Source organism: Patulibacter defluvii (genome assembly GCF_034096925.1).
GTDB lineage: Bacteria > Actinomycetota > Thermoleophilia > Solirubrobacterales > Solirubrobacteraceae > Patulibacter > Patulibacter defluvii.
Genome location: NZ_JAWZSQ010000033.1, coordinates 1 through 44,852, shown reverse-complemented (window position 1 = coordinate 44,852; position 44,852 = coordinate 1). Strand labels below are relative to the sequence as shown.

The 44,852-nt window shown below is 75.3% G+C and carries 42 protein-coding genes and 1 pseudogene; 14 read left to right on the top strand and 29 right to left on the bottom strand.

Going from position 1 to position 44,852, the window contains the following annotated elements:
- The 5 genes and pseudogenes from SH587_RS22800 to SH587_RS22780 all read right to left on the bottom strand — a co-directional run.
- Positions 1-311: pseudogene (locus SH587_RS22800) on the bottom strand (hypothetical protein); the annotation flags it as partial.
- Positions 312-392: 81 nt separating this feature from the next.
- The gene (gene ilvC, locus SH587_RS22795) at positions 393-1,394 is read right to left on the bottom strand and encodes a ketol-acid reductoisomerase (RefSeq protein ID WP_320672963.1); all 1,002 of its coding nucleotides are present in this window, start codon (positions 1,392-1,394) and stop codon (positions 393-395) included.
- An 87-nt stretch (positions 1,395-1,481) separates the two neighbouring features.
- Positions 1,482-2,354, bottom strand: a complete 873-nt coding sequence (locus SH587_RS22790) for a class I SAM-dependent methyltransferase (RefSeq protein ID WP_320672962.1) — start codon at positions 2,352-2,354, stop codon at positions 1,482-1,484.
- Between the two features lie 21 nt (positions 2,355-2,375).
- Positions 2,376-2,957: a DUF1707 SHOCT-like domain-containing protein gene (locus SH587_RS22785; protein WP_320672961.1), complete on the bottom strand. Its 582-nt coding sequence runs from the start codon at positions 2,955-2,957 to the stop codon at positions 2,376-2,378.
- A 13-nt stretch (positions 2,958-2,970) separates the two neighbouring features.
- Complete coding sequence (locus SH587_RS22780; protein WP_320672960.1) at positions 2,971-4,278, bottom strand: class I adenylate-forming enzyme family protein; 1,308 nt, start codon at positions 4,276-4,278, stop codon at positions 2,971-2,973.
- 131 nt (positions 4,279-4,409) lie between these two features.
- On the opposite strand from SH587_RS22780, the gene menB reads away from it, so the two are divergent.
- From menB to SH587_RS22755, 5 genes are all read left to right on the top strand, one after another.
- On the top strand, positions 4,410-5,306 hold the full coding sequence (menB, locus tag SH587_RS22775) for a 1,4-dihydroxy-2-naphthoyl-CoA synthase (RefSeq protein ID WP_320672959.1): 897 nt from the start codon (positions 4,410-4,412) through the stop codon (positions 5,304-5,306).
- A gap of 20 nt (positions 5,307-5,326) precedes the next feature.
- Positions 5,327-6,256, top strand: coding sequence for a 1,4-dihydroxy-2-naphthoate polyprenyltransferase (locus tag SH587_RS22770; protein WP_320672958.1), 930 nt, complete (start codon positions 5,327-5,329; stop codon positions 6,254-6,256).
- A 45-nt stretch (positions 6,257-6,301) separates the two neighbouring features.
- Positions 6,302-7,357: a mandelate racemase/muconate lactonizing enzyme family protein gene (locus SH587_RS22765; protein ID WP_320672957.1), complete on the top strand. Its 1,056-nt coding sequence runs from the start codon at positions 6,302-6,304 to the stop codon at positions 7,355-7,357.
- Positions 7,358-7,402: 45 nt separating this feature from the next.
- Positions 7,403-8,284, top strand: a complete 882-nt coding sequence (locus SH587_RS22760) for a deoxyribonuclease IV (protein ID WP_320672956.1) — start codon at positions 7,403-7,405, stop codon at positions 8,282-8,284.
- A gap of 223 nt (positions 8,285-8,507) precedes the next feature.
- Positions 8,508-8,753, top strand: a complete 246-nt coding sequence (locus SH587_RS22755; RefSeq protein ID WP_320672955.1) for a peptidoglycan-binding domain-containing protein — start codon at positions 8,508-8,510, stop codon at positions 8,751-8,753.
- Positions 8,754-8,761: 8 nt separating this feature from the next.
- Here the strand turns inward: SH587_RS22755 and SH587_RS22750 are convergent, their stop codons facing one another.
- Entirely contained in the window at positions 8,762-9,505 is a 744-nt protein-coding gene (locus SH587_RS22750; protein WP_320672954.1) for an alpha/beta fold hydrolase, read from the bottom strand.
- 57 nt (positions 9,506-9,562) lie between these two features.
- Between SH587_RS22750 and menD the strand changes: the two genes are divergently transcribed.
- The gene (gene menD / locus SH587_RS22745) at positions 9,563-11,383 is read left to right on the top strand and encodes a 2-succinyl-5-enolpyruvyl-6-hydroxy-3-cyclohexene-1-carboxylic-acid synthase (protein ID WP_320672953.1); all 1,821 of its coding nucleotides are present in this window, start codon (positions 9,563-9,565) and stop codon (positions 11,381-11,383) included.
- Here menD and SH587_RS22740 read toward each other — a convergent pair.
- Genes SH587_RS22740 through SH587_RS22725 form a run of 4 tightly spaced genes read right to left on the bottom strand, consistent with a single transcriptional unit; the run spans position 11,380 to position 15,022 of the window.
- On the bottom strand, positions 11,380-12,312 hold the full coding sequence (locus tag SH587_RS22740) for an MBL fold metallo-hydrolase (RefSeq protein ID WP_320672952.1): 933 nt from the start codon (positions 12,310-12,312) through the stop codon (positions 11,380-11,382). The genes menD and SH587_RS22740 overlap by 4 nt on opposite strands.
- A gap of 41 nt (positions 12,313-12,353) precedes the next feature.
- Positions 12,354-13,013, bottom strand: a complete 660-nt coding sequence (locus tag SH587_RS22735) for a glutathione S-transferase family protein (protein ID WP_320672951.1) — start codon at positions 13,011-13,013, stop codon at positions 12,354-12,356.
- 48 nt (positions 13,014-13,061) lie between these two features.
- Complete coding sequence (locus tag SH587_RS22730) at positions 13,062-14,324, bottom strand: CynX/NimT family MFS transporter (protein WP_320672950.1); 1,263 nt, start codon at positions 14,322-14,324, stop codon at positions 13,062-13,064.
- Positions 14,321-15,022, bottom strand: coding sequence for a FadR/GntR family transcriptional regulator (locus tag SH587_RS22725; protein ID WP_320672949.1), 702 nt, complete (start codon positions 15,020-15,022; stop codon positions 14,321-14,323). The genes SH587_RS22730 and SH587_RS22725 overlap by 4 nt, the downstream gene beginning before the upstream one ends.
- A gap of 69 nt (positions 15,023-15,091) precedes the next feature.
- On the opposite strand from SH587_RS22725, the gene SH587_RS22720 reads away from it, so the two are divergent.
- Complete coding sequence (locus tag SH587_RS22720) at positions 15,092-15,682, top strand: HDIG domain-containing metalloprotein (protein WP_320672948.1); 591 nt, start codon at positions 15,092-15,094, stop codon at positions 15,680-15,682.
- Positions 15,683-15,689: 7 nt separating this feature from the next.
- Here SH587_RS22720 and SH587_RS22715 read toward each other — a convergent pair whose 3' ends face one another.
- The 5 genes from SH587_RS22715 to SH587_RS22695 form a co-directional block, all read right to left on the bottom strand.
- Complete coding sequence (locus SH587_RS22715) at positions 15,690-17,153, bottom strand: isochorismate synthase (RefSeq protein ID WP_320672947.1); 1,464 nt, start codon at positions 17,151-17,153, stop codon at positions 15,690-15,692.
- Between the two features lie 85 nt (positions 17,154-17,238).
- Positions 17,239-17,790, bottom strand: a complete 552-nt coding sequence (ilvN, locus tag SH587_RS22710) for an acetolactate synthase small subunit (RefSeq protein ID WP_320672946.1) — start codon at positions 17,788-17,790, stop codon at positions 17,239-17,241.
- Between the two features lie 3 nt (positions 17,791-17,793).
- Positions 17,794-19,488, bottom strand: a complete 1,695-nt coding sequence (gene ilvB, locus SH587_RS22705) for a biosynthetic-type acetolactate synthase large subunit (protein WP_320672945.1) — start codon at positions 19,486-19,488, stop codon at positions 17,794-17,796.
- A gap of 110 nt (positions 19,489-19,598) precedes the next feature.
- Positions 19,599-19,925 carry a hypothetical protein gene (locus SH587_RS22700; RefSeq protein ID WP_320672944.1) on the bottom strand — a complete coding sequence of 109 codons (327 nt, stop codon included), beginning with the start codon at positions 19,923-19,925 and terminating at the stop codon, positions 19,599-19,601.
- Positions 19,926-19,992: 67 nt separating this feature from the next.
- Complete coding sequence (locus SH587_RS22695) at positions 19,993-20,268, bottom strand: hypothetical protein (protein WP_320672943.1); 276 nt, start codon at positions 20,266-20,268, stop codon at positions 19,993-19,995.
- A 169-nt stretch (positions 20,269-20,437) separates the two neighbouring features.
- Between SH587_RS22695 and SH587_RS22690 the strand changes: the two genes are divergently transcribed.
- From SH587_RS22690 to SH587_RS22680, 3 genes are all read left to right on the top strand, one after another.
- Complete coding sequence (locus tag SH587_RS22690; RefSeq protein ID WP_320672942.1) at positions 20,438-20,917, top strand: hypothetical protein; 480 nt, start codon at positions 20,438-20,440, stop codon at positions 20,915-20,917.
- Between the two features lie 12 nt (positions 20,918-20,929).
- Complete coding sequence (locus SH587_RS22685; protein WP_320672941.1) at positions 20,930-22,456, top strand: BNR-4 repeat-containing protein; 1,527 nt, start codon at positions 20,930-20,932, stop codon at positions 22,454-22,456.
- 73 nt (positions 22,457-22,529) lie between these two features.
- Positions 22,530-24,542: a DUF2079 domain-containing protein gene (locus SH587_RS22680; protein WP_320672940.1), complete on the top strand. Its 2,013-nt coding sequence runs from the start codon at positions 22,530-22,532 to the stop codon at positions 24,540-24,542.
- Between the two features lie 16 nt (positions 24,543-24,558).
- Here the strand turns inward: SH587_RS22680 and gatB are convergent, their stop codons facing one another.
- From gatB to SH587_RS22650, 6 genes are read right to left on the bottom strand one after another with little or no spacing between them, the layout of a single operon-like run.
- Positions 24,559-26,004, bottom strand: coding sequence for an Asp-tRNA(Asn)/Glu-tRNA(Gln) amidotransferase subunit GatB (gene gatB / locus SH587_RS22675; RefSeq protein ID WP_320672939.1), 1,446 nt, complete (start codon positions 26,002-26,004; stop codon positions 24,559-24,561).
- The gene (gatA, locus tag SH587_RS22670) at positions 26,001-27,503 is read right to left on the bottom strand and encodes an Asp-tRNA(Asn)/Glu-tRNA(Gln) amidotransferase subunit GatA (RefSeq protein ID WP_320672938.1); all 1,503 of its coding nucleotides are present in this window, start codon (positions 27,501-27,503) and stop codon (positions 26,001-26,003) included. Before gatA ends, gatB begins: the two co-directional genes overlap by 4 nt.
- Before the next feature lies 1 nt (position 27,504).
- Entirely contained in the window at positions 27,505-27,789 is a 285-nt protein-coding gene (gene gatC / locus SH587_RS22665) for an Asp-tRNA(Asn)/Glu-tRNA(Gln) amidotransferase subunit GatC (protein ID WP_320672937.1), read from the bottom strand.
- A gap of 48 nt (positions 27,790-27,837) precedes the next feature.
- Positions 27,838-28,293: a hypothetical protein gene (locus SH587_RS22660; RefSeq protein WP_320672936.1), complete on the bottom strand. Its 456-nt coding sequence runs from the start codon at positions 28,291-28,293 to the stop codon at positions 27,838-27,840.
- 1 nt (position 28,294) lies between these two features.
- Positions 28,295-29,173, bottom strand: a complete 879-nt coding sequence (gene folD / locus SH587_RS22655; RefSeq protein WP_320672935.1) for a bifunctional methylenetetrahydrofolate dehydrogenase/methenyltetrahydrofolate cyclohydrolase FolD — start codon at positions 29,171-29,173, stop codon at positions 28,295-28,297.
- An 18-nt stretch (positions 29,174-29,191) separates the two neighbouring features.
- Positions 29,192-31,570, bottom strand: coding sequence for an ATP-dependent helicase (locus SH587_RS22650; protein WP_320672934.1), 2,379 nt, complete (start codon positions 31,568-31,570; stop codon positions 29,192-29,194).
- Between the two features lie 71 nt (positions 31,571-31,641).
- Between SH587_RS22650 and SH587_RS22645 the strand changes: the two genes are divergently transcribed.
- Positions 31,642-32,514, top strand: coding sequence for a queuosine salvage family protein (locus SH587_RS22645; RefSeq protein ID WP_320672933.1), 873 nt, complete (start codon positions 31,642-31,644; stop codon positions 32,512-32,514).
- A gap of 8 nt (positions 32,515-32,522) precedes the next feature.
- On the opposite strand, the gene cysE is transcribed toward SH587_RS22645, so the two are convergent.
- Genes cysE through SH587_RS22630 form a run of 3 tightly spaced genes read right to left on the bottom strand, consistent with a single transcriptional unit; the run spans position 32,523 to position 34,645 of the window.
- Positions 32,523-33,257: a serine O-acetyltransferase gene (gene cysE, locus SH587_RS22640; protein WP_320672932.1), complete on the bottom strand. Its 735-nt coding sequence runs from the start codon at positions 33,255-33,257 to the stop codon at positions 32,523-32,525.
- Positions 33,258-33,315: 58 nt separating this feature from the next.
- On the bottom strand, positions 33,316-34,248 hold the full coding sequence (gene cysK / locus SH587_RS22635) for a cysteine synthase A (RefSeq protein ID WP_320672931.1): 933 nt from the start codon (positions 34,246-34,248) through the stop codon (positions 33,316-33,318).
- A gap of 1 nt (position 34,249) precedes the next feature.
- Positions 34,250-34,645, bottom strand: coding sequence for an RrF2 family transcriptional regulator (locus SH587_RS22630; RefSeq protein WP_320672930.1), 396 nt, complete (start codon positions 34,643-34,645; stop codon positions 34,250-34,252).
- 51 nt (positions 34,646-34,696) lie between these two features.
- Between SH587_RS22630 and SH587_RS22625 the strand changes: the two genes are divergently transcribed.
- Positions 34,697-35,149: a VanZ family protein gene (locus tag SH587_RS22625; protein ID WP_320672929.1), complete on the top strand. Its 453-nt coding sequence runs from the start codon at positions 34,697-34,699 to the stop codon at positions 35,147-35,149.
- Positions 35,150-35,159: 10 nt separating this feature from the next.
- On the opposite strand, the gene SH587_RS22620 is transcribed toward SH587_RS22625, so the two are convergent.
- The 3 genes from SH587_RS22620 to pdxR form a co-directional block, all read right to left on the bottom strand.
- Complete coding sequence (locus tag SH587_RS22620; RefSeq protein WP_320672928.1) at positions 35,160-36,206, bottom strand: HDOD domain-containing protein; 1,047 nt, start codon at positions 36,204-36,206, stop codon at positions 35,160-35,162.
- 236 nt (positions 36,207-36,442) lie between these two features.
- Complete coding sequence (gene gltX / locus SH587_RS22615; RefSeq protein WP_320672927.1) at positions 36,443-37,840, bottom strand: glutamate--tRNA ligase; 1,398 nt, start codon at positions 37,838-37,840, stop codon at positions 36,443-36,445.
- A 44-nt stretch (positions 37,841-37,884) separates the two neighbouring features.
- A complete protein-coding gene (pdxR, locus tag SH587_RS22610) occupies positions 37,885-39,360 on the bottom strand; it encodes a MocR-like pyridoxine biosynthesis transcription factor PdxR (protein WP_320672926.1) in 1,476 nt (491 codons plus the stop codon).
- A gap of 70 nt (positions 39,361-39,430) precedes the next feature.
- On the opposite strand from pdxR, the gene SH587_RS22605 reads away from it, so the two are divergent.
- A complete protein-coding gene (locus tag SH587_RS22605; protein ID WP_320672925.1) occupies positions 39,431-40,048 on the top strand; it encodes a carboxymuconolactone decarboxylase family protein in 618 nt (205 codons plus the stop codon).
- Positions 40,045-40,833 carry an isocitrate lyase/PEP mutase family protein gene (locus SH587_RS22600; RefSeq protein ID WP_320672924.1) on the top strand — a complete coding sequence of 263 codons (789 nt, stop codon included), beginning with the start codon at positions 40,045-40,047 and terminating at the stop codon, positions 40,831-40,833. The genes SH587_RS22605 and SH587_RS22600 overlap by 4 nt, the downstream gene beginning before the upstream one ends.
- Positions 40,834-40,965: 132 nt before the next feature.
- On the opposite strand, the gene dnaE is transcribed toward SH587_RS22600, so the two are convergent.
- Entirely contained in the window at positions 40,966-44,568 is a 3,603-nt protein-coding gene (gene dnaE / locus SH587_RS22595) for a DNA polymerase III subunit alpha (protein ID WP_320672923.1), read from the bottom strand.
- Positions 44,569-44,652: 84 nt separating this feature from the next.
- On the bottom strand, positions 44,653-44,852 hold a 200-nt coding region (locus tag SH587_RS22590), incomplete at its 5' end, for a hypothetical protein (RefSeq protein WP_320672922.1).

Sequence of the window (44,852 nt, the reverse complement as noted above, 5' to 3'; positions counted from 1 at the left end):
GGCGTCACCGCCAGCGGCCGCGGCGGACGCGGGCGCGGCGCCGGCGGGTCGTCCGCCCGCTGGTCGGCCAGCCGCTGGAGCGCGACGGCCAGGGCCTCGGCGGTGGCGGCGGCCGACGGCTCGTCGCCGGCCCTCCGGGCCTCGGCCACCAGCCGCTCGACGGCCGGGGCGGCAGCGCCGCGCGGGCGCTCGTCGGCCCCGGCACGCGAGGTCAGCACCGACCCGGAGGTCAGGACCGAGCCGACCTCCAGCAGCGAGCTGCGGGTGAGCACGCTGCTGGGTCGTGGCGCGCGATCGTCGGGATCCCCCATCGCGGGCGATCCTGCCACACCGATCGCGGGCCGGCGGGCGGGGCGGGCGCGGCCGACGCCGCACGACCGCCCCGAGCGGGATCAGCCCTGGGCGAAGCCGCCGTCGTCGATCCAGTCCATCTGCTTGCGCAGCTCCTTGCCGGTCAGCTCGAGCTGGGTCTTCGCCTGCTCCTCGCGGAGCCGGTTGAAGTTCTCGTTGCCGGCGCGGTTCTCGGCGATGAACTCGCGGGCGAAGGTGCCGTCCTGGATCTCGCCCAGGATCCGCTTCATCTCCGCCTTCGTCTCCTCGTTGACGACGCGCGGGCCACGGGTCAGGTCGCCGTACTCGGCGGTGTTGGAGATCGAGTACCGCATCCCTGCCAGGCCCTTCTCGTACATCAGGTCCACGATCAGCTTCAGCTCGTGGAGGCACTCGAAGTAGGCCATCTCCGGCGGGTAGCCGGCCTCGGTCAGGGTCTCGAAGCCGGCCTGGACCAGCGCCGAGGCGCCGCCGCAGAGGACGGCCTGCTCGCCGAAGAGGTCGGTCTCCGTCTCGTCCTTGAAGGTCGTCTCGAAGACGCCGCCGCGGGTGCAGCCGATGCCCTTGGCGTAGGCCAGGGTCAGCGCCTTCGCGTTGCCGGTCGCGTCCTGGTGGACGGCGATCAGGCCCGGGACGCCGGAGCCCTCCTGGTACTGGCGGCGGACCAGGTGGCCCGGGCCCTTCGGCGCGGCGAGCGCGACGTCGACGTCGGCCGGCGGCTGGACCTCGCCGTAGAGGACCGAGAAGCCGTGGCCGAAGAGGACCAGGTTGCCGGGGGCGATGCCGTCCTTGACCTCGTTCTCCCAGACGTCGCGGTGCAGCTCGTCCGGGACCAGGATCTGGACGATGTCGCCCTTGCTGGCGGCGTCGGCGATCGAGAGCACCTCGAGGCCGGCGTCCTTCGCCTTCTGCGCCGAGGAGGAGCCCTCGCGGAGGCCGACGACGACGTTGACGCCCGAGTCCTTGAGGTTCTGGCTGTGGGCGTGGCCCTGGGAGCCGAAGCCGATGATCGCGACGGTCTTGCCGTCGAGCAGCGTCAGGTCCGCGTCGTCGTCGTAGAACATAGGCGCGGAGTCTACGCGCGCGGAAAGCCGGGCCGCCGTGCGCCTGTCCGGGAACCCGTCCGAACGTCTGGTATCCCGCCCAGCGGCTCAGGCGTCGGCGGCCGCCACCAGCACCGCCCCGGGCACCGCCACCGCGCCCTCGGGGCCGTCCGGATCGGGGAAGGCGGCGAAGGCCGCGTCGATCTCCGCCTCGACCGCCGCCCGCTCGTCGCCGTCGAGCGCGGCCAGCGCCGTGCTGGCGACCCCGGACAGCTCCAGGAACCGCTGCCGCTGGGTCGCCGCGTCGGACGAGCGGTAGACGATCTCCAGCCGCTCGACCTCGGGCAGCACGAAGCCGGCGCCGCCGAGCAGGTCGAGCAGCCGCTCGCGGTCGCCGAGCGCGAACGGGTGGGTCGAGGAGCCCGGCCACTCGGCCAGCGCGCCGTGGGCGAGCAGGATCTCGATCGGGGCCCGGAACCAGGGGTTGTCCTCGTAGCGGTCCCAGACGGCCAGCGCGATCCGGCCGCCGGGGCGCAGCACCCGCCGCGCGTCGCGCAGGGCCGTCTCGGGGTCGGGCACCAGCATGTAGCCGAACCGCACCAGCAGCCCGTCGATCGAGGCCGCCGACATGTCGAGCCATTCCAGCTCCATCGGCGTCGCCTCGACGTTGAGGATCCCCCGCTCCTCGGCGTGCCGGCGGGCGGCCGCGACCATCGCCTCGGCGCCGTCGGCCAGGATCACCCGGCCGCCGGGGTGGACCAGCTCGGCGGCCAGCAGGCCGGTGTCGCCGAGGCCGGCGGCGGCCTCCAGCACCACGTGGCCCGGCTGCGGCGAGATCGCGTCGACCATCCACTGCGAGATCGGCTCGAAGGCGGCCTGCTGCCAGGAGCGCAGCCGCTCCCAGGCCGCGGCCTGGCGCTCCCAGGCGGCGCGGCTGGCGGCCCGCTGCTCGTCGAGGTCCGGATCGGGGGCGTCGCTCACCGCCCCATCGTCGCACGCGGCTCAGCGACGGCGGCCGCGATGGCGATCGCGACGGTGGTGGCCGTGGCGGCCGGGGCCGAGGGCGTGCCCGCCGTGGAGGGCGCGACCGCGGTGGCGGCGCTCCTCGCGCAGCCGCTCCAGCTCGCTGCGCGGATCGCCGCCGGGGCCGAGCCCGCGCCACGAGGTGCCGACCACGCCGGCGCCGGTCCCGACGATCACCCAGATCGGCCAGAAGTGGCCGTCGGCGCCGGTCGCCAGCCAGATGATCACGCACAGCAGGCTGATCGCCGCGGCGCCGCCGCCCTTCTGCCACAGCTGCGCCTTCAGCTCCTCGCGCGCCTCGGCGTCGGGACGACGGGCCGGCGGGTCCTCGTCGCGCAGGACCGGCAGGTCGGCGGTCAGCGCGGCCAGGTCGTCGACCGTCTTCGCGTTCAGCGTCCCGGTCAGCCGCTGCTCCAGCTCGTCGGCGTCGAGCCGGCCGGCGGCGGTGTGCCGGCGCAGGGCCTCGATCACCCGCTCGCGGTCGGCGTCCGACGCCCGCAGCGCCGGCGGGCCGGCCGGCGGGACGGAATCGCCTGCGGGCTGCTGCTCGCCATCCACCATCGCGGCTCCAAGCCTAGAGCTCTCGCCGCAGCAGCTTGCCGGACGGCGTCCGCGGCAGCCGCTCGACGACGTCGATCTCGCGCGGGAGCTGGTGGCGGGCCAGCGCGCTCGCCAACCGCGCCCGCAGCGCGTCGAGGTCGATCGTCGCCCCCGGCGCCGCCACCACGTGGGCGCAGACCCGCTCGCCCCACTGCCGATCGGGCCGGCCGAAGACCGCCGCCTCGACCACGTCCGGGTCGGCCTCGATCACCCGCTCGACCTCGAGCGGCAGCACGTTCTCGCCGCCGGTGATGATCGTGTCGGCCTTGCGCCCGGTCACCCGCAGGTGGCCGCGGGCGTCGAGCGCGCCGAGGTCGCCGGTGTGGAGCCAGCCGTCGTCGCCGATCGCCGCCGGCGAGATCGTCGGCCCGCGGACCAGCAGCTCGCCGTCGGCGGCCACGGCGACGGTCGTGCAGAAGAGCGGCGGGCCGAGCGTGGCGATCTGGCTGCACGCCTCGGACATCCCGTAGGTCGGCGCCACCGGGACCCCGGCCGCCGCGGCGTCCTCCAGCAGCCCGCCCGGGATCGACGCCCCGCCGAGCAGCGCCCAGCGCAGCGCCGAGGCCCCGCCGGGACCGCCGCGGAGGCCGCCGTCGAGCAGCCGCCGCAGCGTCGTCGGCACCAGCGAGACGACCGTCACCGCGCCCGCGGCCGGGTCGCGGCCGTGGAGCGCGTCGAGCACCCGCTCGGTGTCCCAGCGCTCGTGGACGACCGCGGTGGTGGCAGCGATCGCGCTCCGCAGCAGCACGCTGAGGCCGCCGACGTGGTTCAGCGGCAGCGCGCACAGCCAGCGCTCGTCGGGCGGGCAGCCGAGCGTCGCCGCCGACCCGATCGCGCTCCACAGCCAGTTGCCGTAGGTCAGCGGGATCGGCTTGGCCGCGCCGCTGGTGCCGCTGGTGTGGACGACGATCGCGGTCGCGTCGAGGTCGTGGTGGTCGAGCAGCCGCGCGGCCGGGTCCGGGACGACGGCGTCGAGGTCGACCGTCGCGTCGAGCAGCGCCGCCGCGCCGGCCGACCGCCGCTCGCGCTCGGCCGCCGGCAGCGCCGGGTCGAGCGGGACCGCGATCGCGCCGATCCGCAGCAGCGCGTGCAGCGCGATCACGAACGGCTGTCCCGGCGGCAGCGCCAGCACCACCCGCTCGCCCGGCCCCGCACCCAGCCGCCAGAGCCGCCGGGCGGCGTCGTCGACCGCCGCCAGCAGCGCCCGGTAGGGCACCCCGACCAGCGCCTCGTGGTCGGGCCGGCGGGCCGCCGCTCGCACGATCCAGGACTGCACCAGCACGCCGCCGGACGCTAGACCCTGGGCCGGAGGAACGCGGCCCGGCGGGGCCTGGCCGCCGCCCGGCGCCCGCTCGCACTAGCGTTCAAGCGGTCGACCGGGGTCCCCCGGTCCCACCGATCGCGAGGAGCCCCGTGCCCGACGCTTCCTGGACGCCCGCCGGCGACTACACCGACATCCGCTACGAGCTCTCCGCCGACCACGGACCGGAGCTGGAGCCCGGGGCCGGGCCGAGCGCCGGCTCGATCGCGAAGATCACCATCGACCGCCCGGAGGTCCGCAACGCCTTCCGGCCGCAGACGATCATCGAGATCTCGCAGGCGATCGAGCGGGCGCGCGAGGACCCGAGCGTCGGCGTGATCGTGCTGACCGGCGAGGGCCCGCTGGCCTTCTGCTCCGGCGGCGACCAGCAGGTCCGCGGCGACTCCGGCTACCTGACCGACCCGGACAACCCCGACCGCCAGCCCTCCGGGGCCTCGGTCGGCCGCTTCCACGTCACCGACCTGCAGGTCCAGATGCGCCGCTGCCCGAAGCCGATCGTGGCGATGGTGGCCGGCTACGCGATCGGCGGCGGCCACGTCCTGCACCTGCTCTGCGACCTGACGATCGCGGCCGACAACGCCCGTTTCGGGCAGACCGGGCCGAAGGTCGGCAGCTTCGACGGCGGCTTCGGCGCCTCGGTCCTGGTCGACGCGGTCGGGCCGAAGAAGGCGAAGGAGATCTGGTTCCTCTGCCGCCAGTACTCGGCCCAGGAGGCGCTGACGATGGGCCTGGTCAACACCGTCGTGCCGCTCGAGCAGCTGGAGGCGGAGACCGTCCGCTGGTGCGAGGAGATGCTGGCCAACTCGCCGTTCGCGCTGCGACTGCTGAAGGCCAGCTTCCACGCCGCCGAGGACGGCTACGCCGGGCTCCAGCAGCTGGCCCACGACACCAACCTGCTCTTCTACGGCAGCGAGGAGGCGCAGGAAGGACGCGACGCCTACAAGCAGAAGCGTCGCCCCGACTTCTCGCGCTTCCCGAAGCGCCCCTGATCCCCCGTCCCGATCGCCCCATGAGCACCCACGCCGACCACGTCGCCGACGCCGCCACCCCGCGGCCGAGCCCGCTCCGGATCTGGTTCCTGGCCGCCCGCCCGAAGACGCTGCCGGTCGGCCTGGCGCCGGTCCTGGTCGGCACCGCGCTGGCCATCCACCAGGACGCCTTCCGGCTCGGCGGCTTCCTCGCCGCGCTGCTCGGCGCGCTCTTCATCCAGGTCGGGGCGAACCTCTCCAACGACTACTCCGACGCCCGCCGCGGGGCCGACACCGAGGACCGGCTCGGCCCGCTGCGGGTGACCGCCGGCGACCTGGTGCCGCCGCAGCAGGTGCTGATCGCGACCTGGGTCAGCTTCGGGATCGCGGTCGTCTGCGGCATCTACCTGATCGCGACCGTCGGCTGGGTGATCCTGGCGATCGGCGCCGCCTCGATCGTGGCCGGCGTGCTCTACACCGGCGGCCCGCGGCCGTACGGCTACGAGGGCCTGGGCGAGCTGTTCGTCTTCCTCTTCTTCGGCCTGGTCGCGGTCACCGGCACCCACTACGCGCTGGCCGAGCGGTTCGACGGGACGGCGCTGGCGCTGGCCGTGCCGGTCGGGCTGATGGCCTCGGCGGTGCTGGTGGTCAACAACGTCCGCGACATCGACACCGACCGCCGCGCCGGCAAGCGGACGCTGGCCGTGCGGCTGGGCCGCGAGCGGACCCGCCAGCTCTACGCCGTGATGCTCGGCGGCGCCTACGTGCTGGCCGCGCTGATCGGCGCGATCGACGAGGAGCTGTCGCCCGCGCTGCTGCTGGTGCTGCTCTGCGCGCCGCTGGCGGTGCGGCTGGCGCAGCAGGTCCGCTCGCACGTCGACGGGCCGACGCTGAACGCCGCGCTGGCCGGGACCGGGCAGCTCGAGCTGCTCTTCTGCGTGCTGCTGTCGGCCGGGATCCTCGTCTCGTAGCGGGTCGGGCGACCGCCGCCGGCCGCGCCCCGTACGCTCCCCTCCGTGGATCTGCGCATCCAGGAAGTGGCGGTCCGGCTCTCGCAACCGGTCCGCGCCGCGTGGGGAGAGATCGCCGAGCGGCGGATGCTGCTGGTCGAGATCGAGGACGAGGACGGGATGGTCGGCTACGGCGAGGCCGCCCCGCTCGAGCCCTACGACGGCGTCTCGCTGGAACGCTGCCGCGAGGCCCTGGAGGCCTGTCGGCGGGCGCTGCGCGAGGTCACCAACGGCAGCGGTGCGACGGCGCTCGAGCGCTGCCGCACCGTCACCGACCTGCCGCATGCGCTGGCCGCCGTCGACCTGGCGCTGTGGGACCGCGCTTCGCGGCGCGAGCAGCGCTCGGTCGCCTCGATGCTGACCGAGGAGCCCGCCAACTGGGTCCCGGTCAACGCCACGATCGGCGCCCAGGATCCCGCCGACGCCGCCGAGAGCGCCCGCGAGGCCGCCGACGCCGGCTTCGAGACGGTCAAGGTCAAGGTCGGGCTCGACGACGACGAGGAGCGCGTCCGCGCGGTCCGCGAGGCGATCGGCCCCGACGTCGCGCTGCGGCTCGACGCCAACGGCGCATGGTCGACCGGCGAGGCGATGACCGCGATCGGCGCCCTCTCCCCCTACGGCGTCGAGCTGGTCGAGGAGCCGGTCCACGGGATCAGCGACCTGCGGCTGATCCGCGACCGGCTGCCGGTGCGGGTGGCGATGGACGAGACCGCCGACGAGCCCGGGGCGATCGCCTCCGGCGCGGCCGACGTGGTGGTCCTGAAGATCGGCCGCAGCGGCGGGATCGGCGGCCTGCTGGCGCGCGCCGCGCTGGCCCGCTCGACCCGCGCCGACGTGCTCCTGGCCTCGACCTGGGACGGGCCGCTGGGCGTCGCCGCCGCGGTCCACGCCGCGGCCGCGCTGAAGCTCCGCGACGCCTCCGGCCTGGCGACCCTGACGCTCTTCGAGCCGGCCGCGCTGGACGCGGTCGGGATCGGCGACACCAGCCTCGGCGAGCTCGCCACGCGGCTGATCGCCCGCGACGGCACGATCAGCGTCCCGCGCGGCGTCGGCCTGGTCTGAGGGCGGCGGCCGGGCGCCGCGGCCGCCCCGCTATCGTCGCCCGCCATGCCCAGCGACCTGCCCCTGATCGGCCTCCACGTCTCGCCCGCCGGCGGGCTTCCGAAGGCGGTCGAGCGGGGCGTCGAGGCCGGCTGCGAGGCGATCCAGATCTTCAGCCAGTCGCCGCGCCGGTGGGCGCCGACGAACCACAGCGAGGAGTCGATCGCGGCCTTCCGCGAGGCGCTCGCCGCGTCGCCGATCGAGTCGGTCGTGATCCACGCCCTCTACCTGGCCAACGCCGCCACCCCCGACCCCGAGCTGCGCGAGAAGTCGCTGGCCGCGATCACCCACTCGCTGCGGGTCGGCGACGCGATCGGGGCCGACGGCGTCGTCCTCCACCCCGGCTCGGCCAAGGACGGCGACCCGGCCGAGGGGATCGCCAACTGCGCGTCGGTCTTCCGCGAGGCGCTGGCCGAGTCCGACCACTGCCCGCTGCTGCTGGAGGACACCGCCGGCGCCGGCGGCACCCTCGGCCGCTCGTTCGAGGAGCTGCACGCGCTGCTGGAGCAGAGCGGCGGCGACCCGCGGATCGGGCTCTGCCTCGACTCCTGCCACCTGCTGGCGTCCGGCTACGACGTCCGCACGGCCGGCGACCTCGACGACGTCCTGGCCCAGGCCGACGCCTCGTTCGGGCTCGACCGGCTGCGCTGCATCCACGTCAACGACTCGCAGACGCCGCTCGGCTCGAACCGCGACCGCCACGCCCCGCTCGGTGAGGGCGAGATCGGCGAGGCCGGGATCGCGGCGATCCTCAGCGAGCCGCGCTTCGGCGGGCTGCCGGTGATCTTCGAGGGGCCCGGCACCGAGGGCAAGGAGCCGAACGCCGCCGACATGGCGATCGCCCTGCGGCTGCGCGACGAGGGCCGGGCCGCGCGCGGCCTCGGCTGAGCCCCGCAACGGTCGATCTGCGTCGCCACGGCGCAGGTTTGACCAACTCCAGTCCTCGCACATAGCTGGCCTTGAGGTGGCCGCGGCAGGATGGATCTCGATCGATTCCCCTCCCCCAGGAGTCATCGAGTTGCCACAGCCCTCCGCCTCCCCCGCCAGACGCCTCACCCGTCCCGCTCAGCGCGTTCGCGACGCGGCCCGGCCGATCGCCGTCGCCTCCGTCGTGGCCCTCTCGAGCACCGGCCTGGGGATGGTGGCCGTCCCCGCCGCCCAGGCCAGCCGGGTCCAGCAGCGGTTGGTGCACGAGGGCTTCCTGTCCGCCTCCGACGTCAGCGGGCGCTACGACCCGCGGACCGGCGCGGCGGTCGCCCGCTGGCAGGCCGCTCGTGGCCTGCGGGCGGACGGCATCGTCGACAGCGCGACGGCCGAGCGGCTCCTGGGGATCCCCCACACCAGGAGGACCCGATGAGCGACACCTCAGCCCAGCGCGCCCAGCGCCTCAGCCACCGCCGCCGGCGCCTCGCGCAGCAGGCCATGGCCAGCGCCGGGAACAACGACCTCGCCCGCCGGCTGCGCCGCAAGCTCGACGACGCGACGCGCGATGTCGCAGTAGCGGCGGTCGCGAGCGCCGACGACGACCGTCAGCGGAACCGCAAGCGTCGCAAGTCGGTGCCACACCGCGGGTACCGCGCCCGGCCCCAGACCGCGTAGCGTCGCGGCCATCCCCTCGGCGTCGGCGGCGGCGATCTCCGCCCGCTGGGCGGCCTTGACCTCGGGCGGATCCCCCTCCCAGAGGGGCATCCGCCCCCAGCGGTCGGCGAACGCCTCGCTGCCGTTCTCCAGCAGCCAGGCGGCCTGCAGCTCGTCGGACATCCGCCGCGAGGCCCGCTCGTGGTCGCCGGGCGTGCCCGGCGTCGAGGAGATCAGCACCAGGTGGCCGATCCGCTCGGGCTCCTCCAGCGCCAGGTGCAGCGCCATCCGGCCCCCGAGCGAGTAGCCGGCGAGCGCCACCGGGCCGTCGGCCGCGACCTCGTCCAGATCCTCGCGCAGGTCGTCGAGGATCCCGTCGAGGTCGATCGGCCGCTCCGCCACCCGGCGGCCGTGGCCGCGCAGGTCGACGGCCCGCAGCCGCAGCCGCGGATCGATCCGCCGGGCGACCCCATCCCAGGACCGGGCGGAGCCGCCGAACCCGTGCAGGGCGAGGATCGTCGTGGGCGCCATCGCCCGGACAGGCTGCCAGAGCCGACGCCGGCGCGCGCTCTCTGGCACCCTCGAACCGTGACCGACGCGCCCGACGACCGTCCCCCTGCGTCCTCCGCGCCCGCCCGCGACGGCCACGGCAGCCGGGTGCTGCTGGCGGTGCTGGTCGACGAGCTGGTCCGCGGCGGCGTCCGCGACGTGGTGACCTCGCCGGGGTCGCGCAACGCTCCGCTGGTGGCGGCGCTGACCGCTCACGGCGCGCTCCGCGCCCACAGCGTGATCGACGAGCGGGCAGCCGGGTTCGTGGCGCTGGGACTGGCGAAGGCCGGCGGCCGCCCGGTGGTGGTCTGCTGCACGTCGGGCAGCGCCGTCGCCCAGTACCTGCCGGCGGTGGTCGAGGCCCACCACGGGCGGATCCCGCTGATCGTGCTCAGCGCCGACCGGCCGGCCGAGCTGCGCGACGTCGGGGCCGGGCAGACGATCGAGCAGCCGGGGATCTTCGGGACCAGCGTCCGCTGGGCCCAGGAGCTGGCGCTCGACACCGCCGACCGCGCCGGGGTCCGGTTCGTGCGGGCGCTGGCGGCGCGGATGCTGGAGGCGGCGACCGGCGGCGGGCGCGGTCCCGGGCCGGTCCACCTGAACCTGCCGCTGCGCGAGCCGCTGGCCCCCGGACCCGAGCCGGTGGCGCTGCCGGCCGGCGCCGAGGGCCGGCCCGACGGCGTTCCCTGGGTGCGGCGGTCGGGGGCCGGCGGCGCGCCCGACGAGGCGGCCCTGCGGCGGACGGCCGAGCTGCTGCTGCGCCACCCGCGGGCGCTGGTGGTGGCCGGGCGCCACGAGCACGATCCCCAGGCCGGGCCGGCGCTGGCCGCGCTCTGCGAGCTGCTGGCGCTGCCGCTGCTGGCCGACCCGCTCTCCGGCGCCCGCCGCGGACGGGCGGCGATCGCCCGCTACGACGCGCTGCTGCGGCTGACCGACGGCGGCCCGCCGACGCCGGAGCTGGTGCTGCGGATCGGCGACCTGCCGACCAGCAAGCCGCTGCGACGGTGGCTGGCCGCGCTGCCGGCCGACGTCCCCCAGGTCCACGTCCGCGACGACGGCGCCTGGCAGGACCCGGACGGCGCGCTCAGCGACGTGGTGATCGCCCGCCCGCGGCTGCTGCTGGAGGCGCTGGCGCCGCGGCTGGCCAGCGGCCGGCCCGACCCGGCCTGGCTGGCCGCCTGGCAGGCGCTCGACGTGGCGACGGTCGCCGCCCAGGACCGGGTGCTCGACGGCGAGGCCGGCGACGACGATCCGCCGACCGAGCCGTGGCTGGCCCGCGAGCTGCCGGCGCTGCTGCCGCCGGCCGCGACGCTGCTGGTCGCCGCCTCGATGCCGATCCGCGACGTCGAGGCGCTGATGGCCCCCCGCGACCAGCTGCGGGTGCTGGCCAACCGCGGCGCCAACGGGATCGACGGCACGCTGGCGACCGCCTGGGGCCTGTGCCTGGCCCGCGACCCCGGCGACGGGCCGGTGGTGGTGCTGCTCGGCGACGTCGCGCTCCAGCACGACGTCGGCTCGCTGCTGGCCGCCGGCCGCGCCGGCGTCGACCTGACCGTGGTGGTGGTCGACAACGACGGCGGCGGGATCTTCCACTTCCTGCCGATCGCCGAGGGCCGCGACGAGCGGATCGAGCGCCACGTGATGACCCCGACCGGGCTCGACGTGGCGGCGCTGGTGGCGGCCGCCGGCGGCACGCTCCACCCCGTCCCCCGCCGTGGCGACCTGCTGCCGGCGGTGCGGGCCGCGGTCACCGAGCCGGGCCTGTCGGTGCTGCACCTGCGGACCGAGCGGGACGCCAACCGCGAGCTGCACCGGGAGCTGGAGCGGGCGGTCCGCGACGCGCTCGCCGGCGGGGCCTAGCCGGAGCGCGGCTCCAGCAGCGGCAGCGAGGCCAGCTCGATCTCGCGGCTGACGGCGGCGATCTCGTCCGGGAACGCGGCCAGCTGGACGCCCTTCGAGAAGCCCATCGGCGCCTCGAGCGGGCGGAAGAAGTCGTCGAAGTGGCTCGGCACCACCGTCTGCGGCCGCAGCCGCCCGAGGATCCGCGGCCAGTAGTCGCGGGTCACGCTGCGGCCGGCGATCCCGGCCAGGAACAGGTCGACGTCGCGGTGGCGGATCGCGTCGTCGATCAGGTCGGCGCTGCCCTGGTGGTAGATCCGCAGCCCGGCGACCTCGACGTGGATCCCGAAGACCTGGCCGCAGCGGTAGGCGCTCGGGGCCAGCCGGTCGACGTGCTCGCAGGTCAGCTCGCCGTCGAACGGCACCTTGCGACCGAGCAGCAGCTTCGAGTGGCGGCTGGGGACGAAGGTGACGACGAACGGCCCCAGCTCGTAGGGCCGGTAGGGCTCGACCTCTCGTGCCTGCTCGCCGAGCCCGTGCAGCCGCATCAGCTGGGTCAGCGACGACGAGCCGAGCACCGGGCAGCCGTGGCGGCGGGCGATCGCCGGCGCGTCGATCGCGTGGTCGAAGTGGGTGTGGCCGATCAGGATCCCGGCCAGCGCGCCGACCCCGGCCAGGTGGCGGTCCTGCCGGGTCGGGTCGGGCAGCGCCCGCCGCCGCAGCAGCACGTCACGGATCGGCACCCGCGACAGGTAGGGATCGATCAGCAGCGCGTGGCCCTCGTGGTCGATCCGGTAGCCGGCGGTGCCGAGCCAGGTGATCCGCAGGCCGCGGGGCAGGGCCAGCGGCCGCTGCTCCAGCTCGGCGCGGACCTGGTGGTCGTCGCGGGCCGCCTCCGCCCCGCCGGCGAGGCCGCGGAGGAGGGCGGCGAGCGGGCGCGGCGACGGCATCGGCGGCAGTCTCCCAGCCGGGCGGGCCGGCCGCGAGCCTTCTAGCCCTGCGGGCGGGCGGCGACCCGCGCGACCCAGGCGGCCAGCCGCGGGTGGCTGTCGGCGTCGAAGCCGCCGTGCTCGTGGAGCACCCGGTGGAAGGGGTCGCCGTCGGCCGGCGGCGGCGCCTGGACCCCGTAGCGCAGGAACGGGTAGGCGGTCACGTCGCAGATCCCGAACGCGTCGCCGCCGAGGTGGTCCTGGCCGTCGAGCCGCCGCTCGAACCGCCCCAGCCAGGTCCGCATCCGCTCGCCGTCGTCGGCGACCGCCCGCCGCTCGCCGTCGGTCAGCCGCTCGAGGTCGAAGCCGACCGGGCCGAGCAATGCCGCCAGCCGGTTCGGCGGGCCCTTCCAGACCTCGTTGAAGCGGTGGCAGAAGACGTCGGCGAGGGCCGCGTCGCCCGGGTCGGCGGGCCACAGCGGTGGCGTCGGCCAACGCTCCTCGATCCAGGCCAGGATCCGCGGCGAGTCGGCGATCACGCGCTCGTCCCCGAGGTCGACGGCGACCGGCACCAGCTCCTGGCCGCTGACCTCGCGGACGGCCCGGCGGTCGTCGGGGTCGACGTCGACCCACTCGACCGCGAGGCCCTTGTGGCCCGCCGCCAGCGCGACCCGCTCGACGTTCGTGGAGAACGGGATCCGGTAGACGCGGAGGTCGGCCATGGGCGGATCGTACGGACCGCGAGGGCGGGCGCCCTCGCGGCCTCGGGCTCAGGCGGCGGTCGCCGGTGCCGCCGCGGCCGCCAGCGCGTCGGCGCCGAGCGGCTGGCCGACGGTCCGCCGCCGGCCCGCTCCGAGCCCGGCGACGGTCAGCGGCACCAGCAGCACCATCAGGGCCACCAGCGGCGCGGTCCAGCCGCCGGAGACGTCGTGGAGCGCGCCGAGCGCGAACGGGCCGCCGGCGGCCAGCAGGTAGCCGACCGTCTGGGCCATCCCCGAGAGCGCCGCCGCGTGCTCGGGGTCGGGGGTGCGGAGGACGATCATCGTCAGCGCCAGGCTGATGCCGGCGCCCTGGGCGAACCCGAGCAGCGCCATCCACAGCGGCCCGGCCGCGGTCGGGGCGATCAGCAGCCCGCCGGTGCCCACCACGTAGAGCGCGGCCGTCGCCGCCACCAGCCGCCGCTGGTCGAGCGAGCGACCGGCCACGATCGGCACCACCAGCGAGCTGACGGTGCCGAAGATCGTGGCCAGGGCCAGCATCAGCCCGGCCCGCGACTCGGAGAAGCCGTGGTCGGCGAAGATCGTCGGCAGCCAGGCCGCGGCGGCGTAGAACTGGAACGACTGGAGGCCCATGAAGAGGGTCACCTGCCAGGCGACCGGGTCGCGCCAGAGCGAAACCGGGGCCCCGCCGCCGCCGGCCTTCGGTCGCGGCGTCGACGCGGCGCTCGCGTCGGTCGCCGGCGCCGGCCGTCGCCGCAGCCGCAGCCAGGCCGCGGCGGCCACGACCGCCGGCACCGCCAGCAGCGCCCACAGCGCCAGCGTCGTCCGCCAGGGGCTGTCGAGGCCGTCCTGGAGCGGGATCGTGATCGCCGCCGCCAGCGCCCCGCCGGCGCTCAACGCCATCGCGTAGACGCCCATCGCCAGCCCGGTCGCGTGGCCGAGGTCGCGCTTGATCATGCTCGGCAGCAGCACGTTGGCGATCGCGATCGTGCCGCCGATCAGGACCGTCCCGGCGAACAGCACCGCCATGCTCGACGAGAGCCGGACGACGATCCCGACCAGCAGCAGCACCAGCGCGCCGAGCAGCACCGGCTCCGCCCCCAGCCGCCGGGCCAGCCGCGGGGCCAGCGGCGCCAGCGCGCCGAAGCAGAGCACCGGCAGCGTCGTCAGCAGGCCGGCGGTCGCGCCCGACATCCCGGTCTGCTCGCGGATCCCGTCGAGCAGCGGCGAGACGGCGACGATCGCCGGCCGCAGGTTGACGGTGATCAGCACGATGCCGACCAGCAGCACCACCGTCCGCGCGCGGGAGCTCATGCGCCGCCGTCCTCGCTGTCGCGGTCGTACTGCTCGCGGGCGGCCTGGAGCAGCCGCTCGGTCGCGCGCTCGGCGGCGCCCGGCGAGCGGCGGCGGATCGCCGTCACCAGGTCGGCGTGGGCGCGGGTCACGACGCCGTCCTCGAAGCCGGCCCGCTCGACGGCGGCGATCGTGGTCAGCATCGTCTCGGTCAGGTGGCCGTAGAGCTCGATCAGCAGCGCGTTGTGGGTCGCCGCCACCACCGCCTGGTGGAGCGCCACGTCGGCCTGGACGAAGCCGGCCCGGTCGCGGGCCTGGCGGGCCGCGCTGCGGCGGGCGAGGGCGGCGTCGATCGCGGCCAGGTCGTCGTCGGTCCGCCGCTGGGCCGCCAGCCGGGCGGCGTCGCGCTCGAGCCCGCCACGGACCTCGAACGCCTCGAGCACGCTGGTGCGGGCGACGCAGCGCTGGAGCGCCGCGTTCAGGTCGCTGGTCGCGCGGACGTAGGTGCCGTCGCCCTGGCGGGCCTCCAGCAGGCCGGCGTGGACCAGCGCCCGTACCGCCTCGCGGACGGTGTTGCGGCCGACGTCGAGCTCGCGGACCAGCTCCGGCTCGGGCGGGATCCGCGTGCCGACCGGCCACTCGCCCGACGCGATCAGCGTCTCCAGCTGCTCGATCACCTGGGCGGTGAGGCTGGGGCGGGCGGTCGACTGGAGCGGCACGGTGGGATCATCCTAACATCCCATGTTTCCGGCTGGCCGCATACCGGCCCGGCCTGATAGAGGTGGGCCATGCCGCGCACGATCCCCCGTGACGAAGCCTGGACGCTGCTGCAGGAGTGGGTCGCCTCGCCCTCGCTGCGCCGCCACTGCCTGACCGTCGAGGCCGCGATGCGGGCCTACGCCGAGCAGACGCCGGAGGCCGACGTCGAGCTGTGGGGCGTGACCGGGCTGCTGCACGACGCCGACTACGAGCGCCACCCCGACCTGGAGACCGGCCACCCGCGGCTGATCATGGCCGAGCTGGAGCGGCGCGACGCCCCGCCGGAGATGGTCCGCGCGATCGCCTCGCACGCCGACTACCTGGGCGTCCCGCGCGAGAGCCCGCTGGAGCGGACCCTGTTCGCCGTCGACGAGCTGTGCGGGTTCGTCGTCGCCTGCGCGATGGTCCGGCCGCAGGGGATCCACGGGCTGACCCCGAAGTCGGTCCGCAAGAAGCTGAAGACCGCCTCGTTCGCGGCCGCCGTCGACCGCGAGGCGGTGACCGCCGGCGCGGCGCTGATCGGGCGCGAGTTCGCCGACCACGTGGCGTTCGTGATCGCGGCGATCGAGCCGCTGGCCGCCGAGCTGGAGCTGGAGGGCGAGGCCGGCGCGGCGGCCTGATCCAGGCTCAGCCGGCCAGCAGCGGCAGCAGCGCCTGCAGCTTGGCCTCGGTCTCGGCCAGCTCCGCGGCCGGGTCGGAGTCGGCCACCACGCCGACGCCGGCGAAGCAGCGGGCCAGCTCCGGCTCCAGCAGCGCCGAGCGCAGCGCGACGCAGAACTCGCCGTCGCCGGCGCTGTCGGTCCAGCCGACCGGCCCCGCGTACCAGCCGCGGTCCATCCCCTCGAGGGCCGGGATCAGCGGCAGCGCGACCGGCTCGGGGAAGCCGCCCACGGCCGGCGTCGGGTGCAGCCGCCCGGCCAGCTCGACGACCGGGATCGGCCGCGCCAGCTGGGCCCGGATCGGCGTCGCCAGGTGCTGGACGCTGGCCGCCTGGACCACCTGCGGCTGCTCGGCGGCGGTCGTCCAGAGCGCCAGCGCGTCGAGCCGGCCGAGGATCCGGCGGACGACGATCGCGTGCTCGCCGCGGTCCTTCGCCGACCGCATCAGGTGCTCGCCGAGGTGCCGCTCGACCGCCGGGTCGCTGCTGCGGCGGGTGGTCCCGGCCAGCGCCAGCGTGGCCAGCCGGTGGCCCTCGCGGCGGACCAGCAGCTCGGGGGTCGCGGCGACGAAGGTCCGCTCGCCGCGGCCGACGGCCAGCACGCAGCAGCCGGCGTAGGCCTCGCGCATCACGCCCAGCACCGCCGCCGGGTCGGGCGAGCGCCAGCCGGGCCGGCCGCTGACCTGGACCTCGCGGGCGAGGACGATCTTCTCCATCTCCCCCGCCCGGATCCGCTCGACGCCGCGGGCGACCGCCTCCTCGTAGTGGGCCGGCGGCAGCGCCGAGACGACCCGGCCGCGGTGGACGGGATCGGGGTCGAGCAGCGGCGGGCGGGCCGGTGCCAGCGCGGCGACCCGGTCGAGGGCGGCGTCGACCAGCGCCTCGGGCTCGCCGTCGGCGGTCACCCGCAGGGCGACGGTGGCGCGGATCCGGCCGCCGCGGCCGGCGATCCCCAGCAGCGGCACGTGCAGCGAGGCGGCCGCGTAGCCGTCCCAGGCCGGCGTGGTGGCGCCCTCGTCGGTGAAGGCGAAGCCGCCGACGGCCAGCAGGCCCTCGCCGTCGAGGCCGGTCCCGAGGTCGCCGACCGCGTCGGCGCAGAGCGCCTCCCAGCGGCGGGCGACGCGGGCGAAGCGGTCGGCGCCGGCGGCCTCGATCGCCTCGACCACGCCCAGCGTCGCGACCACCCGGCGGTCGCGGTCGCGCTGCTCGAAGACGGTCCACGGCTCGCCGGGGACGCGCCCGCAGGCGACGACCGCCGACGGGTCGACCGCCGGGTCGACGTCGACGGTGACCGAGGCCAGGACCGCGTCGCGGTGGCGGCGGCGGGCCCGTTTGCGCGCCTCGCGGGCGTGGCGCAGCAGCCGCTCGCGGTCGCCCGCGGTCAGGCGGACGGCCGGGAGCTGCGCGCTGTCGCGACCGGCGAGGGACGGCATCGACCCACAGGATCGCACCTCCGCCGCCGCCGGGGCGGGGCGTCGGTCACGGAGCCCGGCGGGCGGCCGGGCCCCGGGCCGAGGCTCAGGTCTCCTCGCGCCCGCGCGAGATCGCGACCTCGCCGGTGCGGATCATCTCGACCAGCCCGTAGGGCCGGACCAGCCGCTCGAAGGCCTCGATCTTCGCCCGCTCGCCGGTGATCTCGACGATGATCGAGCGGCGGCCGACGTCGACGACCTTGCCGCGGAAGACCTCGGCCAGCTCGCGGATCTCCGAGCGGGTCTGGCCGTCGCAGCTGACCTTGAAGAGGGCCAGCTCGCGGGCGACGGTCTCGTCCGGCTCGAGGTCCTTGATCTTGAGGACGTTGACCAGCTTGTGCAGCTGCTTGACGACCTGGTCGATCGGGTGCAGCGCGCCGTCGAGGGTCAGCGTGATCCGCGAGATCCGCTCGTCGTCGGTCGGGCCGACCGAGAGCGTGTCGATGTTGAAGCCGCGGCGGGTGAAGAGGCCCGAGACGCGGGTCAGGACGCCGGGCTTGTTCTCGACCAGGATCGAGAGCACGTGCTTGCGGCCGGTGCGGATGTTGCCGGCGGCCTCGAGCTCGTCGAGGCTGAGGATCTCGTTCGTGTCCACCATCGCTCAGCCCACCATGTTCCGCGCCGGCTCGCCGGGCGCGATCATCGGGTACACCTTCTCGTCGCGCGTCACCCGCACGTCGATGAACGCCGGCCCCTCGGCCTCGATCGCGGCCCGCAGGTCGTCCTCCAGGGTCCGCGCGTCGGTCAGCCGGACGCCGCGGATGCCGTAGGCGTCGGCCAGCTTCACGAAGTCGGGCGAGGCCTCCTCGCCGCCGAACGTGTTCATGTCGACGTGGCTGTAGCGCTCCTGCCAGAACAGCTCCTGCCACTGGCGGACCATGCCGAGGAAGCCGTTGTTCAGGCAGACGACCTTGATCGGCAGGTTCTCCTGCTTGATCGTGGCCAGCTCCTGGATGTTCATCTGGATCGACCCGTCGCCGGTGACGACGACGGTCGTCCGCTCGGGGTCGCCCATCTGGGCCCCGATCGCCGCCGGCAGGCCGAAGCCCATCGTGCCGAGGCCGCCGGAGTTGACCCACCGGCGGGGCTCGGGGAAGTGGTAGTACTGCGCCGCCCACATCTGGTGCTGGCCGACGTCGGAGCAGACGATCGCGTCGCCGCCGGTGACGCGGTACAGGGTCTCGATCACGCTCTGGGGCTTGATCTCCCCCGGCTCGCCCGGCTCGTAGGTCAGCGGGTGGCGCTCCTGCCAGGTGCGGATCCGCTGCCACCACGGGTCGAGCCGGCTGGCGTCGGTGTCGAGTCCGCGGTACTCGTCGGCCAGGCGGGCGAGGATCTGCTTCGCGTCGCCGACGATCGGGATGTGGGCCGGGATGTTCTTCGAGATCTCGGCCGGGTCGACGTCGATGTGGATGAACTTCGCCCGCGGCGCGAACTCGGACAGCTTGCCGGTGATCCGGTCGTCGAAGCGGGCCCCGACGGCGCAGATCAGGTCGGCCTCGTCCATCGCGTAGTTGGCCGCGCGGGTGCCGTGCATGCCGAGCATCCCGACCCACTGCTCGTCGGGAGCCGGGTAGGCGCCGAGGCCCATCAGCGTGCAGGTGATCGGGAACTTGCCCGTCCGCACGAGGTCGCGCAGCTCGTCGGCGGCCCCGGCCGCGACGACGCCGCCGCCGGCGTAGATGATCGGCCGCCGCGCCGCGGCGAGGGCGCGCGCCGCCTGCTTGATCTGCTTCGCGTTGCCGGTCGTCCGCGGCTGGTAGCCGGGCAGGTGCAGGTCGGTGACCGGCTCGTAGGCGATGTCGGCCTTCGAGAGGTCCATCGGCAGGTCGATCAGGACCGGGCCGGGGCGGCCGGTCGAGGCGATGTGGAAGGCCTCGTGGATCACCCGCGGCAGCTCGCGCGGGTCGGTGATCATGAAGCTGTGCTTGACGGCCGGCATCGTGATGCCGATCGTGTCCGCCTCCTGGAAGCCGTCGGTCCCGAGCAGGTCGGTGCGGACCTGGCCGGTGAAGAAGACCACCGGGACCGAGTCCATCATCGCGTCGACGATCGGGGTCACCAGGTTGGTGGCGCCGGGGCCGGAGGTGCCGAAGCTGACCCCGACCTTGCCCGTGACCTTCGCGTAGCCCTCGGCCGCGTGGCCGCCACCCGCCTCGTGGCGGACGAGCACGTGATGGATGCCGGCGTCGACGAAGGCGTCGTAGGTCGGGAGGTTCGCGCCGCCCGGATACCCGAATACGACGTCGACGCCCTCCGCCTTCAGGCACTCCATCAGCGCATCGACTGCGCGCATCTGCCCAACCTCCCTTCCGACCGTTCTCGCCGCTTGCGTGCCAACAGGAAAAGAGGCCGACGTCAGGACGGCCTCGGAACCAGCGAGGATAGCAGCGGGTTCGGGGCGTCCTACGGCTCGCCGGGGGCCGCCGGGGCCCGCTCGGGCGGCCGCACGCCGGGCGGCAGGTAGGCGACCTCGGGGAACGGCAGGTCGGTCCCGCAGCGCATGCACATCGTGTCGCTGATCGGCAGCATCCGGCCGCAGCCGTCGCAGCGCCGGCGCGGCTCGTGCTCGCGTCCGGGATAGACGATCGAGGCGATGAAGCCGAAGATCGGGACGCCGGCCGCGATCATGAACCAGACCAGGAACGAGCTGCCCTTGGCCTTGCCCTGGAGCCCGCCCGCGATCCCGAACAGGACGCAGACGAAGAGGAAGAAGAAGAACGAGGCGCCCACGTCGGTTCCAGGGTAGCGGCCGCGCCCTGGGGGTCCCGCTCCGCCTGCCCGGCGGAGCGGGCTGGTCTCAGAAGCCCCGCCGCTGCTGCTCGCGGTGCAGCCGCGGGTCGTGCTCGATCTCCTCGCGGTGGCGGCGCTCGATCAGCGCGTGCATCACCCACAGCACCGCCAGCACGACGACGGCGATCGAGACCCCGAGCGCGTCGTCGAACGAGATCGCCCCGAGCCCGGCGAAGAACGCGAAGACGGCGATCACGCCCAGCGCGAGGACCCAGAACGCGGCCCGCAGGATCTCGACGGCGTCGCGCGCACGGTGGTGGTGCGGGTCGTGGATCGTGGCCATCTGATCCCTCCTCGGTCGCTGCGGGCGTCGGTCGTTGCTCGTGGCAGATGATACGAGCATCGCGCGCGCGAGGCAACCGCCGGGGAGCCGCGACGGCGGCGGGGCGACGCGCCGCCGGCCGCTCCGGCAGGATGATGGGAGCGGCGCCCGGGACGTCCGGCGCCCGCCGATGAGGGGTACGACCACGTTCCGCTGGAGCAGCCTGAGCGCCGACGCCGCCACCCGCCTGGGTGAGCCGGTGCTGGCGGCGACCCCCGTGTCGCCCGTCCCCCGGCGTGCGCCGGGGTTCGGGTCGTGGGGCCACGAGCCGCTGACCGGCGCCGAGGTCCGCTACCTCGTCGTGACCCCGACGCGAGTCGTCGTCTACGCGCTCGATCGCGGTCGCCGCGGCGAGGCGTACTACCGGCTGCTGCGGGTCGAGATCGAGGCCCCGCGAACGGCGGTCGCCGGCGTCGCGCTCGGCCGACCGCTGGTGGCGCGGGCCTTCCGGGTCCGCCTGACCGACGGCTCGCAGTGGCCGCTCGAGGTCTCCCCCGCCCGCTCGCGCCAGTGGGGACCGGTGGTCGAGCTGCTCGGCCGGCTGCCCGCCGACAGCGGCCGCGAGAGCGTCTCCTCCGACCCCGCCCGCTCCCAGGACTCGCCGGCCTGAGGCCGACCGGCCGTGGCGCGCCGCTCAGCCTCCGCTCGGCGGCGACGGGCGGCCGTCGCCGTCGCGCTGACCGGCGGGCTGGCGCTGCCCGCCGCGACCGCCCCGGCCGCCGTCCCGCCCCCGGGTCCGCCGACGGTCACCCTCGCGAGCGTCGGCGCCTGGTGCTGGTTCGCCGACCCGCGGGCGATCGCCCACGGCGGCCGGGTCGTCTTCGGCTGGGTCGCCGACGACGGCTCGATCATGGCCGGCGACGACCGCGGCCGGCAGGTCGCGCTCGACCCGCGGCTGGAGCGTGACGACCACGACAACCCCGCCTTCTACGTCCGCCGCGACGGGCGGCTGATGGCCTTCTGGTCGGCCCACAACGGCCGCGAGCTGCGCTACCGGATGGCCGCGGCCGGGGTGGGGTCGAGCTGGGGCCCGGTCGGCCGCGCGCCGGCCAACCCGGGCGGCGGCGACGACCGCTACACCTACCCCAACCCGCTGCGGGTCGGGACGACGCTCTACCTCTTCTGGTCCGGCACCGCGACCACGGCGACCTACGCGACCTCGCCCGACGACGGCGATCGCTGGAGCGCCGCGCGGACGCTCTTCGCGGCGACCGGCCCGCGGGTCCGCTACGTCAAGTACCGGGCGGCGGCCGACGGGATCCACCTGGCGTGGTCGCTCGGCCACCCGCGCGAGGGCGCCAGCGGGATCCGCCACGCCGTGATCCGCGGCGGGTCGGTCGAGCGCCAGGACGGGACCCCGATCGGGCGGCTCGGCACGCCGCTCGACCCGACCGCGGGCGACCTGGTCTACGCCCCGACCGTCGCCGGCGGCGCCTGGATCCACGACCTCGCGGTGGTCGACGGCCGGCCCGAGATCGCCTACGCCGCCTTCCCCTCCGCGACCGACCACCGCTACCGCGTGGCCACCTGGGACGGCCGCCGCTGGCGCGACGAGCAGGTGGCCGCCGCCGGGCCCTCGTTCGAGCTGTCGGGCGCCGAGCCCTCGTACTCCGGCGGGATCGTGCTTGACCCGGCCCGTGCCGGCGTCGCCTACCTGTCGCGGCGGAGCGGCAGCGCCGTCCACGAGCTGGCCCGCGCCGAGCGGACCGCCGACGGCTGGACGCTGACCGCGATCACCAGCGACTCCGCGCAGCCGAACGTCCGCCCCTACCCGGTCGCCGGTGGCCTGGCCTGGATGCGCGGCGCCTACCCCGGCTACACCCGCTTCCGGACCGCGCTGGTCTGGCGGCCCGGGGCTCAGGCGCCGCCGCCGGCGGCGACCGCGGTCCGGGTCGTCGATCGGCGGCTGCCGCGCGACCGGCGGCTGCGGGCCATCGTCCACGGCCCCGGCGGACCGCTGCGGGTGCGGGTGGTGCGGCCGACCGCCGACGGTCGGCTGGCGATCGCCGGCGAGGTCGCCGGCCGGGCCCACGGCGGCCGGCTGACGGTCCGGCTGCCACGGCTGCGCGCCGGCCTGTACCGGGTCTCGGTCTGGCGCGGCGACCAGCGGCTGGGCTGGCGCCACGTGCGGGTGGCGGGCGCGCGGTGACCGCGTCCGCTCCCCGCGACGGCGGCCGCCGGCGGACCGGCGCCGCGCCGAAGGCCCTAGGCTGCGCCCGGTCATGACGGCCGACTCGCGCGCGCCGGCGGCCCCGTCCGCCCCCACCGCCCGCCTGCGGCGCGCGACCGCGCGCGTCGTCGGCGACCGCGATCCCGGCCTGCTGCTGACCGTCGCGGCGGCGGTCCTGCTCGGCCTGGCCTACGCGGTCTGGGCCACCCAGCGCCAGCGCTGGTACCTGACCGACGGCTACGACCTGGGGATCTTCGACCAGGCCGCCCGCCACCTGGCCCACCTGCAGTGGCCGGCGTCGTCGATCCGCGAGGTCGACAACCTCTGGGGCGACCACTTCCACCCGATCATCGTCGTCTGGGGCCTGGCGCGGGCGATCTGGCCGTCGCCGAACGCGCTGCTGGTGACCCAGGCGGCGGTCGTCGCGGCGGCGATGGTGCCGCTCTACCTGTTCGCCCGCGAGCGCGCCGGGCGCTGGCCGGCGCTGCTGATCGCGCTCGCCTACGGCAGCTCCTGGGGCGTCCAGCGGGCGATCGACTTCGACGTCCACGAGCTGGCCTTCGGGCCGCTCTTCCTGGCCTGCGCGGTGCTCTTCGCCGACCGCCGGCGGTGGGGCTGGTACTGGCTCAGCGCGCTGCTGCTGCTGACCGTCAAGGAGGACGTCTCGCTGCTGGTGGTGGCGGTCGGGCTGTGGCTGGCGCTGGCCGGCGAGCGCCGCCATGGGCTGGCGACGATGGCGCTCGGCGCCGCCTGGTACCTGGCCGCGACCCGCTGGTGGATCCCCCACTTCGCCGACGGCCAGCCGTTCTCGTACTGGAGCTACCACCAGTTCGGGGACGACCTGCCCTCGGCCCTCGGCCACCTGATCACCCACCCGTGGAAGCTGGTCACGGTCGCAGTCTCGCCGGCCCCGAAGGCGGAGACGCTGCTCTTCCTCTTCGCCCCCTTCCTGCTGGTGACCCCGTGGCTGACGCGGCTGGCCGTGATCCCGCTGCCGCTGCTGGCCGAGCGGTTCCTCTCCGACCAGCCGGTCTACTGGGGCAACGCCTTCCACTACTCGCTGCTGCCGATGGCGGCGCTGGCGATCGCATCGGCCGGCGGCGTCGGCACGATCCGCGGCTGGATCGCCGCCCGGCCGGCGTGGGCCGACCGGCGGGCGCTGCGCGCGCTGCCGGTGGCGCTGGCCGCCGCCGGGCTGGTCGTCGGCACCGGGGCCTGGTTCAAGGTCTACGGCTCGCACGGGACCTTCGGCGAGTCGCCGCTGGCCTCGATGGCGCGGCTGCAGCCGCCGGCGCGGGTGGTCGACCGCGAGCTGCTCGACCGGGTCGTGGCGGCCGTTCCCCGCAGCGGCGCGATCGCCGCCCCGCAGATGCTCCAGCCGCACCTGACCGGCCGCGACCAGGACGTCTTCCTGCTCGAGTCGCGCAACCCCGACGAGCCGGTCCACGCCGCCAGCGCCGACAACGTCGTGCTCGACCTGCCGGGCAGCGACATCGTCAACCTCGACCCGGGCGAGATGGCGCGGGTGATGGACGCCGTCGAGCAGCGGCTGGTGCGCGGCGACCTGGTGCCGGTGCGGGCCTTCGGCGAGGGCTGGATCATCCTCCGCTCGCCGCGGGCCCCCGGCGGCGCCCGGCGGCCGGCCGACCTGGCCCCGCTCAGCGGTCGCGGCGCCGACGACGCCCGCCGCGCGCTGCGCCGCTGGAGCGCCGAGACCGGCCGCTGGCTGGCCGCCTGCACGCCGGCGATCGGCTGCACCGCCCCGGCGCTGGCCGAGCTGCGGCGGGCCGCCCGGCAGCAGACCGCCGCGCTGCGGGCCGCCGCCGCGGCTGCCGAGGGCGGCTGCCGCGGGGTGCTCGACGAGGCCGCCAAGACCCCCGACCTGGTGGTCGCGCGGCTGGCCGACCGCTCGGCGAACCCGCAGGACGTCTCGGCCGCCACCTGGCTGCGGCGGACGCTGGAGGCGCGCTACCTGGGCGCGCCGCGGCGGGCGCTGCTGGTCTGCACCCGCTCGGCCGTGGCCACCCCGGCCCCGCCGGACGCCAGCGCGGCGATGCCGCGCTGAGCGCCCGCCCGCCGGCTCAGAGCCCCAGGATCTCGCGGGTCAGGCGGGTGACCTCGCCGCCGTCGGCGCGGCCCTTGGTCTCCTTCATCACGTGGCCGACGATCGCCCCGATCGGCTTCATGTTGCCGCTCTTGAGCTTCTCGACCACGTCGGGGTTGGCGGCCAGCGCCGCCTCGACGATCGGGCGCAGCTCGTCGCCGCCGCCGATCGCCGCCAGCCCCTCGCGCTCCACGATCGCCTGCGGCGCGCCGCCCTCGGCGACCAGCGCGTCGAGCACCTGCTCGCCCGCCTTGCGGGTGATCGTCTTGGCCTGGACCAGCGCGACGAGCTGCGCCAGCGCGGCCGGCTCGACCTTCGAGCGGGCCGGATCGGAGTCGGCCTCCTCATCCGCCTCCAGCCGCCGGACCAGGTCGTTGCCGACCCAGTTGGCGATCTGCTGGCGGTCGCCGTCCGGCCCGGCGGCGGAGACGACGGCCTCGTAGTAGTCGCCCAGCTCGCGACGGAAGGCCAGCAGCCGGGCCGACTCCTCGTGCAGCCCGTGCTCGTCACGGAAGCGCTCGGAGCGCTCCAGCGGCAGCTCCGGGATCGCCGCCCGGGCGCGGTCGACCAGCTCCTGCGGGACCCGCAGCGGCGGCAGGTCGGGCTCGGGGAAGTAGCGGTAGTCGTGCGACTCCTCCTTCGAGCGCAGCGACGTGATCGCGCCGGTCCGCGGGTCGAAGTGCAGCGTCTCCTGGTCGATCGTGCCGCCCGACTCCAGGATCCGGGTCTGGCGGGCGATCTCGGCGTTGATCCCCTGCTCGATGAACCGGAACGAGTTCATGTTCTTCAGCTCGGTCTTGGTGCCGAGCTCGCTCTGGCCGACCGGGCGGATCGAGACGTTGGCGTCGCAGCGCAGCGAGCCCTCCTCCATGTTCACGTCGCTGACGCCGAGCTGCCGCAGCGTCTCGCGCAGCAGCCGCAGCCAGGCCGACGCCTGCTCGGCCGAGCCGATGTCGGGCCGGGTGACGATCTCCGCCAGCGGGGTGCCGCCACGGTTGTAGTCGACGACCGACGAGGTCGAGCCGCCGATCCGGCCGCTGGCCCCGGCGTGGACGAGCTTGGCCGCGTCCTCCTCCAGGTGGACCCGCTCCAGCCGCACGTCGCCGAGCTGCCCGCCGGAGACCAGCGGCTCGTCGAACTGGCTGATCTGGTAGCCCTTGGGCAGGTCGGGGTAGAAGTAGTTCTTGCGGTGGAAGACCGAGCGGTCGGCCAGCTCGCCGCGGAACGCCATCCCGATCATCAGGCCCAGCCGCACGGCCTCCTGGTTGACCACCGGCAGCGTGCCGGGCAGGCCCAGGCAGACCGGGCAGGTGTGGGTGTTCGGCGGGTCGCCGAAGACCAGCTCGCACGAGCAGAACATCTTCGTGCGGGTCGCCAGCTGGACGTGGATCTCCAGCCCGATCACGGGCTCGTAGGCGGTCATGCGGCCCCTCCGCTCGTGGCGTCGCCATCGGTCGTGAGCCCCAGGGCCGGCGTGCCGTCGAAGCCGAGCGCCTGCTCGAGCGCGTGCGCCGCCTCGAGGATCCGCTGCTCGCTGAAGACCGGACCCGACAGCTGGAGCCCGACCGGCAGCCCCTCGGAGAGCCCGCAGGGGATCGAGATCGCCGGTACGCCGGCGAGCGAGAAGGGCAGCGTCGACGTGTCCGCCTGGTACATCGCCAGCGGATCGTCGACCCGCTCGCCGAGCTTCCAGGCGACGGTCGGGCTGGTTGGCGTGGCGATCAGGTCGACCTCCTCGTGGGCGGCGCGGAAGTCCTCGACGATCTTGGTCCGGACCTGCTGCGCGCGGCCGTAGTAGGCGTCGTAGTAGCCGCTGGAGAGGGCGAAGGTGCCGAGCATGATCCGGCGCTTGACCTCGGGCCCGAAGCCGTCGTGGCGGGTGCCGGTGTAGAGCGAGACGAGGTCGTCGGCCGGGACGCGATTCCCGTAGCGGACGCCGTCGAAGCGCGAGAGGTTCGAGGACGCCTCGGCCGGGGCCAGCACGTAGTAGGCGGCCAGCGCGTGGCGGGCGTGCGGCAGGGCGACGTCGGTGACGGTCGCGCCGAGGTCCTCGGCCCGCCGCAGGGCAGTGTCGAAGGCGGCGCGGACGCCGGGCTCGACGCCCTCCCCCAGCAGCTCGACCGGGACGCCGATCCGCAGCCCGTCGAGCCGCTCGGCGGTCGGCAGGCCGAGCTCGTCGCCACCGCCCCAGCCGATCGAGGTCGCGTCGCGCGGGTCGACGGGACCGGTCAGGTGGCGGAAGAGCAGCGCCGTGTCGGCGACGGTGCGGCCGATCGGCCCGGCCTGGTCGAGCGACGAGGCGAAGGCGATCATGCCGTAGCGCGAGACGGTGCCGTAGGTCGGCTTCAGCCCGACGACGCCGCAGAGCGCGGCCGGCTGGCGGACCGAGCCGCCGGTGTCGGTGCCGAGCGCGACCGGGGCCAGGCCGGCGGCGACCGCGGCCGCCGAGCCGCCCGACGAGCCGCCGGGGACGCGGGTCCGGTCCCAGGGGTTCTTGACCGGGCCGAAGGCCGAGTTCTCGTTCGACGAGCCCATCGCAAACTCGTCCTGGTTGGTCTTGCCGAGGATCGTCGCCCCGGCGTCCTGCAGGCGCGCGACGGCGGTCGCGGTGTAGGGCGGGCGGTAGCCGCGCAGCAGGTTGGAGCAGGCGGCGGTCGGGACCCCGGTGATGCAGAAGAGGTCCTTGATCGCCACCGGCAGGCCGGCGAGGACCGTGTCGGCCCCCGGCCGCGGGCGCTCGTCGGGGCCGCCGAAGCCGCCGGCCGCGGCGCTGTCCGGGCCGTCGGCCAGCCAGGTGAAGCTGTTGGTGTCGTCGGCGGCGGCGCGCTCGCGGTAGGCCGCGAACAGCTCGTCGATGGAGAGGTCGCCGCGGCGCAGGGCGGCGGCCGCCTCGACGGCGGTGAGGCTGATCGGATCGGTCATATCAGGCCTGCGGGCTGGGGACGCGGAAGCCGTCCTCGGAGGCGCCGGGTGCCTGGTCGAGGGCGACCTCCCGGGGCAGCGAGACGTGCGGCTCGTCGGCCCGCAGGCGGCTCTCCGAGGCCAGCACGTGGGCGGTCGGCGGGACCCCGTCGAGGTCGAGCTCGCCGATCGTCTCCAGGTGGCCGAGCACGGCCGACAGCTCGCGCGCCATCGGCTCGATCTCGTCCTCGTGGAGGTCGAGCCGGGCGAGCGCGGCCACGTGCAGAACGGTGTCGCGGTCGATCACCTGCCGGATGCTAGTGACCGCGGCCCGGCGGGCGCGGTCCGTGCGGCCTCAGTCCGGCCGCAGCGGCGGGACCGGCCGCGGCGGCGGCGGGTCGAAGGCGCTCTCGGGCGCCCCGCGGCGCTCGTCGGCGACCGCGACCCAGAGCCCGGCCAGCGCGACCAGCAGCCCGGCCAGGCCGAGCCAGCCGCCGGCCGCCGGGTCGAGGCCGCCCGGCGCGGCCAGCAGCGTGCGGACGACCGTCGCCAGCAGCGTCAGCAGGCCGAGCGTCCCGGCCAGCACGAGCGAGACCACGGCGCCGAAGGTCGGTCGCCCCGGCGCCGCCCGCTGGGCCAGCGCCAGCACCACCACGATCGCGAGCGCGAAGAGCACGACCAGGTCCTCCCACGGCCGCCCGAGGGCGGAGAAGCCGCGGCCGTCGAACCAGTCGAGGAACAGCGAGGCGACCAGCGCCAGCAGGCCGACCAGCGCCAGCAGCTCCCCACGGCGCAGGCGGCCGATCGCCACCTCAGACCTCGCCGGCCTGGAGCCGCGCGGCCTGGACCGTGTTGGCCAGCAGGGTCGCGATCGTCATCGGGCCGACGCCGCCGGGGACCGGCGTGATCGCCCCCGCGACAGCGACCGCCTCGTCGAAGGCGACGTCGCCGACCAGCGCCGAGGAGCGGCCGGCGGGCGGCTCGGGCAGCCGGTTGATGCCGACGTCGATCACCGTCGCGCCGGGCTTGATCCAGTCGCCGCGGACCATCTCCGGCCGGCCGACGGCGGCCACCAGGACGTCGGCGCGGCGGGCGACGGCGGCCAGGTCGCGGGTCCGCGAGTGGGCGATCGTGACGGTCGCGTTGCGCTGCAGCAGCAGCTGGGCCATCGGCTTGCCGAACAGGTTCGAGCGGCCGATCACCACCGCCTCGGCACCCGACAGCTCGGCGCCGGCGTGGTCGAGCAGCCGGATGCAGCCGGCCGGGGTGCAGGGCCGCAGGCCCGGCAGGCCCAGCGCCAGCCGCCCGGCCGAGGCGACGGTCAGGCCGTCGACGTCCTTCTCGGCCGCGATCAGGTTGGTCAGCTCGACCCCGTCCAGGTGGTCCGGGACCGGCAGCTGGCAGAGGATGCCGCTGACCTCGGGGTCGGCGTTCAGGCGCTCGATCAGGGCCACGACCTCGTCGCGCGGGGCGTCGGCGGCCAGCCGGTGGTCGAAGCCGCGGATGCCGGCCTCGGCGCAGGCCTTCTGCTTGCCGCCGACGTAGACCGCGCTGGCCGCGTCCTCGCCGACGAGGATCGTGGCCAGGCCCGGCGGTCGGCCGTGGCGGGCGACGAACGCCTGCACCTCGCGCGTGACCTCGGCGCGGACCTCGGCCGCGACCTGCTTGCCGTCGATGATCGTCGCGGGCATCGGGCGGGAGGCTAGCGCTCAGACCGGCTCGAGTCGGGCGAAGCCGGCGATCAGGCGCCGCTCGCCGTGCTCGTCGAAGTCGACCACGATCACCGTCTCGTCGACGGTCACCACGTCGCCCTCGCCGAACTTGCCGTGGCGGACCCGCTGGCCGGGGACCACGTCCGGGACGTCGTCGCCGGCCCCGCCGGCCGCCGCGCGACCGGCCGAGCCGAGCTCGCTGCCGCGCCGCAGGCCGAGGTCGGCCAGCGATCGGCCGCCTCCGCCGCCACCCCCGCCGATCCGGCCGATGCCCGAGGTGCCGCCGTAGCGCGGCCGCGGGACCGCCTGGACGCCGCCGCTCAGTGCCTCGGGCGAGGACTCGTCGAGCGCCTCGACCGGCAGCTCGCGCAGGAAGCGGCTGGGCACCTGCGACTGCGGCGGGCCGTAGAGGCCGCGGCGGCGGGCCCAGGTCAGGGCCAGGTGGCGGCGGGCGCGGGTCAGGCCGACGTAGGCCAGCCGCCGCTCCTCCTCCAGCTCGCCGGCGTCGATCGCGCGGCTGTGGGGGAAGACGCCGTCCTCGCAGCCGATCAGGAAGACGCTGTCGAACTCCAGCCCCTTGGCGTTGTGGAGCGTCATCAGCGTGACCGTGGACGCGCTCCCCCCCTGCCCGTCGTCCTTCTGGTCGGCGTCGGAGAGCAGCGCCGTCTGCTGCAGGAAGCGGTCGAGCGGGCGCAGGCTCTCGCGCTCCTCGTCGGGCGCGGCCCCGGCGTCCTCGTGGTCGAACTCGTCGGCGTAGGCGTGCAGCTGCTCCAGGTTCTCCAGCCGGCCCTCGTCCTGGGGGTCGCTGGAGGCCTCCAGCTCGGCCCGGTAGCCGGTCACCCGCAGCACCGCCTCGACCAGGTCGGCGATCGTGCTGCCGGCCTCGACCGCCGCCCGCAGCTCGTGGACCTGCTCGGCGAAGGCGCCGACCGCGCGGATCGCGGCGGTCTTCAGCCCCGCCGCGGCCGGGTCGTCGAGCACCTGCAGCGGCGTCACGCCGAGCGTCTCGGCGTGGGCCAGCAGCCGGCCGACGGTGGTGTCGCCGATCCCGCGCTTGGGCCGGTTGACGATCCGCTGGAAGGCGACCGTGTTGGCCGGGTTCAGCAGCCACGCCAGGTAGGCGAGCACGTCCTTGACCTCGGCCCGGTCGAAGAAGCGGACGCCGCCGATCACCTGGTAGCCGAGCTCGGCCCCGGTCAGCGCCGTCTCGATCGCCCGCGAGAGCGCGTTGGTGCGGTAGAGGACGGCCGTCTCCCCCAGCGGCACGCCCTCGCCGGCCAGCCGCTCGATCTCCGCCACCACCCAGCGGGCCTCGGCGTGGTCGTCGGGCAGCGCCCGCACCCGCACCGGATCACCGGCGCCGAGGTCGGTCCAGAGGTGCTTCTTGCGCTGGTTGGCGTTGTGCTCGATCAGCCCGTTGGCGGCGTCGAGGATCTGCTGGGTGGAGCGGTAGTTCTGCTCCAGCCGCACGACCTTGGCGTCGGGGAAGTCGTCCTCGAAGTCGAGGATGTTGCGGATGTCGGCCGAGCGGAAGCCGTAGATCGACTGGGCGTCGTCGCCGACCACCATCAGGTTGCGGTGGCCGGGCTCCTCGCCCTCCAGCGGCCCGAACTCGTCGTCCGGGCCCTGGTGCATCGGGTCGTCCATGCAGAGCAGCTGCAGGAACCGGTACTGGGCCGGGTTGGTGTCCTGGTACTCGTCGACCAGCACGTGCTTGAAGGCGTTGCGGTAGCGCTCGCGGACCTCGGGGAAGCGCTCGAAGAGGTCGACCGTGCGGCCCATCAGGTCGTCGAAGTCCATCGCGTTGTTGGCCACCAGCGCCTGCTGGTAGCCGCGGTAGGCGTCGACGATCGTGCGGTCGTAGAAGCCGGCGGCCTGGTCGGCGGCCTGCTCGACGCTGCGGAGCCGGTTCTTGTGGTCGGAGATCCGGTTGTGGACGGCGCCGGGCGTGAAGCGCTTGGTGTCGGCGCCCTGGCCGTCGAGGACCCGCTTCAGCAGCCGCTTGGCGTCGTCCGAGTCGTAGATGGTGAACTGGCGCGAGTAGCCCAGCCGCTCCGCCTCGACCCGCAGGATCCGCGCGCACGAGCTGTGGAAGGTCGAGACCCAGAGGCCGCGCGTCGAGTGGCCGAGCAGCTCGCCGACCCGGTTCCGCAGCTCGGCCGCCGCCTTGTTGGTGAAGGTGACGGCCAGGATCTCGCCGAGGCCGGCCTGGTTGGTCCGCACCAGCCACGCGACCCGGTGGGTCAGGACCCGGGTCTTGCCGGAGCCGGCGCCGGCGATCACCAGCAGCGGACCGCCCTCGTGGGCGACGGCCTCCCGCTGGGGGTCGTTCAGCCCCTCGAGCAGCTCGGCGGCGTAGGCGTCGACGGAGGACACCCATCGAGGATAGGAGCCGGCCCGGCGGGCCGCGCGGCCGCCGCGTCGGAGCCGGCCGCTACGGTGCACGCATGTCCCTCCCCGACGAGGTTCGCGGCCACGCGGCCGCGGTCGCCGCCGACGCCCGCTTCGTCACGATCGACCACGAGGCGCTCGGCGCGCTCGAGCCGGGCACGGTGCCCGAGCAGGACGCCACCCGCCACTTCCACGAGGGCGAGCCGGCCGACGTCGCCGACTACGTGCTGACGCTGAACGCGATCAACTTCGGCTCCGGCTGGTTCCCGACCCTCCGCAAGCGCCCGGACTCGAGCGGCTACTGGACGGTGGCGTGGGCGCTGGCCGACCACTTCCGCGATCACGGGCCGTGGTCGGCGGCGGCGCTGCGGCAGCTGACGGCGGCCGACGTCGCGGCGGTCCTCGGCCAGGACCCGGGACACCACCTGATGGCGCTCTACGGCGAGGCGCTGCGGGCGCTGGGCACGTTCCTCGGCGAGCGGCGGGCGGCCGACCTCTTCGCCGCCGCCGACGGCTCGGCGGTGCGGCTGGCCGAGATGGTCGTCGACGGGATGCCGTTCTACCGCGACCACGGGCTCTACAAGCGGGCCCAGATCCTCGGCAGCGACGTGGCCACCTTCGGCGTCGGCGAGCTCCACGACCTCGACCGGCTGACGATGTTCGCCGACAACCTGGTCCCCCACGTCCTCCGCTGCGCCGGCGTCCTGCACTACGACGACGACCTGGCGGCGGCGATCGACGAGGGCGACCTGCTGCCGCTGCACCGGGCCGAGCACGAGATCCGCTGCTGCGCGCTGCACGCCGTCGAGCTGCTGAGCGCCCGCACCGGCGTGCCCGCGCGGCACCTCGACGCCTGGCTGTGGGACGCCGGCCAGCGGCCCGAGGTCAAGGCCCGCCCGCGCCACCGCTGCCGGACCGTCTTCTACTGAGCCGCCGCTCAGCCGCCGGCCGGGCTGCGGCCCTGCTTGGGGCGCAGCTCGTGGACCTGGGCGCCGTCGGCGTCGGCCGCGGTCGGGCCGCTGGCCGGGGTGCCGCCGAGGTCGCGGACCTGCTGCTCCAGCTCGACCACGCGGCGGCCGAGGGCGCGGACCGCGTCGGCGACCGGGTCGGGCAGGTGGATCCAGTCGGCGTCGGGACCCTCGACCTTGCGGCCGTCGATCCGGACCGGGTGGCCGGGGTTGCCGACGACGGTCGCGTTCGGGGGCACGTCGGTGATCACGACGCTGTTGGCGCCGACCTTGGCGCCGTCGCCGACGGTGATCGGGCCCAGCAGCTTGGCGCCGGAGCCGATCGTGACCCGGTCGCCGACGGTCGGATGGCGCTTGCCGACCTGGAAGCCGGTCCCGCCGAGCGTCACGCCCTGGTAGATCGTCACGTCGTCGCCGATCCGGGCCGTCTCGCCGATCACGACCCCCGACCCGTGGTCGATGAAGAGCCCCTGGCCGATCTCGGCCGCGGGGTGGATCTCGATCCCGGTCAGGGTCCGCGAGACGTGGGCCACCAGCCGCGGCAGCAGCGGCACCCCGCGCCGCCGCAGGCGGTGGCTGAGGCGGTGGGCCAGCAGCGCCTGGACACCGGGCCAGGTGGCCAGGATCTCGAAAGTCCCGACTCCGCGAGCGGCGGGATCGCGCTCGCGCGCGGCCTGCACGTCCCGTCGAAGCTCCACGAACATCGCCGCCAAGGCTAGCGCGCCGCCGAACGCGGACCGCGGTTGCGGACCGAAGTCCGATTCACCGCGGCTGGAAGAACGGCATGCTCGCGTAGCGCTCGCCGCTGTCGGGCAGGATCACGGCGATCCGCTTGCCCTTCGACTCCGGCCGCTCCGCCACCCGCACGGCGGCGTTGAGCGCGGCCCCGCACGACAGCCCCGCCAGCACCCCGCAGCGCTTCGAGACCGCCCAGGCGGTGTCGATCGCGTCGTCGTCGGTGACGGTCAGGATCTCGTCGACCACCCGCCGGTCGAGCACCGGCGGCACGAAGCCGGCGCCGATGCCCTGGATCCGGTGGGGACCGGCCTGCTCGCCCGAGAGCACCGCCGACGAGGCCGGCTCGACGCCGACCACCAGGGTCTTCTCGTTCTTCGCCTTCAGCGCGTGGCCGACGCCGGTGATCGTGCCGCCGGTGCCGATCCCGGCCACCAGCACGTCGATCCGGCCGTCCAGCTGCTCCAGCAGCTCCGGCCCGGTGGTCTTCTTGTGGATCGCCGGGTTGGCCGGGTTGGCGAACTGGTCGGGCATCCAGACGTCGTCGGCGTCGGCCAGCGCGCGCGCCGACTCGACCGCCTCGGTCATGCCGCCCATCGACTCGACCACCTCGACCCGCGCCCCGAACAGCCGCAGCAGCGTCTCGCGCTCGCGGCTCATCCCCTGCGGCAGGGTGATCACCAGCTCGTAGCCGCGGGCGGCGGCGACGAAGGCCAGGCCGATCCCGGTGTTGCCGCTGGTGGCCTCGACGATCGTGGTCCGGCCGGGGGTGATCCGGCCCTCCTTCTCCGCCGCGAGCACCATCGCGAGCGCGATCCGGTCCTTGACCGAGCCGCCGGGGTTGTACTGCTCGAGCTTCCCGTAGAGCTCGACGCCGCTGCCCTCGGGCTCGAGCGGGGCCAGCCGCACGACCGGCGTGCGGCCGACCAGGCCGGTGATGTCGGTGATGTCTTCGGGCATCTCAGATCCAGTACATCGTCTGGCCCTGTTCCCGGGCCTCGCGGTCGATGACGTCCTGGATCGTGGTGGTGGCCAGGACCTCGCGGGCGGCGGCGGCGACCTCGGCGAAGACGCCCTTGGCGTCCTGCCCGACCGGACCGTCGAGCATCTCGACCACCTCGAGCACGGTGATCTCGCGCGGGTCGCGCGTCAGCACGTAGCCGCCGTGGACGCCGCGCTGCGAGCGCAGCAGGCCGGCCCGGCGGAGGGTGGCGAACAGCTGCTCCAGGAACTGGCCGGGGATCTCGCGCCGGCGCGCCAGCTCGGCGACCGGCACCGGGGTCGTCATGCCCCCGGCCCGGCCGAGCTCGGTCAGGGCCTGGACGGCGTAGGGCGACTTGGCGGTGATCGACAGCATCAGGTGATCCGTGAGGTGGTCCGCGGAGCGGCCTCGTAGGCTGTCGATCCTATGCGAGGGGCCGGACCGCACGTCACGCCCGCCGGCCGCGGCCGGCGCGCCAGCCTGCTCGTCCCGCCGCTGGCGCTGATGGGGCTGATCTGGTTCCTCAGCGCGCAGTCCGACCTGAAGACCGAGCTGGGGCAGCTGGACCTGGTGCTGCGCAAGTGCGCCCACGTGACCGAGTTCGGGCTGCTGACGCTGCTGGTGGCGCGGGCGGTCGACGGCTGGCGGCGACCGTCGCGGCCGCTGCCGGCGCTGGTCGCCCGCTGGTGGGGCGCGCCGCTGGCCGCCGGCGCCGCGGTCGCGATCGGCTGGGCGGCGATCGACGAGCTGCACCAGCACCACGTGCCGGGGCGGGTCGGGACCCCGCGCGACGTGGCGATCGACGCGATCGGGATCGCCGCCGCCGCGCTGCTGGTCCGCTGGGCGGCGCGGCGGGCGCCGCGGCCACGACCGGCGTAGCCGCCGCGGCTCAGAGCCAGCCTCGCTCGACCGCGATCAGGACCGCCTGGGCCCGATCGACGGCGCCGAGCTTGCCGTAGATGTTGTGCAGGTGGGTGCGGACGGTGCTCGTCGACAGCCCCAGCTCGCTGGCGATCTGCTTGTAGACCCGGCCCGCGGCCAGCCGCCGCAGGACCTCCATCTCGCGGCTGGAGAGCGGGCACGGCGCGGCCCCCCGCGAGCGCCGCGGAGCGGGCAGCGCCTGGTCGTAGAGCAGCCCGCGGAGGACCGGCGCGTCGATCCCGACGTTGCGGGCGACCCGCATCAGGATCTGGGGCGAGACCTCGTCGCCGTGGGCGTGGTGGGCCAGCAGGTCGGCCAGCCGCAGGACCGAGACGTCGCGGTCGGCCTCCTCGGCGTGGTGGCGCTCGACCAGCCGCGCCAGCTCCCGCGGGAGCCCCCAGCGGCGCATCAGCACGCCGCCGACCAGCGCGTGGTCGACGCCGAGCTCGCGGCGCTCGCCGACCAGCCGCTCCTCGGGCGTCGCGTCGGCGGCCAGCAGCTTGTCGGGGTAGCCCTGGTGGGCGTGGCGGAGGACCAGCTTGCCGACGTCGTGCAGCAGCGCCGCGGCCGACAGCAGGTCGACGTCGATCTCGTCGACGACGCCGGCGATCCGCTGGACCGCGCCCTGGACGGCGGCCACGTGGCGGCGGTAGGCGTCGGCCTCGCGGCCCCAGCCACCGCTGCGGTCGAAGAAGTCGACCGTCCGGGTCCGCTCGGCCAGCACCCGCAGCGACGGCGGGGTGACGGCCTCGATCGCCTCGGCGATCGAGGAGACGCGGCCGGCGGCACCGGTGTCGAGCCGGTTGGCCAGCCGCAGGACCGAGAGCCCGAGGCCGAGGTCGGTCTCGATCGCCGAGACGACGGCGGCGGGATCGATCGGCTCGGCATCGAGGGCCGCGAACAGCCGCGCCTGCGACTCGCCGAGGGCCGGGAAGCCCTCCAGCGCCTCGAAGGCGGCGGTCAGACGGCGGCCGTGCTGCTCGTTCGGGCGGGTCGGGACCGCGGCGACCGACACCCGCGAGCGCCCTGATGGACCGCCGGCGGCGGACGGGAGGGGCGGGGTCAGCGTGGCAGCGGAAGGTCTCACGAGCGATCGGCGGTCGACACCAAGGACTCTGGACGTATCGGCAGTTCCGGCATCGAACTTGAGTCCGGTTGCCTGGACAGCGCCCGGTCACTGTGTCCGTTTACACCGTATCCCCTGTGATGGACGACGATTTGGCGTGCTCGCCGAACCTTTTGGAATCGCGTTCAGGTGGCGAGCGCGGCGTCGATCCGCCGCAGCGTCTCGTCGCGGCCGAGGGCGGCCGCCGACTCGAAGACCCCCGGCGAGACGGCCGTGCCGGCCAGCGCCACCCGCAGCGGCTGGAAGACGTCCTTGGCCTTCGCCCCCCGCTCGCCGACCAGGCCGCGGAGCGCCCCGTCGACCGCCTCGAGCGAGAACGGCTCGAGCGCGGCCAGCGTCGCGCGGACGGCGGCCAGGTGCTCGCGGTGCGGCTCGTCGAGCCACTTCTCGCGCGCCTTCGGGTCGTCGACCGGGCCCGCGAAGAGGAAGCCGGAGAGCGGCCAGAAGTCGTCGACGGTCTGGATCTTCTCCTGGCTGATCTCGACCGCGGTCCGCAGCAGCTCGTCGCGGCCGGCGATCGCGTCGCCGTGGCCGCTGCGGCGCAGGTGCTCGGCGATCGTCGCCGTCAGGCCGTCGAGGCCCTGGGCCCGCAGGTAGCGGCCGTTCAGCCAGCGCAGCTTCTGCTCGTCGAAGCGGGCCGGGTTCTTCGAGACCCGGGCGACGTCGAACCGCTGCTGCAGCTGCTCGCGCGAGAGCTCGGTCTCGTCGTCCTCGTCGCCCCAGCCGAGCAGCGCCAGGTAGTTGAGGACCGCGTCGGGCAGGTAGCCGGCGTCGCGCAGCTCCTGGACCGAGGCCGCGCCGTGGCGCTTGGAGAGCTTCTTGCCGTCCGGCCCGTGCAGCAGCGGCAGGTGGGCGAAGAGCGGCGGCTCGGCGCCCAGCGCCTGGTAGACGAGCAGCTGCTTGGGGGTGTTGGAGAGGTGGTCCTCGCCGCGCACGACGTGGGTGATGCCGGCGTCGAGGTCGTCGATCGCGACCGCCAGGTTGTAGAGCGGGCTGCCGTCGCCGCGGGCGACCACCGGATCGTCCAGGTGGACGTTGCGGAAGGTCGTGTCGCCGCGGATCAGGTCGCGGACGACGGTCTCCCCCTCCGGCACCCGCAGGCGGACGGCGGCGGTCTCGTCGTCGTCGGCGGCGCGGGTCGGGTGGTCGCCGCCGCGGAAGCCCTTGTCGGCGCCGTGCTCGGCCTTGTAGGCCTGGACGTCGTCGGCCTTGGCGTGCGAGCGGTAGGCCTGGCCGTCGGCCAGCAGCTGCCGGATCACCGCCCGGTGGCGCGGCTCGTGCTGGGTCTGGAAATCGATCCCGCCCTCCACCCCCTCGACCTCGTCCCAGTCGATCCCCAGCCAGCGGAGCGCGTCGAGGATCTGCTCGACGTTCTCCGGGGTCGAGCGCTCGCGGTCCGTGTCCTCGATCCGCAGCAGCAGCTGGCCGCCGGAGCCGCGGGCCATCAGCCAGTTGTAGAGGGCCGTCCGGGCGCCGCCGATGTGCAGGGCACCGGTCGGCGAGGGAGCGAAGCGCACGCGCATGCGGCCAAGGCTAGGGAAGCGGCGGCGGTCGGCGCCGGCCGGGGTCAGCCGCGGGCCTCGGCGACCAGCTCGGCCAGCTCGCGCGCCGCCCGCTCGACCGACGGGTCGGGCAGGTTGCCGAACCCGACCAGCAGCATCGGACCGGCCAGCGGATGGTCGGGCAGGCTCTCGGCCGCGCCCGGCGTGCGGCCGACGACCGCCCCGTGGAGGGCGACCCCGCGGGTCCAGGCGCGCTGCAGCAGCGTCGTCAGGTCGACCGGCTCGGGCAGCCGCACCGTCACGTGCAGGCCGGCGGCGACCCCCAGCGCCTCGGCCTCGGGCAGCAGCGCGTCGAGCGCCCGCAGCAGCCGGTCGCGGCGGCGCCGGTAGCGGTCGCGGCTGCGGCGGACGTGGCGGTCGTAGGCGCCCGACGTCAGCAGCTCGGCCATCGTCAGCTGGACCAGGACCGAGGTCCCGCCGTCGGCCCAGCCCTTGGCCGCCACCAGCCGCTCGCGGAACCCGGGCGGGGCCGCGATCCAGCCGAGGCGGGTGGCGCCGGCGAGGGTCTTGCTGGCCGTTCCCAGGTAGGCGACCCGCTCCGGCGCGCCGCCCTGCAGCGCCGGCGGGGCGTCGCGGTCGTAGCGGTACTCGCCGTCGTAGTCGTCCTCGATCAGCAGCGCGTCGCGGGCGGCGGCCCAGGCCAGCAGCGCCGAGCGCCGCTCGGGCCCGAGCACGCCGCCGAGCGGGAACTGGTGGGCCGGAGTCACCAGCGCGGCGGCCACGTCGCCCTCGGGCAGCGCGCCGACGTCGATCCCGTCGCGGTCGACCGGCACCACGATCGTCTCGATCCCCGCCCGCCGGAAGAGCTCGTGGTGGAGCGGGAAGCCCGGGCCCTCGACGACGACCGGTCCGGCGTCGCGCAGGACCTCGGCCAGCAGCGCGATCGACTGGGTGGTGCCGGAGGTGACCACCAGCCCGTCGGCGTCGGTCCGGACCCCGCGGGCCCGGCCGAGGTAGGCCGCGAGCGCGGCGCGAAGGGCCGGCGTGCCCTGGTGGTCGGTGCCCTCGAGGACCCCGTCGGGCGCCTCGCGGAGCGCCGTCGCGGCCGCGTCCGCCCAGCCGCGGCGGGGGAAGGCGCCCAGCTCGGGCACGTAGGAGCGGAGGTCGATCCGCGGCGTCGGCGGCGGTCGCCGGACCGGGCCGGCGGGGGCCTCGACCGGCGGCGGGGCGGCCGGCGGCGCGACGTCGGTGCCGCCGCCCGGCCGGGTCCGCAGCACGCCCTCGGCCCGCAGCTGGGCGTAGGCCTCGACCACCACCCCGCGCGAGACGCCGAGGTCGCCGGCGAGCGTGCGGGTCGAGGGCAGGGCGGTGCCGGCGCCCAGGCGGCCGTCGGCGACCGCGTCGCGCAGCGCCTGCTCCAGCTGCTCGTGGAGCGGTCCGTCGCCGCGCCGCAGGGCGACGGCCAGGTCGAGCCCGCGCGGCGGCCGGCCGCCGGGCGGGGAGTGGTCCGCCGTCGGGGCGGGGTTCCGGTCCTTGCCCATCGCGCGCGGCCAAGCCTAGCCTGAGATCGAGCCCGGCGAAGGCCGGGACCGACCGACGGAAGGACCGGCGATGACGCGGATCAGCGAGGTGCGGGACGGCGGGGGCGGGCTGCTGGGGCGGTACGCCTTCCGGGCCTCCCGCAAGGCGACCGGACAGGTGATGGGCGCGCTGCGGGTGGCCCTCCACCACCCCGGGCTGACGCTCGGCGTCGGGGCGATGGAGCGGCAGCTGGAACGCAGCCGTGACGTCGAGCCGCGGCTGGTCGAGCTGGCGGTGCTGAAGGCGGCGACGGTCGTCGGCTGCGAGTACTGCGTGGACATCGGCTCGTTCCTGGCCCGCACCCAGCACGGCGTCAGCGAGGAGCAGATCCGCGAGCTGGTCCGTTACCGCGAGAGCGCGGCCTTCGACGAGCGCGAGCGGCTGGTGCTCGACTACGCGGTGGCCATGAGCCGGACCCCGGTCGCGGTCGACGACGCGCTCTTCGCCGCCCTCCGCGAGCAGTTCGACGAGCGGCAGCTGGTCCACCTGACGACGGCGATCGCGTGGGAGAACCACCGCGCGCGCTTCAACAGCGCCTTCGACATCGACCCCGACGGCTACTCGACCGGCGCGGTCTGCGCGGTGCCGGTGGCCGCGTCCGCCGTCCCGGCCGACGAGCCGGTCGCGGCCGGCCCCGCTCGGGGATGAGCAGCCTGCGGACCGCCGCCCGTGGGGGGCTCGCGGAGCGGGCGGCGCGGCTGCGGGCGCTCCACGCCGAAACGGCGGGCCGGCCGCTGGTGCTGCCGTCGGTCTGGGACGCGGCCAGCGCGCGGGCGGCGGTCGCGGCCGGTTTCCCGGCGGTCGCGACGGCCAGCGCCGCGGTCGCCGCCAGCCTCGGCCGGCCCGACCGCGAGGGGGTCGACGTCCACCGGATGCTCGACGCCGTCGGCGCGATCGCGGCCGCGGTCGACGTGCCGGTGACCGCCGACCTGGAGTCCGGCTACGGGCTGACGGCGACGGCGCTGGTCGACGGCCTGCTCGACGTCGGCGCGGTCGGCCTGAACCTGGAGGACAGCGACCACGGCGCCGGCGGCCGGCTGCGGTCGCCGGCGGAGCAGCAGGCGCTGCTGTCCGCGGTCCGCGGCGCCGCCGACGACAGCGGGATCGGGGTGGTGCTGAACGGCCGCTGCGACCTGCTGCTGCACGCCGACGGCGACCCCGGGACGCGGATCGACCGCACGATCGAGCGGCTGCGGGGCTACGCCGAGGCCGGGGCCGACGTGCTCTACCCGATCGGCAGCCGCGACCCGGCCGACCTGCGGCGGCTGGTGGATGCCCTCCCCCGGCCCGTCAACGCGATCGCCGAGCCGGGCGACGACCTGGCCGCGCTGGCGGCGACCGGCGTCCGCCGGATCACCTTCGGGCCCTACCTGCAGCGGGCGACGATGGCCGCGATGGCCGACCTGCTGGCGCCCTGGCGGCGGGTGGCGTAGGGCGGCCGGACCCTGTCGCCTGGGGCGGCCGCAGCCGCGGCCGCCCGGCCCGGCCGGGCCCGGCGACGTGCCCAGCCCCGGCGGCGCGACCCGGCCCGTCGGCGCGGCCCGCCGGACCAGCCCGCTCCGCCCCTAGGCCGCCACCGGCTGCGGCACCGGCGCCGCCGCGGTCGGGGCCGGCGGGGCCGCCGCCGACAGCGCGCCCTCGCCGAACAGCCGCTCCAGCTCGACCTCGAGCGTCGGCCCGGGGGCGACCCGGAAGCCCTCGCCCAGCCGCAGCGTCCGCGGGCCGGCCGAGGTGGCGATCGTCAGCACCACCGCCGAGTCGCCCTCGTGGTCGCGCAGCAGGTGCTTGAGCCGGTCGAGCGCCGACTCCAGCACCGCGCCGCCCTCGACCCGCACGTGCAGCTCGGTCGGCAGCGCCGCGGCCACCCGCTCGGCACGCCGGGCGTCGGCCGCCCCCTGAGCCTGGGCGATCTCGTCCTGCGAGGGCCGGAACGGCTTGGCGCTCTGGACCAGCAGCGCCGGCCGGTCGGCGTCCTGCAGGTCGACGCGACCGCGGACCAGCACCACCTCGTCCGGCTGCAGCAGCGGCTCCAGCTCGGGGACCGCCTTCGGGAAGACGACCAGGTCGACGCTGCCCTCGGTGTCCTCGAGCACGCCGCGCAGCATCAGGTCGCCCTTGCGGGTGGTGATCCGGCGGATGTCGGCGACCATCCCGCCGACCTCGATCCACTGGTCGTGGGCGCGGGTCCGGAGGTCGGCGATCCCGCAGTCGGTCGCCTTCGTCAGCGCGTCGCGGACGTCCTTCAGCGGGTGGGCGGAGAGGAACAGGCCGATGACCTCCTTCTCCATCGCCAGCAGCTCGCGCTGGTCGAACTCCGCGGTCGGGATCGGCGGGTGGGCGACCGAGGCGGCCGGCGCCGACTCGCCCCCGCCCATCTCCCCGCCGAGGTCGAAGATCGAGCCCTGGCCGGCGGCGGCGTCCTGCTGGACCTTCTTGCCCGCCGCCTGGGCGTCCTCGACCACCGACAGCATCCCCTGGCGGGTGGCCCCGGTCGAGGAGAACGCGCCGCAGCGGATCAGCGAGTCGAGCGCCTTGCCGTTGACCGCCCGGTGATCGACCCGCTCGCAGAAGTCCCACAGCGACGAGAACTGCTGCTCCTCGCGGGCCTCCTTGATCGCCTCGACCGCGGCGTGGCCGACGCCCTTGACCGCGTCGAGCCCGAACCGGATCGCCCCGTCGTGGACGGTGAACTCGTGGTCGGACTCGTTGACGTCCGGCGGCAGGACGTCGATCCCCATCTCCTCGCAGGTGTTGAGGAAGAACGGGACCTTGTCCTTGGTCGACATCACCGAGGACAGCAGCGCCGCCATGTACTCGGCCGGGTAGTTGGCCTTCAGCCAGGCGGTGCGGTACGAGACCAGGCCGTAGCAGGCGGCGTGCGACTTGTTGAACGAGTAGTCGGCCGACGCCTCGTTGGTCTTCCACAGCCAGTCGATCACGCCCGGATCGGTGCCGGAGGCGGCGCAGCCCTGGCGGAAGAGCGGCTCCAGCTCCGCCATCTTGTCGCGCTTCTTCTTGCCGATCGCCTTCCGCAGGTCGTCCGCCTGACCGGGGGTGAACCCCGCCAGGGCACGCGAGATCAGCATCGCCTGCTCCTGGTAGAGGATCACGCCCTTGGTCGGGCCGATGATCGGCTCCAGGCGCGGATCGGGGATCCGGATCGTCGCCGGGTCGTGCTTGCCCGCCGCGTAGGTCGGGATCTGCGCCATCGCGCCCGGGCGGTAGAGCGCCACCAGGGCGATCAGGTCGTCGAACTCGGTCGGGACCACCTGGCGGAGGGCCTTGCGCATGCCCTCGGACTCGAACTGGAAGACCCCGATCGAGTCGCCGCGGGCCAGCATCTCGTAGGTCTTGCGGTCGTCGAGCGGCACCTCGGCGATGTCGATCCGCTGGCCGGTCGACTGCTCGATGATCCCCAGGGCGTCCTCGATCACGTCGAGGTTGCGCAGGCCCAGGAAGTCCATCTTCAGCAGGCCGAGCTCCTCGATCGGCCCCATCGGGAACTGCGTGACCTGGTTGTAGATCTTGCGGCCGCCCTCGTCGACCTTGCGGCTGTCGGAGAGCAGCAGCGGCACGACGTCGGTCAGGTCGCGGTCGCTGATCACGACCGCGGCCGCGTGGATGCCGAAGGCGCGGACGTTGCCCTCCAGGCCGAGCGCGGTGTCGAGCACCTGCTTGGCGACCGGGTCGCCGCCGTAGGCCTGGCGCAGCTCGGCGCCCTCGGGCAGCTGCTCGTTCTCGTCGAGCAGCTTCGCCAGCGGCGGCGTCTTGCCCATGATCGGGTCGGGCACCAGCTTCGCCAGCCGGTCGCCGGTGGCGTAGTCGAAGCCGTGGATCCGCGCCGAGTCCTTGGTCGCGTTGCGCGGCAGCATCCGGCCGAAGGTGACGATCTGGGCGACCCGCTCGCGGCCGTACTTCTCGGTCACGTACTCGATCACGCGCTCGCGGCCACGGACGGAGAAGTCGATGTCGATATCCGGCATCGACACGCGGTCCGGGTTGAGGAAGCGCTCGAACAGCAGGTTGTACTCGAGCGGGTCGATGTCGGTGATCCCGAGCGCGTAGGCGATCAGCGAGCCGGCGGCCGAGCCACGACCCGGGCCGACGGGGATCTGGTGCTTCTTGGCCCAGTGGATGAAGTCCCAGACGATCAGGAAGTAGGCGTCGTAGCCCATCCGGTTGATGACGCCCAGCTCCATCTCCGCGCGCTCGCGGGCAGCGCCCGGGATCGGGTCGCCGTAGCGGGCCCGCAGGCCCTCGTCGACGCGCGCGCGCAGGTAGGCGGCCTCGTCCTCGCCCTCGGGCAGGAACCGCGGCAGCAGCGTCTGGCCGAGCGGGACCTCGACGTTGCAGCGGTCGGCGATCTCGAGCGTGGTCGGGATCGCCTCCGGCCACTCGGCGAAGTCGCTGGCCATCTCCTGGTTCGACTTCAGGTAGAAGACGTTGTCGGTGAAGGCATCGGCCATCTTCGGGTTGGCCAGCGTCGACTGGGTCGAGACGCAGAGGATCGCCCGGTGGGTCGAGTAGTCCTCCGACCGCAGGTAGTGGACGTCGGCGGTGCCGACGATCGGCCGCCCCGTCTCGCGCGCGATCCGCACGATCTGCTCGTTGCACTTGTCCTGCAGCGGGACGAGGTTCTTCTGGACCTCGAAGTAGACGTTGTCGCGCCCGACCGCCTGGAAGAGGTCGTCGACGTGGGCCCGGGCCTCGTCCAGCTTCTCGTCGGCGATCCGCTTGCAGAAGCGCGAGGCGAGACAGCCGCTGAGCACGATCAGGCCGTCGCCGTTCTCCGCCAGCTGGCCGTAGTCGACGGCCGGCTTGCCGCGGTGGAAGCCCTTGGTGTAGCCGAGCGAGCTGAGCCGCATCAGGTTGCGGTAGCCCTGCTGGTCGCGGGCCAGCACGGTCAGGTGGTTCATCTCCCGCTTGCCGTCGCGGAAGGCGTGGTCGTCGGTCAGGTAGAGCTCGCAGCCGACGATCGGCTTGACGCCCTCCTTCTTCGCCGCCTTGTACAGCTCGACGGTGCCGTTCATGACCCCGTGGTCGGTCAGCGCGACCGCCGGCTGCTCCAGCTCCGCGGCCCGCTTCACGAGCTTGCCGATGTTCGGCTGACCGTCGAGCAGCGAGTACTCGGAGTGGACGTGCAGGTGGACGCAGGGACCGGAGCTCACGACCTTCAGGCTACGGGCCGCGCCGGACAGCGGGGGGCCGTTCGCGGCGGTTCGCGGAAACCCCGTGCAAACGGCCGCCGTCGGCTACGGCGCGTCGCTCGGCGGGGCCTGCGCGCGCAGCCGCTCGGCCGCGTCCTCGAGCCCGCGGATGACCTCGTCGGCGGCCTCCAGGCGGCCGCCGGCGAGCAGCTCGCGGGCGCCGCGGGCCAGCTCGCCGAGCCGCCGCGGATCGTCGCCGGCGACCGCCGGCGGGGCGGCCTCGGCGAGCGCGCCCTCGGCGCCGT

Coding starts and splice junctions, on each gene's coding strand:
- ilvC (WP_320672963.1), bottom strand. CDS start 1,394: ATGTTCTACGACGACGACGCGGACCTGACGCTGCTCGACGGCAAGACC.
- SH587_RS22785 (WP_320672961.1), bottom strand. CDS start 2,957: ATGGTGGATGGCGAGCAGCAGCCCGCAGGCGATTCCGTCCCGCCGGCC.
- SH587_RS22770 (WP_320672958.1), top strand. CDS start 5,327: ATGAGCACCCACGCCGACCACGTCGCCGACGCCGCCACCCCGCGGCCG.
- SH587_RS22760 (WP_320672956.1), top strand. CDS start 7,403: ATGCCCAGCGACCTGCCCCTGATCGGCCTCCACGTCTCGCCCGCCGGC.
- SH587_RS22750 (WP_320672954.1), bottom strand. CDS start 9,505: ATGGCGCCCACGACGATCCTCGCCCTGCACGGGTTCGGCGGCTCCGCC.
- SH587_RS22740 (WP_320672952.1), bottom strand. CDS start 12,312: ATGCCGTCGCCGCGCCCGCTCGCCGCCCTCCTCCGCGGCCTCGCCGGC.
- SH587_RS22735 (WP_320672951.1), bottom strand. CDS start 13,013: ATGGCCGACCTCCGCGTCTACCGGATCCCGTTCTCCACGAACGTCGAG.
- SH587_RS22730 (WP_320672950.1), bottom strand. CDS start 14,324: ATGAGCTCCCGCGCGCGGACGGTGGTGCTGCTGGTCGGCATCGTGCTG.
- SH587_RS22720 (WP_320672948.1), top strand. CDS start 15,092: ATGCCGCGCACGATCCCCCGTGACGAAGCCTGGACGCTGCTGCAGGAG.
- SH587_RS22715 (WP_320672947.1), bottom strand. CDS start 17,153: ATGCCGTCCCTCGCCGGTCGCGACAGCGCGCAGCTCCCGGCCGTCCGC.
- ilvN (WP_320672946.1), bottom strand. CDS start 17,790: ATGGTGGACACGAACGAGATCCTCAGCCTCGACGAGCTCGAGGCCGCC.
- ilvB (WP_320672945.1), bottom strand. CDS start 19,488: ATGCGCGCAGTCGATGCGCTGATGGAGTGCCTGAAGGCGGAGGGCGTC.
- SH587_RS22695 (WP_320672943.1), bottom strand. CDS start 20,268: ATGGCCACGATCCACGACCCGCACCACCACCGTGCGCGCGACGCCGTC.
- SH587_RS22690 (WP_320672942.1), top strand. CDS start 20,438: ATGAGGGGTACGACCACGTTCCGCTGGAGCAGCCTGAGCGCCGACGCC.
- SH587_RS22680 (WP_320672940.1), top strand. CDS start 22,530: ATGACGGCCGACTCGCGCGCGCCGGCGGCCCCGTCCGCCCCCACCGCC.
- gatB (WP_320672939.1), bottom strand. CDS start 26,004: ATGACCGCCTACGAGCCCGTGATCGGGCTGGAGATCCACGTCCAGCTG.
- gatA (WP_320672938.1), bottom strand. CDS start 27,503: ATGACCGATCCGATCAGCCTCACCGCCGTCGAGGCGGCCGCCGCCCTG.
- folD (WP_320672935.1), bottom strand. CDS start 29,173: ATGCCCGCGACGATCATCGACGGCAAGCAGGTCGCGGCCGAGGTCCGC.
- SH587_RS22645 (WP_320672933.1), top strand. CDS start 31,642: ATGTCCCTCCCCGACGAGGTTCGCGGCCACGCGGCCGCGGTCGCCGCC.
- cysE (WP_320672932.1), bottom strand. CDS start 33,257: ATGTTCGTGGAGCTTCGACGGGACGTGCAGGCCGCGCGCGAGCGCGAT.
- cysK (WP_320672931.1), bottom strand. CDS start 34,248: ATGCCCGAAGACATCACCGACATCACCGGCCTGGTCGGCCGCACGCCG.
- SH587_RS22630 (WP_320672930.1), bottom strand. CDS start 34,645: ATGCTGTCGATCACCGCCAAGTCGCCCTACGCCGTCCAGGCCCTGACC.
- SH587_RS22625 (WP_320672929.1), top strand. CDS start 34,697: ATGCGAGGGGCCGGACCGCACGTCACGCCCGCCGGCCGCGGCCGGCGC.
- gltX (WP_320672927.1), bottom strand. CDS start 37,840: ATGCGCGTGCGCTTCGCTCCCTCGCCGACCGGTGCCCTGCACATCGGC.
- pdxR (WP_320672926.1), bottom strand. CDS start 39,360: ATGGGCAAGGACCGGAACCCCGCCCCGACGGCGGACCACTCCCCGCCC.
- SH587_RS22605 (WP_320672925.1), top strand. CDS start 39,431: ATGACGCGGATCAGCGAGGTGCGGGACGGCGGGGGCGGGCTGCTGGGG.
- SH587_RS22600 (WP_320672924.1), top strand. CDS start 40,045: ATGAGCAGCCTGCGGACCGCCGCCCGTGGGGGGCTCGCGGAGCGGGCG.